At 67.0% G+C, this 42,454-nt stretch carries 40 protein-coding genes; 20 read left to right on the forward strand and 20 right to left on the reverse strand.

All coding sequences use genetic code 11. The annotated features are described in order from the left end of the window. Positions 1 to 135: 135 nt before the first annotated feature. From ABE571_RS16455 to rsgA, 3 genes are all read right to left on the reverse strand, one after another. Positions 136 to 2,433 carry a TonB-dependent receptor gene (locus ABE571_RS16455; RefSeq protein WP_313219626.1) on the reverse strand — a complete coding sequence of 766 codons (2,298 nt, stop codon included), beginning with the start codon at positions 2,431 to 2,433 and terminating at the stop codon, positions 136 to 138. Positions 2,434 to 2,610: 177 nt separating this feature from the next. Then, positions 2,611 to 3,864, reverse strand: coding sequence for a flavohemoglobin expression-modulating QEGLA motif protein (locus ABE571_RS16460; RefSeq protein WP_346494172.1), 1,254 nt, complete (start codon positions 3,862 to 3,864; stop codon positions 2,611 to 2,613). A gap of 19 nt (positions 3,865 to 3,883) precedes the next feature. After that, entirely contained in the window at positions 3,884 to 4,990 is a 1,107-nt protein-coding gene (gene rsgA / locus ABE571_RS16465; RefSeq protein WP_265308967.1) for a ribosome small subunit-dependent GTPase A, read from the reverse strand. 175 nt (positions 4,991 to 5,165) lie between these two features. Here rsgA and ABE571_RS16470 point away from each other — a divergent pair, with 175 nt between their 5' ends. The 5 genes from ABE571_RS16470 (at position 5,166) to ABE571_RS16490 (ending at position 8,553) form a co-directional block, all read left to right on the forward strand. Beyond that, a complete protein-coding gene (locus tag ABE571_RS16470) occupies positions 5,166 to 6,440 on the forward strand; it encodes a pyridoxal phosphate-dependent aminotransferase (RefSeq protein ID WP_313209132.1) in 1,275 nt (424 codons plus the stop codon). Next, complete coding sequence (locus ABE571_RS16475) at positions 6,440 to 7,060, forward strand: GDSL-type esterase/lipase family protein (RefSeq protein ID WP_313209131.1); 621 nt, start codon at positions 6,440 to 6,442, stop codon at positions 7,058 to 7,060. The genes ABE571_RS16470 and ABE571_RS16475 overlap by 1 nt, the downstream gene beginning before the upstream one ends. Positions 7,061 to 7,077: 17 nt before the next feature. Further along, positions 7,078 to 7,761: a class I SAM-dependent methyltransferase gene (locus ABE571_RS16480; protein ID WP_346483181.1), complete on the forward strand. Its 684-nt coding sequence runs from the start codon at positions 7,078 to 7,080 to the stop codon at positions 7,759 to 7,761. A gap of 68 nt (positions 7,762 to 7,829) precedes the next feature. Further along, positions 7,830 to 8,195, forward strand: a complete 366-nt coding sequence (locus ABE571_RS16485; protein ID WP_313209130.1) for a hypothetical protein — start codon at positions 7,830 to 7,832, stop codon at positions 8,193 to 8,195. Positions 8,196 to 8,229: 34 nt separating this feature from the next. Further along, positions 8,230 to 8,553, forward strand: a complete 324-nt coding sequence (locus tag ABE571_RS16490; protein ID WP_313209129.1) for a hypothetical protein — start codon at positions 8,230 to 8,232, stop codon at positions 8,551 to 8,553. Between the two features lie 32 nt (positions 8,554 to 8,585). Here the strand turns inward: ABE571_RS16490 and ABE571_RS16495 are convergent, their stop codons facing one another. Next, complete coding sequence (locus ABE571_RS16495) at positions 8,586 to 9,362, reverse strand: polysaccharide deacetylase family protein (RefSeq protein ID WP_346494174.1); 777 nt, start codon at positions 9,360 to 9,362, stop codon at positions 8,586 to 8,588. A 58-nt stretch (positions 9,363 to 9,420) separates the two neighbouring features. Here ABE571_RS16495 and grxD point away from each other — a divergent pair, with 58 nt between their 5' ends. Further along, complete coding sequence (gene grxD, locus ABE571_RS16500) at positions 9,421 to 10,347, forward strand: Grx4 family monothiol glutaredoxin (protein ID WP_346494176.1); 927 nt, start codon at positions 9,421 to 9,423, stop codon at positions 10,345 to 10,347. 82 nt (positions 10,348 to 10,429) lie between these two features. Here grxD and ABE571_RS16505 read toward each other — a convergent pair whose 3' ends face one another. From ABE571_RS16505 to ABE571_RS16520, 4 genes are all read right to left on the reverse strand, one after another. Continuing rightward, positions 10,430 to 10,969, reverse strand: a complete 540-nt coding sequence (locus ABE571_RS16505) for a DUF924 family protein (RefSeq protein WP_313209127.1) — start codon at positions 10,967 to 10,969, stop codon at positions 10,430 to 10,432. Between the two features lie 52 nt (positions 10,970 to 11,021). Further along, complete coding sequence (locus ABE571_RS16510; protein WP_088432404.1) at positions 11,022 to 11,798, reverse strand: AMP nucleosidase; 777 nt, start codon at positions 11,796 to 11,798, stop codon at positions 11,022 to 11,024. A 68-nt stretch (positions 11,799 to 11,866) separates the two neighbouring features. Beyond that, on the reverse strand, positions 11,867 to 12,241 hold the full coding sequence (locus ABE571_RS16515) for a hypothetical protein (RefSeq protein WP_346494178.1): 375 nt from the start codon (positions 12,239 to 12,241) through the stop codon (positions 11,867 to 11,869). A gap of 160 nt (positions 12,242 to 12,401) precedes the next feature. Beyond that, positions 12,402 to 15,986, reverse strand: a complete 3,585-nt coding sequence (locus ABE571_RS16520) for an autotransporter domain-containing protein (protein ID WP_346494180.1) — start codon at positions 15,984 to 15,986, stop codon at positions 12,402 to 12,404. Positions 15,987 to 16,239: 253 nt separating this feature from the next. Between ABE571_RS16520 and ABE571_RS16525 the strand changes: the two genes are divergently transcribed. The 5 genes from ABE571_RS16525 to ABE571_RS16545 all read left to right on the forward strand — a co-directional run bounded on the left by ABE571_RS16525 (position 16,240) and on the right by ABE571_RS16545 (position 21,114). Then, the gene (locus tag ABE571_RS16525; RefSeq protein ID WP_346494182.1) at positions 16,240 to 17,646 is read left to right on the forward strand and encodes an amidohydrolase; all 1,407 of its coding nucleotides are present in this window, start codon (positions 16,240 to 16,242) and stop codon (positions 17,644 to 17,646) included. A gap of 14 nt (positions 17,647 to 17,660) precedes the next feature. Continuing rightward, on the forward strand, positions 17,661 to 18,923 hold the full coding sequence (locus ABE571_RS16530) for an amidohydrolase family protein (RefSeq protein WP_346483182.1): 1,263 nt from the start codon (positions 17,661 to 17,663) through the stop codon (positions 18,921 to 18,923). 73 nt (positions 18,924 to 18,996) lie between these two features. Further along, positions 18,997 to 19,629 carry a DsbA family protein gene (locus tag ABE571_RS16535; protein WP_346483183.1) on the forward strand — a complete coding sequence of 211 codons (633 nt, stop codon included), beginning with the start codon at positions 18,997 to 18,999 and terminating at the stop codon, positions 19,627 to 19,629. An 89-nt stretch (positions 19,630 to 19,718) separates the two neighbouring features. Next, positions 19,719 to 20,663 carry a DegV family protein gene (locus ABE571_RS16540; RefSeq protein ID WP_313219619.1) on the forward strand — a complete coding sequence of 315 codons (945 nt, stop codon included), beginning with the start codon at positions 19,719 to 19,721 and terminating at the stop codon, positions 20,661 to 20,663. A 112-nt stretch (positions 20,664 to 20,775) separates the two neighbouring features. Continuing rightward, positions 20,776 to 21,114: a hypothetical protein gene (locus ABE571_RS16545; RefSeq protein ID WP_346483168.1), complete on the forward strand. Its 339-nt coding sequence runs from the start codon at positions 20,776 to 20,778 to the stop codon at positions 21,112 to 21,114. Here the strand turns inward: ABE571_RS16545 and ABE571_RS16550 are convergent. The 4 genes from ABE571_RS16550 to ABE571_RS16565 form a co-directional block, all read right to left on the reverse strand. Further along, positions 21,087 to 22,589, reverse strand: coding sequence for an efflux transporter outer membrane subunit (locus tag ABE571_RS16550; protein WP_346481994.1), 1,503 nt, complete (start codon positions 22,587 to 22,589; stop codon positions 21,087 to 21,089). The two genes, ABE571_RS16545 and ABE571_RS16550, sit on opposite strands and share 28 nt — an antisense overlap. Further along, positions 22,589 to 23,644, reverse strand: coding sequence for an HlyD family secretion protein (locus ABE571_RS16555; protein ID WP_346483169.1), 1,056 nt, complete (start codon positions 23,642 to 23,644; stop codon positions 22,589 to 22,591). Before ABE571_RS16555 ends, ABE571_RS16550 begins: the two co-directional genes overlap by 1 nt. A gap of 17 nt (positions 23,645 to 23,661) precedes the next feature. Beyond that, a complete protein-coding gene (locus ABE571_RS16560; protein WP_346494184.1) occupies positions 23,662 to 25,203 on the reverse strand; it encodes an MFS transporter in 1,542 nt (513 codons plus the stop codon). 180 nt (positions 25,204 to 25,383) lie between these two features. Beyond that, positions 25,384 to 26,298, reverse strand: coding sequence for a LysR family transcriptional regulator (locus ABE571_RS16565; protein ID WP_121039741.1), 915 nt, complete (start codon positions 26,296 to 26,298; stop codon positions 25,384 to 25,386). A gap of 148 nt (positions 26,299 to 26,446) precedes the next feature. On the opposite strand from ABE571_RS16565, the gene ABE571_RS16570 reads away from it, so the two are divergent. After that, positions 26,447 to 26,893, forward strand: a complete 447-nt coding sequence (locus ABE571_RS16570; RefSeq protein WP_346464302.1) for a universal stress protein — start codon at positions 26,447 to 26,449, stop codon at positions 26,891 to 26,893. A 70-nt stretch (positions 26,894 to 26,963) separates the two neighbouring features. Here ABE571_RS16570 and ABE571_RS16575 read toward each other — a convergent pair whose 3' ends face one another. Both ABE571_RS16575 and ABE571_RS16580 read right to left on the reverse strand, forming a co-directional pair. Further along, positions 26,964 to 28,385, reverse strand: coding sequence for a diguanylate cyclase (locus ABE571_RS16575; protein WP_346494185.1), 1,422 nt, complete (start codon positions 28,383 to 28,385; stop codon positions 26,964 to 26,966). A gap of 115 nt (positions 28,386 to 28,500) precedes the next feature. After that, positions 28,501 to 29,406, reverse strand: a complete 906-nt coding sequence (locus ABE571_RS16580; RefSeq protein ID WP_346494187.1) for a LysR family transcriptional regulator — start codon at positions 29,404 to 29,406, stop codon at positions 28,501 to 28,503. A 121-nt stretch (positions 29,407 to 29,527) separates the two neighbouring features. Here ABE571_RS16580 and ABE571_RS16585 point away from each other — a divergent pair, with 121 nt between their 5' ends. Next, positions 29,528 to 30,397 (forward strand): pirin family protein, encoded by an 870-nt coding sequence (locus ABE571_RS16585; protein ID WP_319623436.1) that lies wholly within the window; start codon positions 29,528 to 29,530, stop codon positions 30,395 to 30,397. Between the two features lie 121 nt (positions 30,398 to 30,518). Further along, positions 30,519 to 31,157 carry a hydrolase gene (locus tag ABE571_RS16590; protein ID WP_346494189.1) on the forward strand — a complete coding sequence of 213 codons (639 nt, stop codon included), beginning with the start codon at positions 30,519 to 30,521 and terminating at the stop codon, positions 31,155 to 31,157. A gap of 42 nt (positions 31,158 to 31,199) precedes the next feature. Here ABE571_RS16590 and fghA read toward each other — a convergent pair whose 3' ends face one another. From fghA to ABE571_RS16615, 5 genes are all read right to left on the reverse strand, one after another. Beyond that, positions 31,200 to 32,030: an S-formylglutathione hydrolase gene (gene fghA / locus ABE571_RS16595; protein WP_346494191.1), complete on the reverse strand. Its 831-nt coding sequence runs from the start codon at positions 32,028 to 32,030 to the stop codon at positions 31,200 to 31,202. Positions 32,031 to 32,078: 48 nt separating this feature from the next. Next, positions 32,079 to 33,188 (reverse strand): S-(hydroxymethyl)glutathione dehydrogenase/class III alcohol dehydrogenase, encoded by a 1,110-nt coding sequence (locus tag ABE571_RS16600; protein WP_346481992.1) that lies wholly within the window; start codon positions 33,186 to 33,188, stop codon positions 32,079 to 32,081. A gap of 55 nt (positions 33,189 to 33,243) precedes the next feature. Beyond that, positions 33,244 to 33,519, reverse strand: a complete 276-nt coding sequence (locus tag ABE571_RS16605; RefSeq protein ID WP_019183747.1) for a metal/formaldehyde-sensitive transcriptional repressor — start codon at positions 33,517 to 33,519, stop codon at positions 33,244 to 33,246. An 89-nt stretch (positions 33,520 to 33,608) separates the two neighbouring features. After that, positions 33,609 to 33,986: a hypothetical protein gene (locus ABE571_RS16610; RefSeq protein WP_346481991.1), complete on the reverse strand. Its 378-nt coding sequence runs from the start codon at positions 33,984 to 33,986 to the stop codon at positions 33,609 to 33,611. Between the two features lie 141 nt (positions 33,987 to 34,127). Beyond that, positions 34,128 to 35,012: a LysR family transcriptional regulator gene (locus tag ABE571_RS16615; protein WP_346494193.1), complete on the reverse strand. Its 885-nt coding sequence runs from the start codon at positions 35,010 to 35,012 to the stop codon at positions 34,128 to 34,130. A gap of 106 nt (positions 35,013 to 35,118) precedes the next feature. Here ABE571_RS16615 and ABE571_RS16620 point away from each other — a divergent pair, with 106 nt between their 5' ends. The 3 genes from ABE571_RS16620 to ABE571_RS16630 all read left to right on the forward strand — a co-directional run bounded on the left by ABE571_RS16620 (position 35,119) and on the right by ABE571_RS16630 (position 37,940). Continuing rightward, positions 35,119 to 36,177, forward strand: a complete 1,059-nt coding sequence (locus ABE571_RS16620; protein ID WP_346494195.1) for an NAD(P)-dependent alcohol dehydrogenase — start codon at positions 35,119 to 35,121, stop codon at positions 36,175 to 36,177. A 404-nt stretch (positions 36,178 to 36,581) separates the two neighbouring features. Next, positions 36,582 to 37,559 (forward strand): RHS repeat-associated core domain-containing protein, encoded by a 978-nt coding sequence (locus ABE571_RS16625; protein ID WP_346494197.1) that lies wholly within the window; start codon positions 36,582 to 36,584, stop codon positions 37,557 to 37,559. A gap of 18 nt (positions 37,560 to 37,577) precedes the next feature. Next, positions 37,578 to 37,940 carry a hypothetical protein gene (locus ABE571_RS16630; protein ID WP_313209116.1) on the forward strand — a complete coding sequence of 121 codons (363 nt, stop codon included), beginning with the start codon at positions 37,578 to 37,580 and terminating at the stop codon, positions 37,938 to 37,940. Between the two features lie 237 nt (positions 37,941 to 38,177). Here ABE571_RS16630 and ABE571_RS16635 read toward each other — a convergent pair whose 3' ends face one another. Then, the gene (locus ABE571_RS16635) at positions 38,178 to 39,542 is read right to left on the reverse strand and encodes a glutamate--cysteine ligase (RefSeq protein ID WP_346494199.1); all 1,365 of its coding nucleotides are present in this window, start codon (positions 39,540 to 39,542) and stop codon (positions 38,178 to 38,180) included. A 207-nt stretch (positions 39,543 to 39,749) separates the two neighbouring features. On the opposite strand from ABE571_RS16635, the gene ABE571_RS16640 reads away from it, so the two are divergent. From ABE571_RS16640 to ABE571_RS16650, 3 genes are all read left to right on the forward strand, one after another. Further along, the gene (locus tag ABE571_RS16640) at positions 39,750 to 40,448 is read left to right on the forward strand and encodes a VIT family protein (protein WP_346494201.1); all 699 of its coding nucleotides are present in this window, start codon (positions 39,750 to 39,752) and stop codon (positions 40,446 to 40,448) included. A gap of 45 nt (positions 40,449 to 40,493) precedes the next feature. Continuing rightward, the gene (locus tag ABE571_RS16645) at positions 40,494 to 41,285 is read left to right on the forward strand and encodes a helix-turn-helix transcriptional regulator (protein WP_346482003.1); all 792 of its coding nucleotides are present in this window, start codon (positions 40,494 to 40,496) and stop codon (positions 41,283 to 41,285) included. 96 nt (positions 41,286 to 41,381) lie between these two features. Next, positions 41,382 to 42,359 carry an MBL fold metallo-hydrolase gene (locus tag ABE571_RS16650; protein ID WP_346494203.1) on the forward strand — a complete coding sequence of 326 codons (978 nt, stop codon included), beginning with the start codon at positions 41,382 to 41,384 and terminating at the stop codon, positions 42,357 to 42,359. Positions 42,360 to 42,454: the final 95 nt, after the last annotated feature.

The raw sequence follows: 42,454 nt of genomic DNA on the forward strand, positions 1-42,454 counted from the left end.
TTGGTGGGTCGGCCGGGGGCCGCCCCCCCGGTTTCGCGGTGTGTGGGGGGTGCCGGCCCTCGCCCCGCCACTACCGGCACCACCGACCAACGGTCGGTGGCTACCGCGATGGACGGTTGGCGGTGCCCGCGTTGGTCAGAACTCCGCAGCGACCGTCATGAACAGCTGACGCGGCGCACTGGCGTGGATCGCATAGCGGGTACCCGTCGGATCGGTCGGGGCGAACGAACTGAGCTGGCCGGCGTAGCGCTTGTTGGTCAGGTTGGTCGCGTTGAGCGACACCTTGATATCGCGCAGGCCCATGCCCGGCCCGAACGAATAGCCCATGCCCGCATCGAACGTCGTCACCCCGGGCACCGACTGGTCATTCGTGTAGGTGTAGTAACGCTTGCCTGTGTACTTCGCGCGCAGGCTGGCGAAGAAACCATCGCGGTTCCAGCTGATCTCACTGGAGGCCATGCGCTCGGGCGTGTCCACCGTGATCTTGCCGGCCACCGGCACGATCGCACCGCCCGAGGTGTAGTTGTCCTCGTAGGTGGTCTTGTTCCACGAGAGCGCGTTGTACCACTGCAGGCCGTCCATCGGCTTGAGGATGAAGGTCAGTTCCGCACCGCGGCTCTTCACCGAACCCACGTTGATGAAGCGCGTGATGCACTCCGGGCGCGTGCCGACTTCAATACTGGTGCAGGGATTGAGCGAGAGCAGGCGGTTGTCGAAGGTCACGTGATAGGCCGCGATGGAGGCCTGGTACTTTTCGCCGAAGGTGCGGAAGCCGGCTTCCAGCGTCTTGGACTTCTCTGGTTCCAGCCCGGCGCTGGCCGCGAAGGATTCCGGCGAGACCTGCAGCGGGCCGCCGCTGCCGCCACCGACGAAGGCGGCGATGTTCTCCGAGTACGAGGCGAACACTTCCTGGTTCGGGCTCAGCTTGAAGCCGATGCCGGCCTGCGGCAGTACCGATTCCTTGGCGGTCAGCGTGCCGGAGGCGTAGCTGGCTTCCGTGCCCGGCTTCGCGTTGGCCGTCATGCGGGTGTTCGGGCTCTTGATGCCCACATCCACGGTCAGGCGGTCGTCCAGGAAGCGCATGCGGTCCTGCACGTAGAACTGGCGCGTGCGGATGTCGAAGTCCTGATCGAACAGGCGGCGGTCGGGGTGGTTGAGGTAGCCGTCATCCAGGAACGGACCGGTGATGTAGTAGAAATTGCGCTCGACGTTGTGGTCGTTGCGCTCATACCACAGCCCTGCTTCCAGCGAATGGATGCCCCACTGCCAGCTCAGCGCGGCGGTGATGCCCTGGCGGTTGATGGTGTAGTTGGTGCTGCGGATGGAGATCGGCAGCATCTCCGGGGTGCCGGGGTTGGACGGCTGGCCCGGTGCCCACCAGTGGCCCTGGCCACGGTTCTCATGGTGGTAGCCAAGCAGCTTCAGGCGGGCGCTGTCGCCCAGCGCGAGGTCGGCATCCAGCGAGTACAGGTTGTCGTCGCGCAGCGCGCGGCTCTGGTAGTACGCGTCATCGATGCTGTTGACGCCACCGGTGAACGCACACTTCTGCGCGTTGTAGGTGCCCGGTGCGCAGTACGCGGCGGCGACCGCGCGATCCCAGTCCGGTGCGTAGATGTTCCAGTCCCAGCCGAGGCCACGTGCGAGCATGCTCTTGGACAGGTAGGCGTAGTTGGCCTGGCTCACGCGCGAGGTGGCAGCGAAGGCACCGAAGCGGTTGTCACCCACGTTCCAGACCGCCTTGGCGTTGAACTGGCGGGTGGTCTGGTTCTGGTTCGGTTCGGCCCACATGTCCGAATCCTGATGCACGCCGGACACATAAGCCGAGAAGCCATTGATGTCGCCGGTGTCCACGCGCAGGTAGCCGCGGCGCTGGTTGTCATCGCCGACGGTGACGCTGGCCTTGCCGCCGAACTCGGTGGACGGGTCCTGCGAGAAGTACTGGATGGTGCCGCCGAGGTTGCTGGTCGAGGCGACGCCCAGCGAGCCGATGCCCTGCGACAGTTCCGCACCGGCGAGATTCTCGGCGATCAGCGCACGGGCGATGCTCAGGCCGTTGTAGTTGCCGTAGCTGTTGTCGCCCAGCGGAATGCCATCCAGCGTGTAGCCCAGGCGGCTCTTGTCGAAGCCGCGCAGGCTGATCGTCTGCGATTCTTCGTTGGCACCGAAGGCATCGTTGGACTGTACCGAGACGCCCGGCAGGCGATCGAGGATCTTCTGGCCGCTGGTGCCCGGCGGCAGTACTTCCTTGTCCACGGCCGTGATGCGCTGCACCTGGCGGGTCTCGCCCTGGCCGATCACCGAAACGGTGTCCAGGGTCTGCGCACTGAGCGCGACGTTGGCAGCAGCGGTGGCGTCTACATCGGCAGCGTTGGCGTTGGCATGGGCGGCGCACAGCGCGAGCGCCACCGCGATCGTCAGGGGTCGGGTAAGCATGGTCGTCCGTTACATGGGGGAAGATGACCTGCGCAATGCAGGTGCATGACCAGCATGCGAGCGGAAGATGAAAGGATGTTTACGGTTCAGCGCATCGCAGATGAATTGCGATGCAGTGCTCATTGACGCACTGGGTGCCTGTGGAAGGCGCGCGAGCTTGCCGGCCAGCGGCCGGCACTACTCGGGGGCGAGCTGATCCATGCGGATGCGATTGGCGAACAAGGAGAACGCAAGCATGCCGGCCAATCCGTTCGCGCGACTGACCCAATGCGGCAACCAGCGCGGCGGGCGCAGGATGCCCTCTTCGAACAGCGGCGCGAAGGCGATCGCATCGGTCAGCGACATCTTGCCGGCAAACAGCCAGCGGCAGACCTGCAGGCGGTCTTCGGCCAGCATGTGGCGGAAGAAGGTGTGCACCGAGACCAGCCCGCGCAGGTACACCGTGTCCTTGGTGAAGGCCGCGCCACCGCTCGGGGGCACGCCGCGGAACACGCGCTGGGCGGAGGCGAAGCTCTCTTCGTTGTTCTGGCCGGCCTCGCAGAAGTAGCGGAACACCTGGATGAAATCGGCTCCTTCGCGCGCCATGGCAATGGCTTCGGTGCGCAGGCTGATGCGCTTGAGGCGCTCGATGTCGATGCTGCCGGTGATCTGCTCGGCAAAGGTCGCCAGTCCTTCCTGGGTCGCGGTGACCCGCGGCGAGGACAGCGCCAGGCTGGGCAGGTGCGGCTGCTCGCGGCCGTTGAGCGCGGTCAAGGAATGCACCAGCGCCTCGTGATGGAACAACTGCGCACGGTCGTAGGCGCTGAAACGCGCACTGGTGCGCAGGCGGATCCGGTTCGGGCCGGCGGCCGCCTTGGAGATCAGGTCCGGATCGAGGTGGACGCTGATGATCCGCGATTCGAAGAAGGCATCCAGATCACTCTGCAACTGCAGTTGCAGCGCGGTGGCCGAGACCGGCACCTGTTCTTCGGGCGCAAGCAGCTCGTGGTCCAGTTCCTGCGCGATCTGGATGAAGTGGCGGGCGGCGTCGCGGGTGCTGGGGCCGTTGCCGGGCAGCGGTTGCTCGGGCGCGCCGAACAGTTCCACCGAGTAACGATCCACCTCGGCGGTGCCCAGCGATTCCAGCAGGCCGGCAGCCTGGTCCCAGCTGTGCGCCGAGCGCTGCACGTACAGGCCGATGGGATGGTCGGGATCGCATTGCGCGCTGATCGCGGCCAGCCGGTGGCGGGTATCGGTGAAATCGAGCTTGGGGTAGTCGACCTGCGGGAGCACCGGCTGCCCGCGGGCGACGCTGGCCAGGAACGGCGCCTGCAGCGCGGCCGGCCAGCTGGTCAGCCCCAGCAGTTTGATCCCGCCCACCGCCTCGACCAGTTGGGCATCGAGCGCGGTGTGGTGGGCGACGTCACGATCCACGGTCATTGGCGTGTCCATGGACGGACAGTAGCAAAAGCTATCGTCGGCCGCCCTTTCCGCCCGGCCGCCACTGCGCGCCCTTGCCCACGTGCTTGCGCTCGATGGCCTGCTGCGCCTGGCGCACGGCCAGCTTGGCCGCGGCGGCAGCCACTTCTTCTTTCAGCTTGAAGTAGTTGAGCAGGCGCTCTTCATCCAGCGTGCCGTCATCGATGGCCGCGCGGATCGCACAGCCCGGCTCACGCTGGTGGGCGCAGTCGCGGAAACGGCATTGCGCCGACAGGGCTTCCACGTCGGAGAAGCCGCCTTCGCTCAGGGCCTCTTCACCGGTCGGCTTCAGCTCGCGCATGCCAGGGGTGTCGATCAGGCAGGCGCCGGCCGGCAGCGGAATCAGTGCGCGGTGGGTGGTGGTGTGGCGGCCGCGCGAGTCGTTGACGCGCACATCGGCGGTCTTCATGCGCTCGTGGCCGAGCAGCGTATTGGTCAGGGTCGACTTGCCAGCACCGGAGGAGCCGACCAGTACCACGGTCTGGCCAGCGGCGAGCCACGGCAACAGGGCCGAGGCGCTGGCCGGGTCTTTGCCGTTGATCGCCAGCAGCGGAATATTCTGCGCTGCCAGTTCTTCCAGCACGTCCAGGGCGTCCTGGCTGTACTCGGTCTGGTCGGCCTTGGTCAGCACCACCACCGGCTGTGCACCGCCCCCGCCGACCAGCAGCAGGTAGCGCTCGATCCGGCGCGGATTGAAGTCCGCATCCAGCCCGCAGACGATGAACACCGTATCGATGTTGGCCGCGATCACCTGCTGGTGGTAATGCTCGCCGGCCGCGCCGCGCTTGATCGCGGTGCGCCGCGGCAGCAGGGCCACGATCTTGATGCCCTCCAGCAGCACCCAGTCGCCTACCGCCGCGCGCTCGTGGCTGGGGAAGCGTGGGCGCTGCCATTCCGGCGGGGATTCGGTCTTGATCGCCGCTTCGGGCGCATCGGAGACGATGTAGCCGGTGCGATGCTGCTCGATCACCCGGCCCGGGCGCGCCTGCGGGAACTGCTCGAACAGGGCCTGCCAGTCCGGCAGCTCCGGGCCGCCCGGCCAGGGCCAGCCAATGGTCTGCAGGGCAAGGTAATCAGTGGGTTCGCTCATCGTGCCCATTCTAATGGGTGTGGCGACCAGGCGTTGCCGCGGCGGAGCGGCGCAGGCGTGGACGGGTGGAAATCCTTTCATCTGCAACTGCCTTGCAGGGCTAGGCGTTGGGCCGGAAACGCTTGCCCTGCAACGCAACAATTCCGCTACCATGCGGTTTCCATGCCTGAATGACGGCCCGTTCATGTCCACGCCCCCGCTGAAGCCGCTCGCCACCCGCGAGCGCCTGTCCGAAGTCCGCTACGAGATCCGGGGCGAACTGGCGCGACGAGCGCGGGAGCTGGAGGCCCAGGGCCGCAAGCTGATCAAGCTCAACATCGGCAACCCGGGCAACTTCGGGTTCCGCGCGCCTGAGCACCTGCAGCGCGCGATCGCCGATGACATGGGCCGCACCGACCCGTACACCCACCAGCAGGGCCTGCCGGAGGCGCGCGAAGCCATCGCCGCCGCCTACGCCCGTCGCGGCGCACCCGATGCGCACCCGGATCGGGTGTTCATCGGCAATGGCGTCAGCGAGCTGATCGACCTGTCGCTGCGCGCCCTGCTCAACCCGGGCGACGAAGTGCTGGTGCCCTCGCCGGATTACCCGCTGTGGTCGGCCGCGACCATCCTCAACGATGGCCGCCCGGTGTATTACCGCTGCGCACCGGAGAACGGCTTCCAGCCCGACCCGGTCGAGATCGAGGCGCTGGTGTCCTCGCGCACCCGCGCGATCGTGCTGATCAACCCGAACAATCCCAGCGGCGCCAGCTACTCGCGCGATCTGCTGGAGCGCATCGTGGCCATCGCCGCCAAGCACAACCTGCTGTTGATGGTCGATGAGATCTACGACCAGATCCTGTATGACGACGCGCAGTTCCATGCCGTCGCGCCGCTGGCCGGCGAGCACCCTTGCATCACCTTCAGCGGCTTGAGCAAGGTGCATCGCGCCTGCGGCTGGCGCGTGGGCTGGGCGATGCTGTCCGGCGCGGCCGAGCGGCTGGGCGAGTTCCGTGCGGCGATGGACCTGCTCAGCGCGCTGCGCCTGTGCGCCAACGTGCCGGGCCAGTACGCCATCGATGCCGCGGTCAACGGGCCGGACACCATCTCGCCGCTGTGCGCGCCGGGTGGCCGTCTGTATGAAACCCGCCGCGCGGTGATCGAAGCCTGCAACGCCAGCGAGCATCTGTCGCTGGTGGCCCCGGCCGGCGCGCTGTACGCGTTCCCGGCGGTGGTCGGTGCGGCGGCACGCAGCTTCGACGACCATGATTTCGCGCTGGAACTGATGAACGAAGAAGGCGTACTGGTGGTCCCGGGCTCGAGCTTCAACGTGCCTTACCGCCACCACTTCCGCGTGACCCTGCTGCCCGAGCCGGAGGTGATGCGCGATGTGTTCGCGCGCATCGACCGCGCCCTGGCACGCCGTGCCGAGGCCAACACCAAGGTGGTCCCGCTCAAGCCGCGCAGCGCGGTGGCCTGATGGGCCGGCCGTACCTGGCGCTGGGCGATTCCTACACGATCGGCGAAGGCGTCGAGCCGTCCGGGCGCTGGCCGACGCAGTTGGCCGCCGCCCTGCGCGATATCGGCGTGGACGTGGACGATCCAACGATCATTGCCACCACCGGCTGGACCACCGACGAGCTTGAGGCCGGCATCGATGCCGACGCACCGCAGGGTCCGTTCGCGCTGGTGAGCCTGCTGATCGGGGTCAATGATCAATACCGTGGACGCAGCGTGGACGAGTACCGCCCGCGCTTCACCGCGCTGTTGCAGCGCGCGCTCGCCTTCGCCGGCGAGCGTGCACCGCGCGTGCTGGTGCTCTCGATCCCGGACTGGGGCGTGACCCCCTATGCCGTGGCATCCGGCCGCGACCGCGTGCAGATCGGGCAGGAACTGGATGCCTACAACGCTGCCGCTGCGGCCATCTGCGCCGAACATGACGTGGCCTTTGTCGACATCACCGACCTGAGCCGCCAGCTGGGCGGCGAGCGCGTCATGCTGGCCGAGGATGGTCTGCATCCGTCCGCCGCGATGTACACGCTGTGGCACCAGCGCGCCTTCGAAGTCACGCGCGTGCTGTGGGCGGAGCCGACCCGCTGAGCGAGGCCACGCTGCCGCTGGCCAGGGAGCAGGCCCGCCGGATCGCCACGGCGTTCCTGCCGCCGCAGCGGTTCGGCAATCGCCGCGATTATTACTACAGCCGCGGCAAGCTCGGCAGTGATCCGCTGTATCCCGGCGTGCTCGCGGCGTTGAACGATGCGCCTGTGGCGCCGTTGCTGGATATCGGCTGCGGCCTGGGGCTGCTGGCGCACGTGCTGCGCCAGCAGGGCAGTACACTTCCGTATCACGGCGTGGACATCGACGCTGGCAAGGTCGCCCGCGCCGAGCAGGCCGGTGCCCGGGCCGCGCTGCCGGATGCACGGTTCACCTGCATGGACGCCAGCGCGGCCCTGCCCGCCCACCTCGGCAACGTCGCGTTGCTCGACGTGCTGCAGTACCTGCCCGCACCCGCGCAGACTCAACTGCTGCACGATGCCGCCGCGCGCGTGGCACCCGGGGCGCGGCTGGTGATCCGCACCACGTTGGCTGACCACAGTGGCCGCGACCGGACCACGCGGATCACCGACATGCTCGCGCACCTGGTGGGCTGGATGGGCACGCGTCCACGCCACTATCCCGATGCCGGGAGCCTGCGCACTCCGTTGGAAACCGCCGGGCTGCAGCTGCGGATGACACCGCTGTACGGCAATACCCCGTTCAACAACTGGCTGATCGTCGGCGATCGTCCGCTCGCTGCGTAGTCGCCGTGGCTCGCGCCGCGGGCCGCACACGCGCATACTCCCGCCCCCCTTCCGGCAAGGAGCCGCCCATGCCCCGACAGACCCGACATTCCGCGCTTGGCATCGCCGCGCTGATCGTCAGCGCCTGTGGCCTGGTGATGCTGCTGCTGAGCATGCATTACGCGCATGCGCCCGAACACGCGGCCATGCGCGAGCTGCCGTGGTCGCTGGCGGCGCTGCTCGGCAGCAGTGTCGGCCTGGCCATCCTGGCCCTGCTGCTCGGCCTGGGCAGCGTGCTGCAGCCGCGCCGGCGCCGCCTGTTCGGCATCATCGCGCTGCTGGTGACGCTGGGTCTGCTGATCGCACAGCTGTCGCTTGGCGGTTGGATCCGCGACCAGTGGCACGCCTCGCATCCGCCAACAGACGCCGCGGCCGCGCAGCCCCTCACCCCGTGATTCCTCCGTTTCACCGCATCGACAAGGAGCCCTGATGCACACCCCTCATTCCGGCATGGGTATTGCCGCGTTCATTACCGCCCTGTGCGGTGCCGTGTTGATGCTGGGCCTGATCGTCATCGCCGGCATCATCGAGACCACCACGCCCGGCGGCATGGAGGAGACCTCGATGTCGGCGATCCTGGTCGGCCTCGGCTTGATGTGCACGGCCCTGATGCAGCTGGTGGCCTTTGGCCTGGGCGTTGCCGGTGCAGTGCAGGCAGACCGCCGCCGCGTGTTCGCGATCCTCGGCCTGGTGATCTCGATCGGCAGCATCCTCGGTGTGGTGCTGCTGATGATCATCGGCTCCCTGAGCTGATCCCCGCACTCCCGCCGGCGTAGCCCTCGGCCTCAGTCCGGCAGCCCGGCGTGCAGGCCACGTGCCTGCACCGCCTGCAGCACCGCCTCGATGATGGCCAGGTTGTGGCCATGTGCGGCGCCCTCGTGCAGCAGCACGATGCTGCCCGGCGCCAGATCACGGGTGATCCGTTCGACCACCTGATCGGGCGTGCACTCCACCCCGTCGAAACCGCGCGCGCTCCAGCCCACCCGGGTCAGCTGCCACTGCTTCAACGCGGGGGCCACGAATGGATTGGTCATCCCGACCACCGAGCGGTACCAGCGCGGTGGCGTGCCGGCGATCGCGGTGAGGGCCTGCTGGCATTGCGCGATCTCCGCGGCCATGGCTTGTCGCCCCAGCCGCCAGAAACGCGTCTGCGGGTGGCGGTGGCTGTGGTTGCCCAGGCTGTGCCCCCGGGCCAGCATCGCGCGGACCAGGTCCGGCTGCGCCTGCGCGCGTTCACCAACCAGGAAAAAGGTCGCCCTGGCCTCGTAGCGGTCCAGCAGATCGAGCACCGCCGGGGTTTCCGCCGACGGGCCATCATCGATGGTCAGCCAGACCTTGCGGGCATCCCCGGGCAGGCGGCTGAGCACGGGGGCGTAGAAGCGGCTGTTGGGGAGGAAGACCGGCACCATGAACAGGACATGCGTGGCCACCATCAGCGGCAGGCCGTAGCGCCAGCCCCAGGCGGCCCAGACCAGCACCACCAGCAGCTGCGACAGCACCAGCCACGGCAGCCAGCGCCAGGGGCGGCGGGGAATGCGATACAACGTTTCCGGTACGGTCATGCCCCATGATGCCATGCCGCGTAGAATAGACGGTTCGCATATCCGGACCCTGACCGTCATGTTCCTTGATCCCGCCCTGCGCTCGCGCATCGAATCCATTCTCAACGCCAACCGCGTCGTGCTGTTCATGAAGGGTCAGCCGAGCATGCCGCAGTGCGGTTTCTCGGCCAAAGCCGTCGGCGCCCTGCAGGACCTCGGGGTGGAGTTCGACCACGTCAACGTGCTCGCCGACGCCGACATCCGCGAAGGCATCAAAGCCTATGGCGAGTGGCCGACCATTCCGCAGCTGTACATCGACGGCGAGCTGATCGGTGGCAGCGACATCATCCTGCAGATGGCCGGCAACGGTGAGCTGAGCAGTGTGCTCGGCCTTGCCGCCCCCGACCGCACCCCGCCGCGCATCACCGTGACCCCGGCCGCCGTGGAAATGCTGCGTGGCGCGCTGGCCGATTCCCCGGGTGCCTCGCTGCAGCTGGGCATCGACGCGCGCTTCCAGCCGAACTTCCAGCTCGCCCCGCACGACGACAACGCGATCGCCGCCGAGTCCAACGGCCTGCGCGTGCAGTTCGATCTGGCCAGCGCCCGCCGCGCCGAAGGCATCACCATCGACTGGGTCGACGACATCCGCGGCAAGGGCCTGGCGATCGACAACCCGAACGCGCCCAAGGCCGTTCAGGAACTGAGCGTGCGCGACGCTGATGACCAGCTCCGCGCCGGCAGCATCACCGTGGTCGACGTGCGTCCGGCCGACGAGCGTGCGATCGCGACGATCAACGCCCCGTTCGAAACCTTCGACGGTGACAACCGCGCCCGCCTGGAATCCCTGCCCAAGGACACCGCGCTGGCCTTCCTGTGCCACCACGGTGGCCGCAGCGCGCAGGCCGCCGAGCAGTTCCGTGCCCTGGGCTTCACCAAGGTGTCCAACATCACCGGCGGTATCGACGCCTGGTCGAACGAGGTGGACAACGGCGTGCCGAAGTACTGATCTTCAGCACGTTGCGGGTAAGAAAAACGCCGGCATTGCCGGCGTTTTTTTGTTCGTGGCGCCGGTGGCGTCCTTCCACCGGTCAACCCGCAAACCCACCCTCGGCCAGATAATCCAGCTCTTCCGGCGTCGGCATCCTCCCCAGCACCGCATTGCGGTGCGGGAAGCGCCCGAAGCGGCGGATGATGTCGCGATGCAGTTCGGCGAACTGCAGGTATTCCTTGTCGCCCAGCGCATCGAACATCGCCACCGAACGTTCCTGGTCCTGCGGATCCTCGGAGTGCTCGAACGGGAGGTAGATGAAGGCCCGCAGTTTGGGCACCAGTTGCAGATCCAGGCCCTCTTCCACCGCACGCATGGCGTAATGGCGCGCCAGGCCATCGGTGGCGTAGGCGTGCGCCGTATCGCGGAAGCAATTGCGCGGGAACTGGTCGAGCAGGATCATCAGCGCCAGCGCGCCTTCTGCGCTGCTCAACCAATGCTCGCGCGCGCGGCGGGCGGCGGCAAAATGTTCTTCCTGGAATTGATGGCGAAACCGCGCATCGAACGCGTCATCGCGCGCGAACCACTGCTGCGGTCCGGCGTCGCGCCAGAACTCCACTACTTGTGCCGCCACGTCCATTCACTACCCCTGTGGATGGCACGCCCCAAGACGTCCATCCGTTCCATTGCCGTTACTCGTCAAAACGCAGGTGGCGGACCGACTTGCCGTTGCGCCGTATCAGCTTAAGCGCCTCGATACCGATCTGGATATGGTTCTCGACGAACTGTGAGCTGACCTTGGCGTCGGAGACCTCGGTCTTCACGCCGTCGGGAATCATCGGCTGGTCGGACACCAACAGCAAGGCCCCGATCGGGATGTGGTTCGCAAAACCGGCCGCGAACAGGGTCGCCGTCTCCATGTCGATGGCCATGCAGCGCATCACCCGCAGCTTTTCCTTGAAGGCCTCGTCGTGCTCCCAGACCCGGCGGTTGGTGGTGTAGACGGTGCCGGTCCAGTAGTCGTGGCCGAGGTCGCGGACCATGGTCGAGACCGCGCGCTGCAGGGCAAAAGCCGGCAGGGCCGGGACTTCCGGCGGCAGGTAGTCGCTGGAAGTGCCCTCGCCGCGGATCGCGGCGATCGGCAGGATCAGGTCCCCCAGCTGGTTCTTGCGCTTGAGCCCACCGCACTTGCCCAGGAACAGCACCGCCTTGGGCATGACCGCCGACAGCAGGTCCATGATGATGGCCGCGTTCGGGCTGCCCATGCCGAAGTTGATCAGGGTGATGTCGTCGCTGGTGACGCTGGCCATGGGCCGGTCCGCGCCTTGGATGGGGGCACCGGTCAGCTGGGAAAAGGTGTGCAGGTAGCCACCGAAGTTGGTCAGCAGGATGTGCTGGCCAAACTGCTCCAACGGCACGCCGGTGTAACGCGGCAGCCAGTTTTCGACGATGTCCTGTTTGGTTTTCATGGGGCTGTTCCGACAAACGACAGGCGACAATTCTGCGAGACCGGCCGCGCGGCGTCGAGCGTGGCCGCTTACTCCCGGTGGTCGATCCCATCGGCCCTGCCCTTGAGGACAAGGGAGACCAGCGAAAGGAGGGCAGCCGGTATGGCCAGCAGCAGGACGAGGGCCGTTGGCGCACCGAACGCCCAGAGCGAGGCGGCAAAGGCGATGGACGATATGCCGACAAACGGAAAGGCGTACTGGATCTGTTTGATCACCAGGTAGCTGGCGGTGGTCGTCAGCAGGGAGAGTGCTGCGAGGAGGATGCGCGCTTCTTTGGGCAGCGCGCTGGGCGACTGCTCGAAGAATCCAGCCACCAGCATGAGGCCGGACGCGAACGCCAGCAGGACAAGCAACCGGTGGTAATGCGTGGCGTGCTTGCGATCGAAGCCTTCGGTAACGTTCATCGACACTTCCTTGTGAATGCAGAGTGGCACGGACGGCCCCCGCCTGTCTGACCCTCCCACGCTGGATGATCACGGCGCAAGTGGCGATCGCGACCTCACGGCCGCAGGCAAGAAAAAGGCGGCCAATGGCCGCCTTTTCCCGTTTACCAGTACCGCTGGATCAGAACTGCACGGACCAGCGCGCGGTGACGCTGCGGTCGCGGGCGTCGTCACCGAAGGTGCCGTTGTAGCCCAGCTCCAGCTGGTTGCGCGGGCTCAACCAGGCCGACAGGCCCAGCTCGGCGACCACGGCGTTGTCGGCAATCGCCGCACCGCTGACCGCGAAGCTGCTGCCGCCGGTCCAGGCCAGATCGGCGACCTGGCTGCGGTCGCCGGAGGCACGGCGGTAACCGACGCCACCGCGCACGTGCAGCCAGCTTTCCTGCTGCCACGAGGTCTTCAGGCCCTTGTCGAACCGAACGCCGGCGGTCGCCACGTTGGTGCGGGTGTCGGCGACCTGGCCGTGCAGTGCCGCAGCACCGCCCTGCTCGGTGATGCCGTCCACGTCCACCTCAACGCGCGCGAACTGCAGGTACGGCTCCAGGCCACCTTCGCGACCACCGAAGCGGTATGCGCCCTCGATGAAGCCCTGGCGGGTGGTGGCGTCGTACGTGGCCGACAGCGCATCCTGGTAGCCGGCAAACGTCAGCTGACGCTTGCTGTCCACGTCATGGCGGGAATAACCCAGACCGGCGCGCAGACCGAACGCCCCCCACTGATTGCCCACGTAGGCACCGAAGTGGGTGTTGTCGATCTCCGACCGGGCGCCGCGACCCGCGGCCTGCTTGATGTCGGTCCGGCCGGTACCAACCAGTCCACCGACCTGCCAACCGCCGCCGAACACATGATCGGCACCGACCAGCAGACCATTGCTGTTGGAATCGGTGCGCGCGGCATTGGCATCGCCGTCGAGCTTGCCGCTGCCACCGATCGCCTGCACCCACGCGCCGCCACCGGCCGCCTCATCCGCGGCCCCCGGCGAACGCACACCCACGGCACGGCTCAGCGCCGCATCACGCAGGTAACGGCTGCTTTCCACCAGCGCCATCGGCGTGGCGGCATGGATTTCACCACTCAGCGCGTCCAGTGCCGCACCGACCTGGGCCGGGAACAGCTGGGTCAGCGGCTTGGGCAGGCCCTGGTTGATGGCCAGGCCATCGGCGCTGGTGGCCACGGCGATCTGGTTCGGCGTGACCGCAGCGCTGGCCAGCGCGTTGCCGCGGGCGACGTCGATGCGCAGCCCATTGGCGCTGTAGCCCAGGCTGAACTTCAGGAACGGCGAGAAGGCCGAGAAGTCGGTCGTGGCGAACTGACCGTTGATGCCACCGGCAGCCTGCAGGAAGTTGAACTGCTCACCAAGGTAGTACACGCCGGCTTCCGGCAGTGCCTTCAGGGTGCCATCCAGCGTGGCCGTACCGGTGACGCGCAGCAGATCGCTGCGGCTGCCCGGGGCCAGCTCGGCCTGGTAGATGCCGGTGGCGGTCTGCACGTAATCGCCGTTGATGGTCAGCGTGCCGATCGAGTTGCCCGGGGCGATGATGCCTTCCACGCGGGTGCTGCCCAGCGTGCCGACGCCCTTCAAGGTGCCCTTGGCACGGACCACCGTCGCGCCATCCTGCTGCACGCCGTTGAAGGACACGGTGCCGGCGGTGACGAACAGGTCCGAGCCGTCCAGCAGGGCACCGGCATTGACGCGGGTGGCACCCGACGAGGTCAGCGAGCTGTCGAGCAGCCGGCCATTGAGCACGAAGCTGCCGCCGCTGCCGACGCTGGTGTCGCCCGCCTGCTGCAGACCGTTGAACGTGACCGAACCGCCGGTCACGTTGAGCGCCGAACCCTCGAGCACGCCCGTGGTGGAGATCACGCTGCTTCCCCCCAGGCTGTTGAGCGTGGTGGACACCAGGCTGCCGTTGAGCAGGAACTGGCCGCCCTGTACATCGACCGAAGCGGTCAGTGCATTCGCACCGTCCAGTTCCAGCACGCCGTCGCGCACGATGGCGCCGTTGAAGCTGTTGTCACCGCTCAGGCGCAGCCAGCCGATACCGGACTTGGTCAGCTTGCCCGGGCCGCCGATGTCATTGGTCCAGTCGTCCCACGCATCGCCTTCCCACACCTTCAGGCCACCGGCTTTCTGGTTCATGACCACGTCGGTGTCCACGCGCAGCAGGCCGTAGCCTTCGATGGCGGTCTTCAGATCGACCATGCCCCAGCCGTAGATCGCATCGACGCCGGGCGCGCCCAGGTCGCGTGCCGTGGTCAACAACACATCGCGCACCTGTGCGTTGTCGAGGTACGGGAAGCGCTCCATCAGCAGACCGAGCGCACCGGTGATGTGCGGTGCCGCCATCGATGTGCCGGTCTTGTAGCCGTAGGTGTACTCAGGGCTTTCGCTTTCGATGAGAAAACGCAGGTAATCCTCGGTCAGCTCCATGCGACCGTTGATCTCGCCGGCCACGATCGTGCTGGCGATGTTGGTGCCCGGTGCGGACAGGCACCAGTTGGCCGAAGCACCACAGATGCTGGAACTGGCATCAATGACGTAGTCCGTCTCACCTGCGGTGGGGAGACGGACATTTGCGACGGCCAGCCAGTACGGCTCGATCTCCGGGTTCCAGCGCGGCAATGCCGCCGTGATGCCAGCCATGCCGCCAGCAGAGTTGCCTGCCGACCACACCTGGATCAGCTTGGAACCCGGTGCACCCTCCGTTTCACCATAGATGCTGCCGTAGACGCCGTAGTCCGCGCCGATCGCAGCGTACTGCGCATCCAGGCTCTCCACCGTGGCATGGCGGGTCGAGATGCCCCAGCTGTGATTGAGCGCGCGCACGCCCTGCGCGTCTGCCTGGGCATACATGTCCAGTGTGGCGGCATCGTCCGGATCCGTGCGATACAACGCGCGCGGCCGGTAGAAGTTGTCAGGATCCAGGCGCCACTCGTAATACGTGTCGCCAAAGACGCGGGCAGCGGTCAGGTTGGCGCCAAAGGCCACGCCATGCATCCCGTTGCCATCGCGGTTGGCGCCGACGGTGCCCAACACGTGCGTGCCATGGTCGGCGTAGCTGAAGCCGTACGGCTGGCCTGCCGCGATCAGGCGATCAGCAAGCGCAGGCGGCACACCCGGCCCCAGACCGTAGTAGTTATACCCGGGCTGGTCGCCCCGGGTGCTGCCGCAGGCACCTTCGCCCGCCACGATGCTCGGGTCGGCGCAGCCGCCGTTGCCGATGGAGATGCTGGACGTGTTGCGTCCGGCGAATTCGTCGTGGGCAAGGGCAGAGCCCGAATCGAACACGCCCAGGCGCACACCCTGACCGGTAAGGCCGCGCGCATACGCGTAATCAGCCCCCATCGCGGCCAGACCCCAGTCGGCATTGAACTCATCGCTGTGCCAGCTTTCCACATCACCCGGCTTGCCGAGGATGGGGTTGGCCGCCTCGGCGCTGACGCGCGGGCTGGTGAGGTAACCGGCCTGGCCAATGGAGGCGGTGGGCGCGGCAAACGCCGCCGCCAGCGGGACGCTCTGCAGATCACGGCCGAATGCGGCGGACTGCTCGGCGCGCTGCTGCTGATAACGCTGCAGGGCATCGCTGGTAGGAGTGGCCAGCGCCGGAACGGCGCTGGCGGCAAGCAGGGTGCCGATGATGGCCGAGGCCAGCAGGGACGGCGAAGGGCGACGGAACGTCGCGCGGGACAGTGAATTCACGGTCATGTACTGAGAACTTCCTTGATCTGGTTCGAGTGTTGGAATCTGGAACTGGATGCACTGCGACTCTCTTGCGACGGGCGCGCATCGGTCCTCGTCGCCGCTTTGAGCCTACCCGAAAAATTCATGAAAAGTTCACAATTGTTTCTCATATCAGTGCTAGGTCTCATTTGCTAAAACTATGCAGAAGGTCACTTGGCAAACGACCCGCGTCCCGGATAGCGTCGAAGAATTGTGTCCATGCGGCTTGGGGAGAACCATGCAGAAGTTGTTGAGCGTCGGCGTTGGCCTGGCGTTGATGTCGATCGTGTCCGCGCCGGCGCCCGCCGCGTCGCGCTTCCTCCAGGATCCCTACCCCAGTACCTATGCGCCGATCGCCTCGGCCCCGGTGTTGATCAGCAATGCCACCGTGCTCACCGGCACCGGCGTGCGCCTGGACAACGCCGATGTGCTGCTGCGCGACGGCCGCATCGCGGCGGTGGGTACCGGCCTCACAGCCCCGGCCGATGCGGTGCGTGTCGATGGCCAGGGCAAGTGGGTGACCCCTGGCATCATCGATGTGCACTCACACCTGGGCGTGTATCCCAGCCCGGGCGTGAGTGCGCACAGCGACGGCAACGAGATGACCGCACCGGTCACCGCCAATGTCTGGGCCGAGCACTCGGTGTGGCCGCAGGATCCCGGCTTTGCTGCGGCACTGGCCGGCGGCGTGACCTCGATGCAGGTACTGCCCGGCTCGGCCAACCTGGTCGGCGGCCGCGGCGTGACCTTGAAGAACGTACCCGCGACGACCTACCAGTCCATGAAGTTCCCCGGCGCACCGTGGGGCCTGAAGATGGCCTGCGGCGAAAACCCCAAGCGCGTCTACGGTGGCAAGGGCACCGCCCCGGGCACGCGCATGGGCAATGTCGCCGGTTACCGCGCAGCCTTCATCGATGCCAGCGAGTACATCGCCAAGAACACCCCGAAACCGCCGAAAAAGAAGCGCTGGTTCAGCGGTGACGACAAGGGCGACAGTGCCGGCGACAGCGGCGGCAAGCGCGACCTCAAGCTGGATACGCTGGCCGGCGCGATCCAGGGCGACATCCGCGTGCACATCCACTGCTACCGCGCCGATGAGATGGCCACGATGCTGGATCTCTCCAAGGAGTTCGGCTTCAAGATCGCCGCCTTCCATCACGCGGTGGAGGCCTACAAGCTGGCCGACCGGCTCGCCGAGGAAGGCGTGTGCGGTGCGCTGTGGGCCGACTGGTGGGGCTTCAAGATGGAAGCCTTCGATGGCATCCAGGAGAACATCGCCCTGGTCGACCGCCCCGCCAACAGCTGCGCGATCGTGCACTCGGATTCGCCCGAGGGGATTCAGCGATTGAACCAGGAGGCGGCCAAGGTGATCGCCAACGCACGTCGTGCCGGCATCGAGATCGCCCCGGAGCGGGCCATGATGTGGCTGACCTCCAACGCAGCGCGCTCGCTCGGCGTGGAGACGCAGACCGGCAGCCTGGAGGCCGGCAAGATGGGCGATGTGGTGGTGTGGAACGGCAGTCCTTTCAGCTCCTATGCGCTGGCCGAGAAAGTCTACGTGGATGGCCACCAGGTCTATGACCGCCAGGACGTGAGGCGGCAGCCGCTGTCGGACTTCATGCTCGGCCAGGAGGCACGCCCATGAGCCGCCGCGTCCCGATGCGCCTGCTGCCACGCGCACTGCTGTTGCTTGCGGGTACCTGCGTGGCGACATCCGTGTTCGCGCAGGATCTGCTGATCCGCAATGCCACCGTGCATACCGCCGCCGCGCGCGGCAGCCTGGAGCACAGCGACGTGCTGGTCCAGGGCGGCGTGATCCGCGCCGTCGGTCCGGGCCTGTCGGCGCCGGCCGGCGTGGCCGTGGTCGAGGCGGCGGGCAAGCCACTGACCCCGGCGCTGTTCGGCGGCATCACCGATATCGGCATCGAAGAAGTCTCCGGCGAGTCAGCCACGGTGGACAGCACGCTGAAACTGGACGACCAGCCGCTGCGTCCGGAATTCGATGTCACCCTGGCCTTCAATCCGGATTCGGTGCTGATCCCGGTCGCGCGGCTGGATGGCATCGGCTTCACGCTGCTCGGGGCGAACACCGGCGGCGGCTTCATCGCCGGCCAGGGCGGCGTGATGCGGCTGGACGGCAGCGCTGACGCGGTCGGCCCGCAGGCGCTGTTCATCCGCCTCGGCGCGTCCGGTGCGGAGCTGACCGGCACCTCGCGTGCCGCCCAGTGGATGCTGCTGGAACAGATGGTCAGCGAGGCACGTGGGCGCGTGCCGGCGGACTCTCCGCATGCGCTGCTGACACCGGCCGGGCGCGCCACGCTGGGGCGCTACCTCGCCGGCCAGGGGCGGATCGTGGTGCAGGTCGACCGCGCCGCCGACATCCGCCAGCTGCTGCGCTGGGCCGCCCGTGAGAAGGTCAAGATCGCCATCGCCGGCGGTGCCGAGGCGTGGCGCCTGGCCCCGCAGCTGGCCCAGGCCGGCGTGCCGGTGTTCGTGGATGGGCTGGGCAACCTGCCGAGCAGCTTCGACCAGCTCGGTGCGACCCTGCAGAACGCCGCGCGACTGAAGGCGGCCGGCGTGCCGGTCAGCTTCGCCCAGCGCGACGATGCCTCGCACAACGCGCGCAAGATGCGCCAGCTGGCCGGCAATGCCGTCGCCAACGGGTTGCCCTGGGATGATGGCCTGGCGGGCCTGACCCGGGTGCCGGCCCAGGCGCTGGGCGTCGGCGACCGGCTTGGCACCATCGAGCCGGGCAAGCTGGCCGATCTGGTGCTGTGGGAAGGCGATCCGCTGGATGTCGGGCATTACGCCGAGCAGGTCTGGCTGGGCGGTCGCGCGATGCCGATGCGGTCGCGCCAGACCGAGCTGCGCGACCGCTACCAGGCGCCGGCGTCGAGCGAACCGCGCGCATACTCGCGCTGAGTCCCTGCACAGGGCCGCTGCCTGCGGCGGCCCTGCGTTCGGCGGCACTACCGTCCCGCAACGTGAGCATCCGATCATGGCCCTGCGCTGGTATTTCGATTTCGTCTCACCGTTCGCCTACCTGCACTGGCAGCAGCTCAAGGCCCTGCCGCAGTTCAAGAGCATTGTGCCGGTGCCGATCGCCTTCGGCGCGGTGCTGCACCACCTGGGCAATCTGGGCCCTGCCGAGATCCCCGCCAAACGACTGTTCACCTATCGGCAGGCGCTGTGGCAGGCCCGCAGCGCCGGGGTGACACTGCGTTTTCCACCGGGCCACCCATTCAATCCGCTGGCCGCCCTGCGCCTGTGCCTGTCCGCCGGGGCCACCCACGAGACGGTCGACCTCCTGTTCAACTGGATCTGGCGCGACGGCCACGCCGGCGACAGTGCGGCCGCGCTCGCCCTGCCCAGCGCGATGCTGGACATCGCCGATGTCGCCGCGGCGATCGGCGCACCGTCGGTCAAAGAGGAACTGCGGCGCAACACGGATGCCGCGCTGGCCGCGGGGGTGTTCGGCGTGCCGACGCTGGCGATCGGCAGCGAACTGTTCTGGGGCAACGACGCCCACCCGCTGATGCAGGCGGTGCTGGCCGACCCGCGCCTGCTTGAGCAGGGGGAGTGGGCCCGGATCAAGGATCTGCCGGTGGCGGTGGAACGCAGCCGCTGAGCCCGGGCCGGCTCCCCGGTCAGGCAAGGCGAGCCGTTTTGAGATAGCGTTCACGTTTCCGAACCTACAACCTGCCGGAGGGGCACAGGATGCGCATCGGAATCGTGGTCGACTCTGCGTGCGATCTGCCGCAGGATTTCATTGAACAACACAACATCGTGCTGCTGCCGATCACCGTCCGCATTGGCGAGGCCGTGCTGGCCGACCATCGCGACGAACAGGCGACACTGAGCTTTCTGCATGCCCATGTGGCCGAGCACGGCGCCGAGGCGGAGACCATTCCGTTCAGCGTCAACCAGATCCGGGACCTGTTCCTGGGCAAGCTGGTGATCGACTACGACCATGTGTTCTGCATGACGATCACCAAGACCCGCAGCCCGATCCACGACAACGCGATGCAGGCGAGCTTCGCGATCCTCAACGACTACAAGCCGGTACGGCAGGCGGCAGGGTTCAACTCACCGTTCGCGCTGCGCGTGCTCGATACCCAGAACCTGTTCGCCGCACAGGGCGTGACCGCGGTGGAAGCGGTGCGCCTGCGCGACAGTGGCGCGAGCGTGCAGCAGATCCGCGAGCGGCTGGAGCTGCTGGCCAACAACGTGCACGGCTACATGATCACCCGCGATCTGTACTACATGCGCGCCCGTGCACGCCATAAGGGCGACCGCAGCGTGGGCCTGATCAGCGCCGCGCTGGGCAGCGCGCTGGACATCAAGCCGGTGCTGCATGGCTACCGCGGCGAGACCGGGCCGGTGGCCAAGATCAAGGGCTTCGACAATGCGGTGAAGAAGCTGTTCGATTTCGTCGGCCAGCGGGTCAAGGGCGGCCTGATGACGCCAACCGTGTGCATCAGCTACGGCGGCGAGCTGGCCGACCTGCAGGCCCTGCCCGGCTACGCCATGTTGCGTGAGACCTGCCAGGCGCATGGCGTGGATGTGTTCGAGGCGGTGATGAGCCTGACCGGCATGGTCAACGTGGGCAAGGGCGCGGTGACGATCGGGTTTGCCGACGGCCCCCACACCTTCAACGGCTGACCGCACTGGTCAGCATCGCCGCGGCCATGCCACGATCCGGGCACGGCCGCGGGTTCTGCACGCGGATTGCACCGCGTCTCTGCCAGCCTTGCCGCATTCAATGGAGGTAACCATGCCAGTAACTTATGACATCAGCCTGCCGGACCCGGCCAAGGCGCGCGGCAACGATCCGGACCTGTCCTTCCACGCCCAGGGCGCGGCAGGGTTGGCCGAAGAACTTCAGAATGCCCTGCGCACCCCGGTGCTGTTCGACCGCTGGCGCGCCAAACAGGACGATCCCGACGCGGTCGACCCGCAGTGGGGCGCGACCGATCCGGCCGCCACCGTGACCGGCGCGCAGGATGATCTGCGCATCAACCTCTGCGCCACCACCAGCATCGACAGCGACGTGTTCAAGCAGCGCCTGCGCATGCTGGCCGGCAGTCACTGGGAACTGCGCAACGTGCGTTGAGCCATGTTGCCCGGCCCGCTGGCAGCCGACGCGCTGCCAGCGCGGGTCACGCCTACCCCCACATCGCGCCAGCCGCCACCCAGCGCGCGATACAGATCCACCCGTGCGATCGCAGCCGCCGCCTGGCTGTCAGCCAGCGCTGCCTGGTTGTCCAGCGCGATGCGCTGGGTGGTCAGCACGTCGAGCATATCGATCACCCCGGCCTGGTACTGACGACGCGCAGCCATCAAGGCACGATCACTTTCCTCCACCGCCACCTGCAGCGCCTGCCCGCGTCGCTGCTCCGCGCTGTACCCGTCTATCGCATCGTCCACGTCGTGCCACGCCTGCAGCACCGTCTTCTGGAACTGCAGCGCAGCTTGGCGTTCCTGCAGCCGGCTGAGAGCGAGGTTCGCTTTCAACCTGCCGCCCTGGAAGATCGGCAGACTGATCGCCGGACCGATGCTGAAACGATGGGCGTTCCAGCCGTCCAGGTCGTCGAGCTGTTTGGCCTGGAAGCCGGCATCGCCATTGAGGGTGATGCGCGGCAGGAAGTTGGCCTTGGCCACACCGATGCCAGCCGTCGCCGCATGCAGGGCCGCTTCGGCGCGGCGGATGTCCGGGCGGCGCTCGACCAGGTCGCTGGGTAGCCCGGCCGCCATGCCGGGCAACGCCGGCCAATCGCGCCGCGCGTTTTCCAGCTGTGCGTCCAGCGCCTGCGGGGAGCGCGCCAGCAACAGGGCCAGCGCATTGCGCAGGTGCGATTGCCGATGCTGCAGCGGTGCCACCCGCGCCTCCAGCGCTGCCACCTGCGCGGCCGCACTGGCCACCTGCAAGGTGGTCGCTACGCCCTGCTGCTGGCGGGAAAGGGTCAGCCGCTGCACGTCGCGCGCGATGTGCAGGTTGTCCTCGGTGATCGCCAGCAACTGACGCGTCGCGCGCAGCTGCAGATAGGTACCGGCGGCTTCGGCCATCACCGCGGTCTGCACCGCGTGCCAGTCTTCGTTGGCGATCTGCACGCGGGCATCGGCGATCTCCACCTGGCGGCGCACACGGCCCCAGAGATCCAGCTCCCAGCTCAGGCCGATACCGGCCTGGAACAGCCCATAGTCCTCCCGTCCGGCATTGCCGGACGGATCGTTCAAACCCACTTCGCTGTTGCGCGCACGGGTGGCGCCGACCGTCGCGCCGACGGCCGGGACGCGGTCGGCGGCGCTGCTCCGGCGCAGCGCGCGGCTCTGCGCGACGCGGTTGGCCGCCAGCTGCACATCCAGATTGGCGCGCATGGCCTGGCTCGCCAGCGCCACCAGCAGCGGATCCTCGAAGCCGTTCCACCACGCCGCGTCATCAGCGAAGGCCGCCGAGGTGATCACGCCACCCTCCCACTGCGCGGGCAGGCTTGCCTGGGGCCGCACGAAGTCCGGGCCGAGGGTGCAGGCCGCCAGTGCGGTGCACAGCGCGCTGCCTGCCATCAGGCGCACCGTCTGCCGGCGCATCATGCGCCCTCCCCCGGCAGCCCACGCCCGCCGCTGTCCAGATCCACGCGCGCCTCCACCGACATGCCGGCGCGCAGCTTGCCGGCCAGCGGCTGGCCTTCGTCGAGCACGATCTTCACGGGTATCCGCTGCACCACCTTGGTGAAGTTGCCGGTCGCGTTCTCCGGCGCGATCGCGGCGAAGGTCACCCCGGTTGCCGGGGCGATGCTGTCGATCCGGCCGTGCAGCGACTGGCCGGGGAACACATCCACCTGCACGTCTACGCGCTGTCCGGCGTGCATGCGCGTCATCTGCGTTTCCTGGAAGTTGGCGACGACGAATGCCTGCTGCAGCGGCACCACCGCGAGCACCGGCGTGCCCGGGGTAAGGTAAGCCCCCACGCGCACTGCGCGGCGGCCAACCATGCCATCGATGGGCGCGCGCAGCTCGGTATGCGACAGATCCAGTTCGGCACGGGCCTGTGCGGCGTCGGCCCGCTGCACGGCGGCCTGCGCGGACTGCACGCTGGCGGTCAGCAGCGCAGTGCGCTGGCGTGCATTGACCACGGCCGCGGTGCCCTGTTGCAGATGCGCACTGGCCACCGCCTGGCGCGACTGCGCCTGCTGTGCGTTCTGCACGGTGCCGGCACCGTCGCTGGCCAGCGCTTGATAGCGGCGTTGATCGGCCTGGGCGAGACTGAGCTCGGCGCGACTGACATCCACACTGGCCTGGGCCTGATCGATTACCGAACCCTGCTGCGCCAACGCGGCCTGCGCATTGGCCAGTTGCGCCCGTGCATTGGCGAGATCGGCACGCGCGGCCGCCAGCGCGACCTGATAGTCGCGATCATCGATGCGCGCGAGCACATCGCCGGCCTTGACCGTCTGGTTGTCCCGCACGCGGACCTCGCTGACGAAGCCAGCGATCTTCGGCGCGACCACGGTGAAGTCCGCGGTGACATAGGCGTTGTTGGTGGATTGATGGCGGCCATCGTGCAGCAGCCACCCGGCGCCGCCGGCGAGCAGCAGCAGGCCGGCAGCGATGACGAAGGGAACGGAGTTGCGATGCAGGGACACAGGGGAGTTCCTTGAATTCAAGCCACGGCACGTGGCGGATACATGCGTGTGGGCAGCCACGGAATCAGCGCGATCAGCGCCACCGCCACCCACGCGACGAGGAGATAGAGATCGGCCGAGGTCAGCGCCACGACCTGCGCATGCAGACGCGCGCCCAGCCCGGGTGCGGCGCCCGCGTCAAACCAGGGTGCGTTGCCGATCCGGTCGACCAGCGCGGTCGAGTGCAGATGGCTGCGCGCGGTGGTGACCGCCTCGAGCAGGCCACCGGCGAGGACCGCGGCGAAGCCTTTGACGGTGTTGAACCATGCTGAAGCGAAGGGGCCATCGGTCGGCGCCAGGCTGCCGGTGGCGAGCATCAGCAGCGGCAGCACCGCCATCGGCTGGGCGATGACCTGGATCACCTGCAGCCACACGAAGTTGTCGCGGTGCCAATCGGTGGTCAGCTGCGCGCCCAGGCCACAGGCCAACGCCAGCAGGCCCAGGCCGATCGCCTGCACCCAGCGGCTGTCCACCCGGCGCTGGTTGAGCAGGGTCGCTACCAGCGGCAGCGCGATCAGTTGCGGCAACGCGACCCACAGCAGCATCGGCGCGGTCTGCAGCGGCCGGTAGCCCTGCACCTTGGCCAGGAAGCTGGAGGGAATCATGATCACCGCCAGCAGCACGAACAGCACGCCACCGAGGGTGATCAGCGCGTAGCTCAGATTGCGGTTGGCCAGCAGCTGCAGCTTGAAGAACGGCAGCGGGTGCGACCATTCGTTGTAGAAGAACAGCGCCAACAGGCCAGTGCCACCGCCGAGCAGCAGGCAGATCAGCGGCGAGGCGAACCAGTCCAGGCGCGGCCCCTGCACCAGGCCGATGACCAGCATCACCAGCGCCGGGAACCCGAGCGCCAGGCCGACCCCGTTGAACTGCGCGAAACGCTCCAGCCGCAGCGGGTCCTGCGGCAGGCCCCATGCCACCATGCCCAGCGCGGCCACACACCACGGCACGATCTGCCAGAACGCCCAGTGCCACCCCACGTAGTCCACCCACAGCGCGGCCATCGGTGTGCCCAGGCTCGGCCCGAACGTGGCCGTCAGCGCATAGCCGGCCAGGCCGTACAACTTGATGCCCGGCGGCAGGAAGCGCAGCGCCACGCTCATCAGCAGCGGTGGCAGCGCGCCGCCCGCCAGCCCCTGCAGCGCGCGCAGGATCAGGAACGAGGGCAGATCCGGTGCGAACGGACACAGCACGCCCAGCACCATGAAGGCGCCGATCATCACCAGTGCGAAGCGACGCAGTGAGAAGGTCACCGCGCACCACGGCGCAAACGCCATCGCGCTGACCGACATCGCCGTGTACAGCGCGATGATCCAGCTGCCGTCATCGGCACTGAACCCCATCGCGCCCCGGATGTCGGCCAGCGCGACCTTGGTGACGTTTTCGTTGATACCCGAGATCAGCACAGCCAGCAGCACGCCGCACAGGCCCACGGCCAGACGCAGGCCGAACACCGCCTGCGCGGGCGGTGCAGCCGGCACGGCAGTTGCTGCCGGCAACGGGGCGGCAACAGCAGTCATCGAACACCCCCCGGGTACGGGGGATGCAGCGGGAACAACACGGACATGGGTCCACTCCACGACGGGGAGCGGCAGTCTAGGCAGCGCCGATGCTGCGAAAAATGCTGCGCCGGCCATCGCTGGCGTGCATCAGACGCACGCCTCACCGGTGACCGTGCAGGCGGCCGGGGTCGCAGTGCGTCAGGCCTGCGTGGACTCCGCGTCGCACATCGCCTTGATGCTGCGGCGCAGCCAGCGATGCGCCAGATCGCTGTCCAGGCGGGGATGCCATGCCTGCACGACAATCGCGCTGCGGACCGGAATCGGCAGCTCGAACAGGCGCAGCGGAACGCCGAGGCGTTCCAGCCGGCCCAGCATCACGCTGGGCATCTGCGGCAGGATCAGGTCCGAATCGGCCGCGGCGAAGATCGCCGAATGGAACGTCGGCATGATCTGCGCGACCCGCCGGGTCAGCCCCAGCGCTTCCAGGTCCTCATCGATCGGGCCATACCACCGGCCACGGCGCGATACGGCGATGTGGTCGAAGGCCACGAAGCGCTCGGCAGTGATCTCGCCGGCGAAGATCGGGTGGCCCTCGTGGGCGGCACCGAAGAACGAGGTACTGAACAGGTTCTGCACCTTGGTATCGGCGCTCAGCTTGCTGACAGCGCTGATGTGCAGATCGATCCGGCCCTGCGCCATCGCATCGTCGTCCCCATCGCCCTCGGGCACGAACCGCAGCACCGAGCACGGCGCCTGCGCCTTGAACAACTCGCGCATGCGGCCACCGTACGTGCCGACAAACACATCGTTGGCGCGGATGCTGAAGGTGCGCTCCAGCGTCAGCATGTCGACCTCGCGGCCGGCATTGAACACCAGGTGGGCCTGCTCGATCACCCCGCGCACCTGCTCACGCAGTTGCAGCGCGCGCGGGGTCGGGGCCAGGCCACGGCCGGCGCGGACCAGCACCGGATCGCCGATCGCCTCGCGGATGCGGCCCAGGGTACGGCTCATCGCCGGGGCACTGAGGTTCATCCGCCGCGCCGCGCCCACGACGCTGCCCTCCTCGATCAGGGCATCCAGGGCAATGAGCAGGTTCAGATCGGGCATGGTCACGGCAGTATCACCTTCAACGTGTGGCGGTGACTTTACTGCAATCCAAAACCGGTATTGATGCGCCCAACGCACGGCTCCTCTGCGGCGCACGGCATGGGTCCAGCGCCAACGGTGCGCGACCCTAGCGCCCCCTCTGCCGAGATTGCCGATGTTCACCAAGATCCTCGTCGCCCTGGATGGCGGCCCACAGCACGCCCAAGTACTGGACCTCGCCGGGTCGCTGGCCGGGCCTTCCACCCGGTTGCACCTGCTGTGCGTGCTGGACCCCGCCTTCGCGCTGGCCGACGACGCACCCCGTGCCGAGCACGCCGAGTATCCGGCCGCCGACGCCCAGGTCCACCAGGCCGAACAGCTGCTTGCCACCGCCCTGAACAGCCTGCGCGAGCGCGGTATCGACGGCATCGGCCACCACCCGGCCGGCGAGCCGGCGCAGGTGATCTGCGACCATGCCCGCCAGCACGGCTGTGACCTGATCGTCATTGGCCATCGCCACCTGTCGCGGCTGGAACGCCTGCTGGACCGCTCGGTCGGGCAATGGACAGTGGACCATGCGCCCTGCCCGGTGCTGGTGGAAGTGCGCGGTGGCGATGCCTGAGCGAACGCCGGCGTGCCGTCATCCATCGGCCGCGGCCGTGCCTTGGCCCGGCGGCGAACGGTGATCGCGCTCAGCCCGGTGCGCCGGCCGCTTCCACCCGATTGCGCCCGCCCCGCTTGGCGGCGTACAGCGCGGCATCCGCCGCCGCCAGCACCTCGGCAGGATCGGCGTCCAACACCCTCGGCACGGTCCCGACGCCGATGCTGATCGTCACCGGTCGTCCCGACTCAGCGGAAGGCAACTGCAGCTGCTCCACTGCACGGCGCATGCGCTCGGCGAGTGCAGGAGCGCCTGCCAGCGGCGTGGATGCCACCACCACGGCGAATTCCTCACCGCCATAACGGGCAACCAGATCCGTGCTGCGCACCGCGCACCCCGCCAACGTTGCAGCGACCAGGCGCAGGCATTGATCGCCGGCCGGGTGCCCGAAGCGGTCGTTGAACGCCTTGAAGCAGTCGATATCGACCATCAGCAACGCGATCCCCTGCCCGCTTCGCCGCGCCTGCTCCCACGCATCACGCAGGCTCTGGTCGAACTGGCGTCGGTTGGCCAGGCCGGTGAGGCTGTCGATCCGCGACAATGCATCGAGCTGGTCCTGCCGCGCGAACGAACGCATCTGCATCAACACACTGCGCAGGCCCGACCCCACGGTAGCCAATGCAAACCCGGCTACGGCCAGATAGGGATGCTCGCGCACCATCAATGCCGACACCACCATCAGCGACAGGGCCAGGATCAAGGGGCTCCCGGCGCGCACGGCCATCACCAGCGCGCGCGGCACACGCACTTCACTGCGTCGGGAAGGCCGCAGCGCCATGATCGCCAGCAACAGGAACGGGACATCGATCAGCAGATCGACCAGGCCGCCGTAGCTGCCCTCCGTCTCGACGTGGTTGATGTACGCGGCAACACCCAGGTACACCCAGGCGAACACGCACAACGTCCGGAAGAACACGCGCCGAGAGGGATCTTCGCTCGCCCGCCAGCGCAGCAGCGCAAAGCCAGCGATGAAAATGTTCTCCACATCGAACATCAGCCGCAGGGGTGCGATCCCGTCCTCGCCCGCATCGCTGAGCGTGGCGAAGGAGAACGTGTAGACGAAGAACAGGTAGCCGAGCAGCAGCGCGAGCAGCGCATCAATCAGGCTGAGGTACCACGGCTCATGCCGCGGATGGGCCATCGCGAAGGTGAGCGGCACGCCGTACAGCACGTACAGCAGCATGCTCAGCCCCGGCGTCGCATCGGCGTTGCCTCGGCCGACCTCCTGGTACAGGTTCAACGCCATGCCGGCCGCCCACAGCCCCATGCCCAGCGCCATCGCGACCCAGCCGACGATCGAGGCGCTGCGGCGGCCCCGCCACACACAGGCCAGCCCGGCCAGCAGGGGCGCCCCGATCAGGAACGCATAGGACACCGGCAGCGCATGCGCGGGCATCAGCACCAGCGCGATGCCATGGCACAGCAGGTACAGCACCGACAGCCAGACCACCATGCGGCTTTCCATTCCGATGCGGCGTTGCGACCAACATACAAGGTTGCCCGGCACCTGGGGATCAATTCATCCCGCGTTGACGGCGTGGGCGCGGCAGGGCGCCGGGCAGCGTCGGCTACTCTTCCTCGAGCTGCTGGAAACGTTCCGCCAGGAAATCGATCAGCGCGCGTACGGAGGGCAGCAGTCCGCGCCGTGAGGGGAATACCGCGTGGATGATCTCCCGCCGTGGCGCCCACGCGGGCAGCACGTGCACCAGCGTGCCAGCGGCAATCTGGTCGCACACCATCATCCGCGGCAGCTGCACCACGCCCACGCCCGCCACCGCGGCCGCGCGCAGGGTCAGCATGCCGCGGGTGACCAGGCGCGGCCGATGATGGATGTCCGCGCGCGTGCCGCCCGGGCCGAACAGATTCCAGACGTGCTCGTTCTGCGGCAGGCCCAGCTCCATGCTCGGCAACGCAGCGAGATCGGCCGGCACCTGCGGCAGGCCCAGCCGCGCGATCAACGCCGGGCTGGCGACCAGGCACTGGCTGCGCTCGGCCAGCACCCGCATCACCAGCTCGGTGTCCTGCAATGGCGGTGGCCGCACCCGGATCGCGATATCGATGCCCTCGGCAATCAGATCGACCCGGCGGTTGGTGGCATCCAGCTGTATCGCCACCCCCGGGCACTGCGCCAGGAAGGCCGCGATCATCTCGCCGACACGCGTGTCCAGCAGCGCGACCGGGCAGGCCACCCGGACGATGCCGCGCGGCTCGCTGCGGGTGAGTTCGATCGCTTCCTGGGCGGCTTCGGCTTCCACCAGCATCGCCTTGCAGTGCGCGTAGAACGTCTGGCCGACCTCGGTAACCGAGAAGTGCCGCGTCGAACGCTGGATCAAGCGCACCCCCAGCCGCTCCTCAAGCAGCGCCACCCGGCGGCTGAGTTTCGACTTGGGCACCCCCAGCGCCCGCCCCGCCGGCGCGAAACCGCCGTGATCGACCACCTGGGCGAAATAGTAGAGGTCATTGAGATCCTGCACGGCCGCCTCCGGCGTTCACCAAATAGGACTATGAGGATAAATTCTGCTGACTACCGGCGCCAGCGTCCTGAATCCACCATCTCTTCCATCAGACACGGGCCTGCCCCCGGAGGAGTACGACATGAAGAAGATTCTCGGCATCTACAGCGCCCCCAAGGCGCACTGGGTGGGCGACGGCTTCCCGGCCCGGACCCTGTTCTCCTATTCCAGCCACGGCCAGCAGGTCAGCCCCTTCCTGCTGCTGGACTATGCCGGCCCGATGAAGTTCACCCCCGCTGCGCAGCCACGCGGCGTTGGCCAGCATCCTCACCGCGGCTTCGAGACGGTGACCATCGTCTATGAGGGCGAAGTGGAGCATCGCGATTCCACCGGCGCGGGCGGCACCATCGGCCCGGGCGACGTGCAGTGGATGACCGCCGCGTCCGGCATCCTGCATGAAGAGTTCCACTCCCACGCCTTCACCCGCACCGGCGGCACGCTGGAGATGGTGCAGCTCTGGGTGAATCTTCCGGCCAAGGACAAGATGGCCGCGCCCGGCTACCAGACCCTGCTGAACGCGCAGATTCCGTCGGTGCCGTTGCCGGACCAGGCGGGCCGCGTGCGCGTGATCGCCGGTGAGTTCGACGGCCAGCGTGGCCCCGCGCGCACCTTCACGCCGATGGATGTGTGGGACCTGCGGCTGCTCCAGGGCCATAGCGCCCACCTGCCGGTGCCCGAGGGGCGCCATGTCGCCCTGGTCGTGCTGCGCGGCAGCGTGCAGGTCAATGGCAGCCAGGCCGTGCACGAGGCGCAGCTGGTGATGCTCGATCGCGATGGCAGCGCCCTGCAGATCGAGGCCAACAGCGATGCCACGGTGCTGGTGCTCAGTGGCGAACCGATCGATGAGCCGATCGTGGGCTACGGGCCCTTCGTGATGAACAGCCAGGACGACATCAGCCAGGCCTTCGCCGATTTCAAGAGCGGCCGCTTCGGCCAGATCGCTCACGCGTAATTCCGGCGACGTGCTGGATTCGCAGCGCGATTGACGCATCCCCTGTCCTCCGTGGCGATGGTCGTTGCCATCGCCATACCCCGGCCGCCCAGCGGCCTCCCCATTCCCAGGAGTATTTCCCATGGCAAGCGAACCCATCCGTGATCCTGTCACCGATCACCTGCTGACCCCGCAGAACGCCGCCTTCATCATCATCGACTACCAGCCGGTGCAGGTGAACTCGATCGCCTCGATGGACCGGCAGTTGCTGGTCAACAACATCGTCGGCACCGCCAAGGCCGCCGTCGCCTACGGGCTGCCGATCGTGCATTCCACGGTCAATGTGCGCAGCGGCCTCAACAAACCGCCGATTCCGCAGCTGCGCAAGGTGCTGGCCGACCATCCCACCTACGACCGCACCACGATCAATTCGTGGGAAGACACCGCATTCCGCGAAGCGGTGCAGGCCACCGGGCGCCGCAAGCTGATCATGACTGCCCTGTGGACCGAAGCCTGTCTGACCTTCCCCGCCCTGGATGCCCTGAAGGAGGGCTATGAGGTGTACGTCGTGGTCGATGCCGTTGGCGGCACGTCCCTGGCCGCGCACGACGCGGGCCTGCGCCGCATAGAACAGGCCGGCGGCAGGATGATCAGCGTCCCGCAGCTGTTCTGTGAGCTGCAGCGTGATTGGCAGCGCCAGGACACGGTGCCGGCGTTCATGGATCTTTTCATCCAGACGGGCGGCACTGCCGGCATCCAGTTCTCCTACGATCGCCAATGAGCGACGCAACGGCCACGCTTCCGCGTGGCCGTTGGGCGGGCATCAACCGTGCAGCGCCTTGGCGTGATGCGCGATGTGCTCGCCGATGAAGCTGCTGATGAAGTAATAGCTGTGGTCGTAACCGGGCTGCAGGCGCAGCGTCAGCGGATGACCGGCCGCCGTGCAGGCCGCCTGCAACCATTGCGGCTGCAGCTGGGTGTCGAGGAACTCATCACCACCGCCCTGGTCCACCAGCAACGGCAGGCGCTCGGCCGCGGTGGCGAGCAGCTCGCTGGCATCCCACGCTGCCCAACTGGCACGGTCCTCACCCAGATACGCGGTGAACGCCTTCTGGCCCCACGGCACGCGGGTCGGCGCGACGATCGGCGAAAACGCCGAGACGCTCCTGTAGCGACCCGGATTCTTCAACGCGATCACCAGCGCGCCATGGCCCCCCATCGAGTGGCCACTGATACCGCGCGCGCCCGTCGTCGGGAAGTGCGCCTCGATCAACGCCGGCAGCTCCTCCACTACGTAGTCGTACATGCGGTAATGCGGCGCCCACGGCTGCTCGGTGGCGTTCAAATAGAAACCCGCCCCCTTGCCCAGGTCGTAGCCCTCGGCGTCGGCGACGTCATCGCCGCGCGGGCTGGTGTCCGGCGCGACCAGGATCACGCCATGCTCGGCGGCGTAACGCTGCGCGCCGGCCTTGGTGATGAAGTTCTGTTCGTTGCAGGTCAGCCCGCTGAGCCAGTACAGCACCGGCAGCTTCTGCGTGGCGGCCTGCGGCGGCAGATACACGGCGACATTCATCTCGCACCCCAGCACCTGCGAGGTGTGGCGGTACACGTCCTGCCAACCGCCGGACGCGGCGCGATGTTCGATGCGTTCCATGGTGATTCTCCGTAGGGGCGGCGCGGACCACGCGCCGCCCGTAGTGGCTCAGAAATGCACGACCGAGCGGATCGACTTGCCTTCATGCATCAGATCGAACGCGTCGTTGATCTCGTCCAGGCCCATCGTGTGGGTCACGAACGGCGCCAGTTCAATGTCGCCCTTCATGGCGTCTTCGACCATGCCCGGCAGCTGGCTGCGGCCCTTCACGCCACCGAAGGCGGTGCCCTTCCACGAGCGGCCGGTGACCAGCTGGAACGGACGGGTCGAGATTTCCTGGCCCGAGCCGGCTACACCGATCACCACCGACTGGCCCCAGCCACGGTGTGCGCATTCCAGCGCCGCACGCATCACGTTGACGTTGCCGATGCACTCGAAGGTATGGTCCACGCCCCAGGTGGTCATCTCCACGATCACCTGCTGGATCGGCTTGTCATGATCCTTGGGATTGATGCAGTCGGTCGCGCCGAACTGCTTGGCCAACTCGAACTTGGAGGGGTTGGTATCGATCGCGAAGATGCGGCCGGCCTTGGCCTGGCGCGCACCCTGGATGACCGCCAGGCCGATGCCGCCCAGCCCGAACACCGCGACCGAATCGCCTTCCTGCACCTTGGCGGTGTTGTGCACCGCACCGATGCCGGTGGTGACGCCGCAGCCGAGCAGACACACGTGTTCCGGGTTGGCCTCCGGGTTGATCTTGGCCAGCGACACTTCAGCCACCACGGTGTACTCGCTGAAGGTGGAGCAGCCCATGTAGTGGTAGATCGGCTCGCCGTTGTAGCTGAAGCGGGTGGTGCCATCGGGCATCACGCCCTTGCCCTGGGTGGCGCGCACGGCCACGCACAGGTTGGTCTTGCCCGAGGTACAGAACAGGCACTCGCCGCACTCGGCGGTGTACAGCGGAATCACGTGGTCGCCCGGCTTGACGCTGGTGACGCCCTCGCCCACTTCGACCACGATGCCCGCGCCTTCATGGCCGAGTACGGCCGGGAACAGGCCTTCCGGATCATCACCGGACAGGGTGAACGCATCGGTGTGGCAGACGCCGGTGTGGGTGATCTTGACCAGCACTTCGCCCTTCTGCGGCGGAGCGACGTCGATCTCGACGATCTTCAGCGGTTCGCCAGCGGCGAAGGCAACAGCGGCACGGGATTTCATGGGGAGCACTCCAAGGCAGGGAACAGAATGTGGCAGCACGCGGTCACCCGCGCACTCATTTGAGGTAGGACCGGATCAGCATGCTCATCTCGCGCACGCGCTCGTCGCGCTGCGCATCGGATTGGGCCGGCTGCCCGAATTCTTCGCGCAGATGCGCTTCCATCACTTCGGACATCAGCCCGTTGACGGCACCGCGGATCGCGGCGATCTGCTGCAGCACCGGCCCGCACTCGGCGCCGGCTTCCAGCGCGCGGTCCAGCGCATCGCACTGACCACGGATCCGACGGACCCGGGCGAGAACGCGCTTTTTTTCCTGCGGGGAATGAGGCATCGGGGCAAGGCCAGTTAACTATACTGGGGGTGAGTATACAGCATCCGCAAAACCAACCCTTTCGGCAGTAGGTTCTGCGCCAGGACTGATCAGGGCTGATGGTCCGAGAGTCGGCGGCGGCGTGCCAGATGGATGCGGCCGGCAACCAACACCGCAAATGCCACTACCGCGGTCTGAACGAGCGGATCAGGCGAGATGCCCGGCTGGGGCCAGAACGCAAGCCAGCCTGCGAGCACAGCGAAGCTGACCAACGCCAACAACGCGAGCGTCTTTGAGACTCGGTTGGAGAATGGCAGGGCCAGCAATGGCGCCCCGACAAGCAGCAGTCCTGCACCGCCACACGCCAGTGCTGTGCGGCCCTGCGTAACATCTCCCGTCGTTGCGATCATCAGGATCAGCACCCCATACAGCGCAAGGGCGGCACCGCCGACCAGCGCCAGAATGTTCACGAATCGTCGGTTACGCATCCATTTCACCGTTGATGAGGACAGGGCGTGGAGCTGCACCACTCGAAGCCAGATACATCTCCTCCGATGCGAGGTGCACGCGCAGAATGCGGCATCTGCCTTTGAAGAGCGAGCATCCGGAGCATAGGTAAACCGCGGCCGTTACCCCCGCAGCAGATCAATGAACGCCCGCAGCGCGGACGACATCTGCCGCTGCCGCGGGTAATACACCGCAAAGCCGGCGAACGGCTCGCTCCAGTCTTCCAGCACCGCCACCAGCCGGCCGTCGTCCAGATACGGACGCGCAGAATCCTCCAGCACGTAGGCCAGCCCCAGCCCGTCCACCACCGCCTGCAGAATGGTGTTCTGGTCACCCAACGTGAGGCGCCCGGGCACGTCGATTTCCAGCGCCTGGCCATCGCGTTCGAACTGCCACTTGTAAAGATGGCCGCTGGCGAAGCGGAACCGCACACACTCATGGCGATGCAGATCACGGGGGTGCCGCGGTATCTCGCGCCCTGCCAGATATGCTGGCGCACCCACGATCAAGCCGCGCAGCGCCGGTCCCAGCGGCACCGCGACCATGTCTTCCGGGACCGATTCGTGCAGGCGCACACCGGCGTCGTAACCGCCGGCGACGATATCGACCAGACCGTCATCCTGGGCCAGCTCCAGGCGCACATCCGGGTGGGCTTGCAGAAAGCGCGCCAGCCGCGGGCCGAGCTGGGTCTGGACGGCGGCGCGCGTGGCGTTGATGCGCAACAGGCCAGCCGGTGCCGCACGGAAGTGGTTCATTTCTTCCAGTGCATCGTGCACCTGCCCAAGCGCGGGTTGCAGGCGCTCGAGCAGGCGCTGACCGGCTTCGGTGAGGGCCACGCTGCGGGTAGTGCGGTGGAACAGGCCCACGCCCAGGCGCTCTTCCAGCGCGCGGATCGCGTAACTGACCGCCGAGGTGGACAGCGCCAGCTCAGCCCCGGCCTTGCGGAAGCTGCGGTGGCGGGCCACGGCGGCGAAAGCAGCCAGATGGGTCAGGTTGTCAGTGGCCATGATTATCCAGTCTTACCTGATGAATCATGCCGATATCCTGACTGTCTGTGCACGGGATCTGGGCGTATTGTAAAGCGCCTTTCTACAAACCTGCCAAGGATTCCCCATGTCCCTCGCCCATGGTTATGCGGTGCACGACCAGACCGCGCCGCTGGTGCCGTTCTCCTTTGAACGCCGCCCGGCCGGTCCCGATGACGTGCGCATCGAGATTCTCTTCAGTGGCATCTGCCACTCCGATCTGCATCAGGCCCGTGACGACTGGGGTGGTTCCAAGTTCCCGATGGTGCCGGGCCACGAGATCATCGGCCGCGTGACCGAGGTCGGCGCCAACGTCACCACCTTCAAGGTCGGCGACTTCGCCGGCGTCGGCTGCATGGTCGATTCCTGCCGCCACTGCGCCGCCTGCGATGAAAACCTGGAGCAGTACTGCGAGAAGGGCGCGACCTTCACCTACAACAGCACCGAGCGCGAGAGCGGCCAGCCGACCTTTGGTGGTTACTCCGACCACATCGTGGTCGAGCAGCGCTTCGTGGTGAAGGTGTCCGAGACCCTCGACCTGAAGGCCGCCGCGCCGCTGCTGTGCGCTGGCATCACCACCTATTCGCCGCTGCGCCACTGGAAGGTCGGCCCCGGCCAGAAGGTCGGCGTGATCGGCCTGGGTGGCCTGGGCCACATGGGTGTGAAGTTCGCCAAGGCGATGGGCGCCACCGTGGTGATGATCACCACCACCCCGGAAAAGGGCGCTGATGCCAAGCGTCTGGGGGCCGATGAAGTGCTGGTCTCGCGCGATCCGGCGCAGATGAAGGCCCATGCGGGCAGCTTCGATTTCCTGCTCAACACCATCCCGGTCAGCCACGACACCAACCCGTACATGTCCCTGCTCAAGCGCGATGCCACGATGTGCCTGGTCGGCGTGCTGACCGAGCTGGATCCGCCGCTGATGGGCGCTTCGGTGATGTTCGGCCGCAAGCACATCACCGGCTCGGCGATCGGCGGCATGGCCGAAACGCAGGAAATGATGGACTTCTGCGCCGAGCACAACATCGTCAGCGATGTGGAAGTGATCGACATCAAGACCGTCAACGAAGCCTGGGAGCGCATGGCGAAGAACGATGTGCGCTACCGCTTCGTGATCGATATGGCCACGCTGGAAAAGGCGGCCTGATTCTTCCACAGGTTCAAGTGAAACATCCCGGGGACACCGCAATACTGTTCGTCTTAGAGGAGCAGTCTTGACACCGAACAGATGATGGGATTTGGAGATCTTCACCGTCCTCGGCGTAGTTGGCCGAGGACGGTGCCCCCAGGAGCGCCCCCTCTCCGATCGGAGCTGTGACACCTAGCTGCCGGTTGCCAAGATGCGATCTTCCCATTGTCATCTTCCGCTGACCCGTCGCCACTGGCCTCGCCACTGCTCCCTGGCCCGACTCCCTTGGCGTTTGGCGCTTCTCGCACGATCCGACCCGCCATGGCACCTTTGGCCTTGCTGAAGCAGTTCAGCCACAGGCCTCTCATTGCTGTGCTATCAATGGCACGCCTTGCTTCAAGGCTCTTTCAGGGATTGGAAGGATGCGCAGATTCGGTGGAAGTGCTGGCAGCACGTTTGCTCTCCGCAGAGAAGTGGAGAATTTCTTTCGGAAGCTGAGTGTCGTGGGCGCATGGCTCTGCTGTGTGCTACTGGTCAGCATGACCCTTGTGCCATCTGCACGCGCTCAGACCGTCACCTATATCCATACCGATGCACTCGGTTCGGTCGTTGCCGAATCTGATGCCAATGGCAACGTGATCAAACGCTACGACTATGAGCCCTATGGCGCTGTTGTGAGCGGACAGGTCACGGATGGACCGGGATATACGGGGCATGTGAGCGATGCGGCCACGGGGCTCAGCTACATGCAGCAGCGATACATGGATCCGCAGTTGGGCAGGTTCCTGTCGGTGGACCCTGTGACGGCGTATGACCAGCCGGTGGGGCAATTCAATCGATACCGATATGCGAACGGCAACCCATATCGCTTTACTGACCCAGATGGGCGTCAAGCGTTGGGAGCACCAAGGGATTTCTACAATCCTGTAACAGCTGAGCAAGCCCAGCAGATTCTCCCAGTGGTTGCCGACTTCACGCCGGTCCTGGGGGACGTCAAAGGTATCGTTGAGGCAATCCAAGCTCCAACACCTGCGAACATTGCCGGGGCGGCAATTGGTCTGATTCCATTGGCCGGTGACGCCGGAAAGGCAGTGTTGAAGCACGGTGACGAGGCCGCGCAACTAGGACGAAAGGTCGCCAGCCAGCAGAAGGCTTCTGGAACCATCTATGTCGATTCCAAGGGAAACGCGATCCCGACACCTCCAGGCGGAAGAATTGAAGGATCTCCAGATGGCCGCTTCGTTCAAGCGAAAGGCCCCGACGGCCAGCCTACTGGAGTGCGTATTGATGGAGGACATAAACCATCAACCCATCCCGATCCCCGAGCGCAGCAGCCGCATGGCCATGTGCCAGGTGTAACCAATGCCGATGGAACCCCTTGGCTTCCCGTAAAGCAATGAGTGAGGAGTGCGTGGAACATGGATAGCGAGGCAGAACTCATCCAGATGACGAGGCTTGTCAGAGAATTTGCACTCGGCGCTGTCAACGCCCAGAGCTTCATCGACACGTACTCTAATTTTTACTACTACGAGGCGTTGGACGGCCACGAGGTTTCAAGTGCAATACATGCGGAAGATAGGGTTCGGCTAGGTCCGGCTATCGAATTGCATCGCCGAATCCAGGAGGAAGTGGTGAACAGGATTTCGGTTGATCCGGAGTTTTCATTCGAAGCATTGAAGACGGCCGGGCGACTGACGGCCTCTGAAGCGCGGGAGCTCGCGCTCGAGATCTGTACAGACGTCGGAATTGAAGCTGTCTTGTCGGCGGTAAGGCCTGCCTGACTGGATGGCTGGGCCTGACGGCAGCAACATGATCTGGAACTGAAACGTCTGCCTGTCGTGGGGCCACGCAAAGAGCGTGCCGTTCTCCCGTAAGGCCTCGGGCGGACTCTGCCCTCCCCTGAGTTCGCAACGTCCAGGTGGCGTCGAAAATTCCCGACCTTGGTCGTAAGGTGTCACGTGGAAAAACGGCGCTCACCCGGACCGGGCGAGCGCCGTTCTTCCACGGTGGTTTTGCGATCAGTACGCAAATTCCTTGAACACTGGATCGATGTTGCCGCCCCACTCGCCATGGAACAGCGCCAGCTTGCGATCGGCCGGGGTCAATCCGGAATCGACGATCTCCTGCAGCACCTCCAGGAACTTGCTTTCGTCCTGACCATCGGCATTGCGCGCGGCGCGGCGCTTGAGGCCGGCCACGGCGATCTTCAACGCTTCGCGCGACAGATCCAGCACGGTGCCGTTGCGGAACGGCAGCTTCAGCCCATGCCGCGGCACGCCATCACGCAGGACATTGCGCTCGACCAGGCTGAAATCACGCACCAGGTCCCAGGCCGCATCCAATGCGGCATCGTCGTACAGCAGCCCCACCCAGAACGCGGGCAGCGCACACAGGCGGCTCCACGGGCCCGCATCGGCGCCGCGCATTTCCAGATACTTCTTCAGGCGCACTTCGGGGAAGGCGGTGGTCATGTGGTCCGACCAGTCGCGCAGCGTGGGCAGCTGGCCCGGCAGCACCGGCAGCTTGCCGACCATGAAATCGCGGAAGCTCTGGCCGCTGGCATCATGGTATTTGCCGTCGCGGTAAGAGAAGTACATCGGCACATCGAGCAGGTAATCCACGTAACGCTCGTAACCGAAGCCGTCTTCGAACACGAAGTCGAGCATGCCGGTGCGATCGTTGTCGGTGTCGGTCCAGATGTGCGAGCGGTAGCTCTGGTAGCCGTTCGGCGCGCCTTCGGTGAACGGCGAATCGGCAAACAGCGCGGTGGCGATCGGCTGCAGCGCCAGCGACACCCGGAACTTCTTCACCATGTCCGCTTCGGTGGCGTAGTCCAGGTTGACCTGCACCGTGCAGGTGCGGGTCATCATGTCCAGGCCGAGCGTGCCGACCTTGGGCATGTACTCGCGCATGATCTTGTAGCGGCCCTTGGGCATCCACGGCATTTCATCGCGGGCCCACTTCGGCTGGAAGCCCATGCCGAGGAAGCCCAGCTGCAGTTCGCCGGCGACCTGCGCCACTTCATTGAGATGGGTGCCGGTTTCCACGCAGGTCTGGTGGATGGTCTCCACCGCCGCGCCGGACAGTTCCAGCTGGCCGGCCGGCTCCAGCGTCACCGAGGCGTTGTCGCGCAGCAGCGCTATCGTGCGGCCCTCTTCCTGCACCGGATCCCAGCCGAAGCGGGTCAGGCCGTTGAGCAGCGCTTCGATGCCGCGGTCACCGTCGAAGGTGGGCGGGCGCAGGTCATCCAGGCGGAAGCCGAACTTCTCGTGCTCGGTGCCGATGCGCCACTGCGCCTGGGGCTTTTCGCCGGAGGCCAACGTGGCGACCAGTTCATTACGGTCGGTGATCGGCGTCTCGGCGACGTGGCTGGGGCTCGACAAGGGGAGGCTCGCAGAATTCTGGTCAGGGCGGGGATGTGGGGTTCACGCCCCCGCATCGCAAGGGCGCACTATATCGTGGCGTCCCCTGCCGTCGTGTCACCGTGACGGTTTTCAGCATCCTACTGGCATGGGCTTGACGCTGCGCCGGCCCCGCCGCGGCTGCGAGTCATTCCGCTGTTGGCCGCCGCCAGCCCCTACACTGATTCGATGAGCCGATCCCGACATCCGGAAGTACATCGCTCCGACCGTGTCGGCTGGCTGCGTGCCGCGGTGCTCGGCGCCAATGACGGCATTGTCTCGGTAGCCGGCCTGGTGGTCGGCATCGCGGCGAGCGGCGCCTCGGCCGCCACGATCCTGGCCACCGGCATCGCCGGGACCGTGGCCGGTGCGATGTCGATGGCGGCTGGCGAGTATGTTTCGGTGCAGTCGCAGGCCGATACCGAGATGGCCGACCTGGCGGTGGAAAAGCGCGAGCTGCACGAAGACCCGCACAGCGAGCTGGAAGAGCTGGCCGCGATCTACCGCCATCGCGGGCTGAGCCCCGACCTGGCGCATGAGGTGGCCACCCAGCTCACCGCGCACGACGCGCTGGGGGCACATGCCCGCGATGAGCTGGGCATCACCGAGGAGCTGCGGGCGCGCCCGATGCAGGCGGCCATGGCCTCCGCCGGCGCCTTCGTCAGTGGCGCCGCGTTGCCGGTGCTGACCGCCCTGCTCGCGCCGCATGCTGTCGTCGGCCAGGCCACCACCGTGGTGACGCTGCTGGGGCTGTGCCTGACCGGCACCCTGGCCGCCCATGCCGGCGGTGCCCCACGTCTGCGCGGTGCGGTGCGCGTCACCTTCTGGGGTGCGATCGCGATGGCCGCGGCCGCGCTGGTCGGCCGACTGTTCAACGTGGCGGGCTGAGCGGTGTCCGCGTCGATCGATGCGACCTCCTCGCTGCTGGCGACAATGGCCAGCCTGGCTGACTGCCAGCGCGCCGATGGCTACGCCTGCATCACCGCGCGCCGCGAGCATGGCGCCTCCTCCGTGGAGATTCCGCAGCCGCAGTTCGCGATCCTGCTGCAGGGGCGCAAGCAGGTGCGTACCGCGCAGCAATCGCTGGAATTCGCACCGGGCGATCTGTTCCTCATCACCCGGCGCTGCCGCATCGATGTGGTCAACATTCCCGATCCGCATAGCGGCCTCTATCTCAGTGCGATCGTGCCGATGTGTGCCGAGGCGCTCACTGCCGCCCGGGCGCTGTGGAACGAGCCGCTGCCGCAGGCCGGTGATGCACTGGCCAGGCTGCCACTGGTCGAGCATGCGGCGACCCTGCTGCAGTGGCGGCAGGCACTGGAACACGGCCAATACACCGAAGCACGCTTGGCCCTGGCATCGCTTGCCGTGGCGTTCTGCCGGCGCGGGCACGGCAGCCTGCTGGTTCCCCCCGAACCCAGCCTGGGGGAACGCATCCGCGATCTGATCGCTGCCCAGCCCGAGCGCGATTGGCAGTCACGCGATTTCGAAGCGCAGCTCGGCCTCAGCGGTGCCACGCTGCGGCGGCGCCTGGCCAGCGAGCACTCCAGCGTGCGCGAACTGATCACCGATGCGCGGCTCGCGCATGCCATGAGCCTGCTCTACACAACCCGGCTGCCGTTGAAGACCGTGGCCGCGCGCGTGGGCTACCGTTCGCTGGGCAGCTTCAACAAGCGCTTCGCCGAACGTTACGGGTTGGAACCGGCGGCGATAGGCAACAGCTGAGCGCGAGCGGATCGCGCGGCATTCTGAGCGGAACGCAGCCGACCAGGCGCGCAGCATGGAGGCACCGCGGCGCCGCCGCCCTGTCCGGAACCTGCCATGCCTTTCCCCCGCGTTCGCACGCTCGCCACCGCCGTGTTGCTGGCCGTTGTCGCCAGCTCCGCATGGGCCACCACCACGCACACCCCGCGCGAGCAGGTCCCCGGCGTCTATCACCAGACCATCGGCACGCTGCAGGTCACGGCGCTGTTCGACGGCACGGTCGCACTGGGCCGGCAGGAACTGGTCGGGATCGCCCCCGGGGCAGTCACCCGCCTGCTCGATCACCGCTATGTGCCCGAAGATGGCAAGGGCCTGCAGACGGCGGTCAATGCGTACCTGGTGCAGCAGGGCGATCACCTGACCCTGGTCGACACCGGCACCGCGCAGTGTTTCGGCCCCGGCCTCGGCCAGGTGCTGGGCAACCTGCGCAAGGCCGGCTACGACCCGGCCGAGGTGGATGAGGTGGTGCTGACCCACGCGCACCCGGATCACCTGTGCGGCCTGCTCGATGCGCAGGACAGGATTGCCTACCCGAATGCCACGGTGTGGCTGTCGGCGGCCGATGCCGCGTTCTGGCTGGATCCGGCCAGCGAGGCAACCGCGCCGCAGGGTGTGCGCTTTGCCTTCGCCTTGGCGCGCAAGGCGGTGGCGCCGTATGAAGCGGGCGGGAAACTGAAGCGCTTTGCACCTGGCGACACACTGCCGGCGGGCATCACCGCCTTGGACAGCCACGGTCATACGGTCGGCCACGTGTCTTACCGGATCGATGGCGGCGCCGGCCAGCAGCTGCTGGTATGGGGCGACATCGTCCACTTCCACGCGGTGCAGTTCGCGCAGCCTCAGGCGTCGTTTGAAGCGGACAGCGACCGCGTGACCGCGATCGCCAGCCGACGCCGGATGATGGCGCAGGCAGCCGATCAGGGCTGGTGGGTGGCCGGCGCGCACCTGCCGTTCCCAGGGCTGGGCCATGTCCGGCGCGAAGGAGAGGCGTTCGCCTGGGTGCCGGGCGAATTCTCGCCGTTACCGGCGAAATGAGGGGACACGACCGCGCCGTACACCGGGCGTCAGGCGCTTTCGGGTAGTGCCGGCCGCTGGCCGGCTCCCGATACATCTGATGGAAAGCGCAGCCG

This window comes from Stenotrophomonas sp. TWI273, from assembly GCF_039674765.1.
GTDB lineage: Bacteria > Pseudomonadota > Gammaproteobacteria > Xanthomonadales > Xanthomonadaceae > Stenotrophomonas.

Bases quoted from the DNA above. Each gene is read 5' to 3' on its own strand.
- ABE571_RS16525 (WP_346494182.1), top strand. From the start codon at position 16,240: ATGCAGAAGTTGTTGAGCGTCGGCGTTGGCCTGGCGTTGATGTCGATC.
- ABE571_RS16550 (WP_346481994.1), bottom strand. From the start codon at position 22,589: ATGCGCCGGCAGACGGTGCGCCTGATGGCAGGCAGCGCGCTGTGCACC.
- ABE571_RS16520 (WP_346494180.1), bottom strand. From the start codon at position 15,986: ATGACCGTGAATTCACTGTCCCGCGCGACGTTCCGTCGCCCTTCGCCG.
- ABE571_RS16515 (WP_346494178.1), bottom strand. From the start codon at position 12,241: ATGAACGTTACCGAAGGCTTCGATCGCAAGCACGCCACGCATTACCAC.
- ABE571_RS16545 (WP_346483168.1), top strand. From the start codon at position 20,776: ATGCCAGTAACTTATGACATCAGCCTGCCGGACCCGGCCAAGGCGCGC.
- ABE571_RS16630 (WP_313209116.1), top strand. From the start codon at position 37,578: ATGGATAGCGAGGCAGAACTCATCCAGATGACGAGGCTTGTCAGAGAA.
- ABE571_RS16455 (WP_313219626.1), bottom strand. From the start codon at position 2,433: ATGCTTACCCGACCCCTGACGATCGCGGTGGCGCTCGCGCTGTGCGCC.
- grxD (WP_346494176.1), top strand. From the start codon at position 9,421: ATGTTCCTTGATCCCGCCCTGCGCTCGCGCATCGAATCCATTCTCAAC.
- ABE571_RS16575 (WP_346494185.1), bottom strand. From the start codon at position 28,385: ATGGTGGTCTGGCTGTCGGTGCTGTACCTGCTGTGCCATGGCATCGCG.
- rsgA (WP_265308967.1), bottom strand. From the start codon at position 4,990: ATGGGCACGATGAGCGAACCCACTGATTACCTTGCCCTGCAGACCATT.
- ABE571_RS16610 (WP_346481991.1), bottom strand. From the start codon at position 33,986: ATGCGTAACCGACGATTCGTGAACATTCTGGCGCTGGTCGGCGGTGCC.
- ABE571_RS16590 (WP_346494189.1), top strand. From the start codon at position 30,519: ATGGCAAGCGAACCCATCCGTGATCCTGTCACCGATCACCTGCTGACC.
- ABE571_RS16560 (WP_346494184.1), bottom strand. From the start codon at position 25,203: ATGACTGCTGTTGCCGCCCCGTTGCCGGCAGCAACTGCCGTGCCGGCT.
- ABE571_RS16485 (WP_313209130.1), top strand. From the start codon at position 7,830: ATGCCCCGACAGACCCGACATTCCGCGCTTGGCATCGCCGCGCTGATC.
- ABE571_RS16620 (WP_346494195.1), top strand. From the start codon at position 35,119: ATGTCCCTCGCCCATGGTTATGCGGTGCACGACCAGACCGCGCCGCTG.
- ABE571_RS16460 (WP_346494172.1), bottom strand. From the start codon at position 3,864: ATGGACACGCCAATGACCGTGGATCGTGACGTCGCCCACCACACCGCG.
- ABE571_RS16570 (WP_346464302.1), top strand. From the start codon at position 26,447: ATGTTCACCAAGATCCTCGTCGCCCTGGATGGCGGCCCACAGCACGCC.
- ABE571_RS16600 (WP_346481992.1), bottom strand. From the start codon at position 33,188: ATGAAATCCCGTGCCGCTGTTGCCTTCGCCGCTGGCGAACCGCTGAAG.
- ABE571_RS16540 (WP_313219619.1), top strand. From the start codon at position 19,719: ATGCGCATCGGAATCGTGGTCGACTCTGCGTGCGATCTGCCGCAGGAT.
- ABE571_RS16530 (WP_346483182.1), top strand. From the start codon at position 17,661: ATGCGCCTGCTGCCACGCGCACTGCTGTTGCTTGCGGGTACCTGCGTG.
- ABE571_RS16490 (WP_313209129.1), top strand. From the start codon at position 8,230: ATGCACACCCCTCATTCCGGCATGGGTATTGCCGCGTTCATTACCGCC.
- ABE571_RS16510 (WP_088432404.1), bottom strand. From the start codon at position 11,798: ATGAAAACCAAACAGGACATCGTCGAAAACTGGCTGCCGCGTTACACC.
- ABE571_RS16505 (WP_313209127.1), bottom strand. From the start codon at position 10,969: ATGGACGTGGCGGCACAAGTAGTGGAGTTCTGGCGCGACGCCGGACCG.
- ABE571_RS16495 (WP_346494174.1), bottom strand. From the start codon at position 9,362: ATGACCGTACCGGAAACGTTGTATCGCATTCCCCGCCGCCCCTGGCGC.
- ABE571_RS16625 (WP_346494197.1), top strand. From the start codon at position 36,582: ATGCGCAGATTCGGTGGAAGTGCTGGCAGCACGTTTGCTCTCCGCAGA.
- ABE571_RS16585 (WP_319623436.1), top strand. From the start codon at position 29,528: ATGAAGAAGATTCTCGGCATCTACAGCGCCCCCAAGGCGCACTGGGTG.
- ABE571_RS16645 (WP_346482003.1), top strand. From the start codon at position 40,494: ATGGCCAGCCTGGCTGACTGCCAGCGCGCCGATGGCTACGCCTGCATC.
- ABE571_RS16470 (WP_313209132.1), top strand. From the start codon at position 5,166: ATGTCCACGCCCCCGCTGAAGCCGCTCGCCACCCGCGAGCGCCTGTCC.
- ABE571_RS16605 (WP_019183747.1), bottom strand. From the start codon at position 33,519: ATGCCTCATTCCCCGCAGGAAAAAAAGCGCGTTCTCGCCCGGGTCCGT.
- ABE571_RS16615 (WP_346494193.1), bottom strand. From the start codon at position 35,012: ATGGCCACTGACAACCTGACCCATCTGGCTGCTTTCGCCGCCGTGGCC.
- ABE571_RS16475 (WP_313209131.1), top strand. From the start codon at position 6,440: ATGGGCCGGCCGTACCTGGCGCTGGGCGATTCCTACACGATCGGCGAA.
- ABE571_RS16650 (WP_346494203.1), top strand. From the start codon at position 41,382: ATGCCTTTCCCCCGCGTTCGCACGCTCGCCACCGCCGTGTTGCTGGCC.
- fghA (WP_346494191.1), bottom strand. From the start codon at position 32,030: ATGGAACGCATCGAACATCGCGCCGCGTCCGGCGGTTGGCAGGACGTG.
- ABE571_RS16640 (WP_346494201.1), top strand. From the start codon at position 39,750: ATGAGCCGATCCCGACATCCGGAAGTACATCGCTCCGACCGTGTCGGC.